This is a genomic window from Labrys monachus (genome assembly GCF_030814655.1).
Lineage (GTDB): Bacteria > Pseudomonadota > Alphaproteobacteria > Rhizobiales > Labraceae > Labrys > Labrys monacha.
The window spans coordinates 115,343-162,500 of the sequence record NZ_JAUSVK010000001.1 but is presented as its reverse complement, the minus strand read 5'-3'; the positions used below and the strand labels follow the sequence as shown (position 1 = coordinate 162,500).

The following is a 47,158-nucleotide window of genomic DNA, read 5'->3' as shown; positions in this document are numbered from 1 at the left end:
GATACCGCCGCCCGCGTTGTGGCGACACAGCGCGCAGGAGAGAGAAGGTCGATCGGTGATCGACCTTCCCATCACGTTGGTGCAAGGGGAGAGCGGGCGGACGCACCCGCTCCCGGCGGTCAGGCCGCGGCGTTCACCGCCCGCCCGCCGATGATCAGCCCCGAAGCGGTGGCGCTGACCGGCAGATGGGTGCCGTCCTTCACCTTGCCGGCGAGGATCATCTCGGCGAGCGGGTCCTGCACCAGCTTCTGGATCGTGCGCTTCAGCGGGCGCGCGCCATAGGCGGGATCGTAGCCCTTGTCGGCGAGATAGCTGCGGGCCGCATCGTCGAGCTCGATGGTGATCTTGCGCTCGTCGAGCAGCTTCTGCAGCCGCGCCATCTGGATGTCGACGATCGCCCCCATCTGCGCCCTCTTGAGGCGGTGGAACAGGATGATCTCGTCGACGCGGTTGAGGAACTCCGGCCGGAAATGCCCGCGCACCACGGCCATCACCTCCTCGCGCACCGCGGCGGAATCCTCGCCCTCCTTCTGGCCCACCAGATATTCGGCCCCGAGATTGGAGGTCATGATGATCAGCGTGTTGCGGAAGTCGACCGTCCGCCCCTGCCCGTCGGTCAGGCGCCCGTCGTCGAGCACCTGGAGCAGCACGTTGAACACATCCGGATGCGCCTTCTCGATCTCGTCGAACAGCACGACCTGGTAGGGCCGCCGCCGCACGGCTTCGGTGAGGGCGCCGCCCTCGTCATAGCCGACATAGCCCGGAGGCGCGCCGATGAGCCTGCTCACCGAATGCTTCTCCATATATTCGGACATGTCGAGCCGGACCATCGCCGTATCGTCGTCGAACAGGAAGGCGGCGAGCGCCTTGGTCAGCTCGGTCTTGCCGACGCCGGTGGGACCCAGGAAGATGAAGGAGCCGATCGGCCGGTTCGGATCCTGCAGGCCGGCCCGGGCGCGCCGGACAGCGGTCGAGACGGCCTGAACCGCCTCGCCCTGGCCGACCACACGGGTGGCGAGCACGTCCTCCATGCGCAGCAGCTTGTCCTTCTCGCCCTCCAGCATCCTGTCGACGGGCACGCCCGTCCAGCGCGAGACGACCTGCGCGACATGGTTGGCGGTGACCGCCTCCTCCAGCATGCCGCCCTTGGATTCGGCGGCCTCCGTCGCCTTCAGCTCCCTTTCGAGGCCGGGAATGATCGAGTAGGTCAGTTCACCGGCGCGCTGGTATTCGCCGCGGCGCTGCGCATCGGCGAGCTCGTTCTTGGCCTTGTCGAGCTGCCCCTTGAGATCGGCGGCGCGGCCGAGCTTGTCCTTCTCGCTCTTCCAGCGCTGCGTCAGCTCGCTGGAACGCTCCTCGAGATCGGCCAGCTCCTTCTCCAGCCGCTGCAGCCGGTCCTTCGACGCGGTGTCGCTTTCCTTCTTCAGGGCTTCCTGCTCGATCTTGAGCTGGATGATGCGCCGGTCGAGCTCGTCGAGCTCCTCCGGCTTGGAATCGACCTGCATGCGCAGGCGCGCGCCGGCCTCGTCGACGAGGTCGATCGCCTTGTCCGGCAGGAAACGGTCGGTGATGTAGCGGTTCGACAGCGTCGCCGCCGCGACGATGGCGCTGTCGGTGATACGGACCTTGTGGTGCTGCTCGTATTTCTCCTTGAGGCCGCGCAGGATCGAGATGGTGTCCTCGACCGTCGGCTCGTCGACGAAGACGGGCTGGAAGCGCCGCGCCAGCGCCGGATCCTTCTCGACATGCTTGCGATATTCGTCGAGCGTGGTGGCGCCGACGCAATGGAGTTCGCCCCGCGCCAGCGCCGGCTTGAGCAGGTTGGAGGCGTCCATGGCGCCGTCCGCCTTGCCCGCGCCGACCAGCGTGTGCATCTCGTCGATGAAGAGGATGATGTTGCCCTCGGCGCCGGTCACCTCCTGCAGCACGGCCTTGAGGCGCTCCTCGAACTCGCCGCGATATTTCGCGCCGGCGATGAGCGCGCCCATGTCGAGTGCCAGCAGGCTCTTGTCCTTGAGCGATTCGGGCACGTCGCCATTGATGATGCGTAGCGCCAGGCCCTCGACGATCGCCGTCTTGCCGACGCCGGGCTCGCCGATCAGCACCGGGTTGTTCTTGGTGCGCCGGGACAGCACCTGGATGGTGCGGCGGATCTCCTCGTCGCGACCGATCACCGGATCGAGCTTGCCCGAGCGCGCGTCGGCCGTGAGGTCGCGCGCATATTTCTTCAGGGCATCATAGGCGTTCTCGGCCGTCGCCGAATCGGCGGTGCGGCCCTTGCGGAGCGCCTCGATGGCCTGGTTGAGGTTCTGCGGCGTCACGCCGGCGGCGGCGAGCACCTTGCCGGCCACGCTCTCCTTCTCGATGGCCAGCGCCAGCAGCAGCCTTTCGACGGTGACGAAGGAATCGGAAGCCTTCTCGGCCGCCTTCTCGGCCGCCTCGAACACCCGGGCGAGCTGGGGGGTGAGATAGACCTGGCCGGCGCCCGAGCCCTCCACCTTCGGCAGCTTGCGCAGCGCGGCCTCGACGGCCTCCAGCGCTTCGCGCGAACGCCCGCCCGCCCGGTCGATCAGCCCGGCGGCGAGGCCTTCCGGGTCGTCCAGCAGGACCTTCAGGAGATGTTCCGGCGCGAATTGCTGGTGTCCCTCGCGCAGCGCGAGTGACTGGGCCGACTGCACGAAGCCCCGCGCCCGTTCGGTATAGCGTTCAAAATTCATGGCTTCTTCCTTCCCGCACGCCCGAGGACCCGTAGCATCACCCCGGCGCCATTTCGAATGGCGGACCCCGCAGGCGTCCGCTTCGAAAAATGTGGGGTGCCCGGCAGGCGGCGCAAGGGGATAGCGGCAGAGTTTCAGCAGGATTCGAGGCGCTAGGAATTGACGGGCATCAAGGAAAGCGGCGGCGGCCCGACCTTTTCCGCGCCGGCGGCGCGGGCGGAAAGCCTGCGCGCCGCCGCCCGCCTCCGGACCCTCTTGATCCCCATCCCTATCCGTGCACCTATCCCGTTACCAGACCGGCGTGAGGCTCTGCCGTGGCGGCTCGTGGGGTGAAGAACGCTGCATCGCGGCAGCGCTGGAGCAGAGCGCGTTTAGGCAGAAGCGGCGCTTTGCTCTAGCTCTTTGTTTTTCGACGCGTCTTTGCGTTTTGCCGATTCCGTCAAAACACAAAACGCTCTAGCCTGCCGGGGTCGGAGCACGGCCGGCGCCGCAATCCGCAACAGGCTCGAGGACGGCAGATTTGATCAAGAACTCCACCCGGGTGGGTCCCGGCTTTCCGCAGGTCGTGGTTCTCGTCGGCGCCACCGGCGACCTCTCGCGGCGCAAGCTGCTGACCGGCCTGTTCCGCCTGACCAATGCCGGCTTCATCCCGGGCTGCCGCATCATCGGCGTTTCCCTCGACGACATCGATGCCGACGCCTTCCGCGCCATCGCCCACGAGGCGCTCGAGAAATTCTCCTCCCGCAAGTTCACGCCGGCCGAATGGGAGAACTTCGCCGCCTCGCTCGACTATGTCTCGCTCGCCGCCGGCCCGGACGCGCTGCGCGCCGCGGTCGAGAAGGCGGAGGCCGAGCTCGGCGCCGAAACCCGGCGCGTGCATTACCTGTCCGTGCCGCCCAACGCCGCCCTCGCCGCCGTGCATCTCCTGGCGCAGGCTGGCCTCGTCGAGCGCTCGCGCATCATCATGGAGAAGCCCTTCGGCACCGACCTCGCCAGCGCGGTGGCGCTCAACAACAAGCTGCACGAGGTCTTCACCGAGGACCAGATCTTCCGCATCGATCATTTCCTCGGCAAGGAGCCGGCGCAGAACATCCTCGCCTTCCGCTTCGCCAACGGCCTGTTCGAGCCGATCTGGAACCGCAACTTCATCGACCATGTGCAGATCGACGTGCCGGAGACCCTCGGCCTCGACCGCCGCGCCGCCTTCTACGAATCCACCGGCGCCTATCGCGACATGGTGGTGACTCATCTGTTCCAGATCCTCGCCTTCATGGCGATGGAGCCGCCGACCCATCTCGAACCCAAGCCCATCTCGGAGGAGAAGAACAAGGTGTTCCGCTCCATGGTGCCGATCGACCCGCGCGACGTGGTGCGCGGGCAATATATCGGCTACCGCAACGAGCCGGGCGTGGACCCGGAGAGCGACACCGAGACCTTCATCGCCCTCAAATGCGCCATCGACAATTGGCGCTGGGCCGGCGTGCCCTTCTTCCTGCGCACCGGCAAGCGCCTCGCCGAGGGCCAGCGCATCATCTCCATCGCCTTCCGCGAACCGCCCAAGAGCATGTTCCCCGCCGGCTCCGGCGTCGGCGCGCAGGGGCCGGACCACCTCACCTTCGACCTCGCAGACGCCTCCAAGGTGTCCCTCTCCTTCTATGGCAAGCGCCCGGGGCCGGGCTTTCGCCTCGACAAGCTCAGCCTGCAATTCGCGATGAGCGAGACCGGGCTGATCAGCGACGTGCTGGAAGCCTATGAACGCCTGATCCTCGACGCCATGCGCGGCGACCACACCCTCTTCACCACCGCCGAAGGCATCGAAAGGCTGTGGGAGGTCTCGAGCCCCCTGCTGGAGAACCCGCCGCCGGTGCGCCTCTACGACCAGGGCGGCTGGGGCCCGAAATCAATCCACCAGCTGATCGCCCCCCATGCCTGGCGCCTGCCCTTCGAGCGCGCCTGGCGGGATTCGCACGGGAAGGGGTGAGGCCGCGGCTCCGGCGGGTCGCCGCCCCTCGGCACGCCCCCGCATCCACGCGAGACACAGTCAAAACGTGGCTCGGGGTCCCCTCAAGACAGCAGCAGGAACAGCCCGCCCGAAATCACGATCGTCGCCGGCAGGGTCAGGACCCAGGCCGCCGCGATCTGCCAGAGGGTGGCGGGCTGCAGGCCGGCGCCGGAGCCCACCATCGTGCCGGCGATGCCGCCGGTGACGACATGGGTGGTCGAGACGGGAAAGCCGGTGAAGCCGGCGGCCCCGATCAGGCCGGCCGCCACCAGTTCGGCCGAGCCGCCCTGCGCCGGCACCAGCTTCTCCTTGCCGAGGCGCTCGCCGAGCGTGGTCACGATGCGCCGGTAGCCGACGAGCGTGCCGAGGCCGAGGCAGAGCGCGCTGAGGATGCGCACCCACCAGGGCGCGTATTGCACCGATTTCATCACGTCGTCGTGGATCGACTTCGCCGATTTCTTCTCGTCCGGCGAGATGCCGTCCGCCTCGGCGGCGAAGGTCAGTTCGGAGAGGGTGTGGTTGAGGTCGTTGCGGACGGCGGAACGCTCGCCGGGCGGGATCTCCTTCGCCGACCGGATGCTGCCGAAGCGCTCGCCGAGCTTGCGCGCGGATTCGACGGCGAGGTCCTTCCGGTCGCCGCCATAGCGCTCGATCAGGCTCGCAGCCGCCGGCATCTCGCGGGCGAGCCGGGCGAAGTCGCCGCCGGGCAGGTCCATGTTGAGGGCGAAGCTCGCCGGCAGCAGGCCGATGACGGTGAGCATGATCAGGCCGATGCTCTTCTGCCCGTCATTGGTGCCGTGCGCGAAGGAGACGCCGGTGCAGGTGAGGATGAGCAAAGCGCGCATCCACCACACCGGCGGCCGGCCTTCCTGCGGCGGCTCGAACAGATGCCGGTCGCGGATCGCGAGCCTCACCAGCCGGAACAGGATGAAGGCGAGCCCGAAGCCGAGGATCGGCGAGACCAGGAGCGAGGCGAGCACGCTCCAGACCTGCTGCCAGTCGACGCCCTCCCCAAGCCGGCGGCCATGAATGACGGCATTGGCGACGGCGATGCCGATCAGTGAGCCGATCAGCGCGTGGGAGCTCGAATTGGGGATGCCGAGCCACCAGGTGCCGACGTTCCAGGCCAGCGCCGCGACGAACAGCGCGATCAGCATGCCGACCGCCAGCCTCCCGTCCGGCGGCGACAGGGCGTCGGGCGGGATGAGCTGCACCAGTGCATAGGCGACGGCGATGCCGCCGAGGATGACGCCGAGGAAGTTCATCGCTCCCGACCACAGGACGGCCTGGCCGGGCTTGAGCGAATGGGTGTAGATCACCGTCGCCACCGCGTTGGCGGTATCGTGGAAGCCGTTCGAGAACTCGAAGGCGAGGGCGAGGAAGAGGCAGGCCGCCAGGAGCGCGACGATGGCGGGCGAGCCTTGGGACAGGAATTCCAGCATGTCTGCGAGCCTTGTTCATAGGATGACGCACAAGCGCCATCGCTTCCGGAAACGGCATCGGCGCCGCCGTGCGAAAAATGACAGGTTTCGACAATAGTTTGCCGGCTCTATGCTTGCCGGCTCTCGATAACTCGGCCGCATAAGGCGCGAGGGACCGTCACAGTTCCATCCCAGGCACGGTCCCGCGACGTCAGGCTCAGCCCGCGGCGATGAGGCGGGCGAGGCGCGGAATGCCTTCGCCGACCGCGCGGTCGTCGGCGAGGGTGAAGCTCAAGCGCAGGGCATTGCGGCCGCTGCCGTCGGCGAAGAAGGCATGGCCCGGCACGAAGGCGACGCGCGCCTCGGCGACGGCGCGCGCCAGGAGTTCGGTCGTATCGATCTCGGGCGGCAGCGTCATCCACACGAACATGCCGCCCTCGGGCCGGCTCCAGGCGACCTCCGCCGGCATGGTGGCGTCGAGGGCTTCGAGCATGCGGTCGCGCCGCGCGCCGTAATGCAGGCGCGCCTTCGCGACCTGGGAGGCGTAGTTCGTCTCGGCCACGCGGTGGATGACGATCTGGTTGATGGACGGGCTGTGCAGGTCCGAGGCCTGCTTGGCCAGCACCAGCTTCTCGATCACCGTGCGCGCCGCGCACACCCAGCCGACGCGCAGACCCGGCGCGAGGATCTTGGAGAAGCTACCGCAATAGATTGTGCGCGCCGCCTCGATGCCTCCGCTACGGGCGCAGTCGAGCGCGAGGATCGAGGGCACCGGCTCGCCGTCATAGCGCAGCGCCTGGTAGGCGGCGTCCTCGATCACGGCGGCGTCGAGGCCGGCCGCGAGGTCGAGCACGTCCTCGCGCTCGGCCCGGCTGAGGGTCTCGCCGGTCGGGTTGGCGAAATCGGGGACGAGATAGGCGAATTTCGCCCTTCCACCCGCCTTCGCCGCGGCGGCGCGATAGGCCTCGGGCGTCATGTTGCCGCCGGCCGGCGTCAGCCGCTCGTAATGCGGCTCATAGGCGTTGAAGGCCTGGAGCGCGCCGAGATAGGTCGGCCAGGTGACCAGCACGGTATCCGCCGGCGAGACGAACAGCTTGCCGAGATAGTCGAGCGCCTGCTGCGAGCCCGAGGTGATGAAGATGTTGCCTTCATCGCAGGGAACGCCCAGGCGTCCCATCTCCGCCGCCAGCCAGCGCCGCAGCGGCAGGTAGCCTTCGCTCACCTGGTATTGCAGCGCCGCATCGGCGCCGGGACCCGAGAGCACGTCGGCATAGGCCTGGCGGAAGGCCTCGTGCGGAAACATCGCGGGGTCCGGAATGCCGCCGGCGAAGGAAATGATGTCGGGCTGGTCCAGCAGCTTGAGGAGTTCGCGGATCTCGGACGCCCTCATCCGCGAGGCGCGGCCGGCGAAGAGCGGGGCGAGTGTCATCGTTCCTCCCAGGGCCACCCCCGGCGGCCCAGAATTATGTCAGCGATGCTGACCTTATTTGAGATCGCCTTCCGGTTCAAGGGCCGGATGCAATGCCGGGAGGTCCCGTCACCGCGCCCGGCTTTATCGCGTGGATGCGGACGGGCAATCACCGATCGCCCTTCCTGGACACACCGATCCTGGAAATATCGAGCGTGCGGGGAAGGAAGAGGTCGATCAGGGATCGACCCTCCATAGCATCTCACCCCCGGCGCCCATCCGCCTCACACCTTCTGCGTCGAGGCCTTGTAGATCTCGTCGATCGAGCGGCCGAGCGCGTCGTTGAATTCGGCGTCGGTCATCCCGTGCTTGAGCTCCTCGGCGAGGGCGCGCGAGAAGCTCGCGATCATGCCGTGGTTATGGGAGAGCTTCTCGCAGGCGTCGGCCCGGCTATAGCCGCCCGACAGCGCGACGACGCGGGCGACCTTCTCATGATCGACCAGCGGCTTGTAGAAATCCGCCACGTCCGGGATGGTCAGCTTGAGCATCACCGTCTCGCCCGCCAGCAGGGCATCGAGATGCCGGACGATCTCGTCGCGCAGCAGCGCTTCGGCGCCCTTCTTGTCCGGTGCCTTGATCGAGACTTCCGGCTCGATGATCGGCATCAGCCCGTGGCCGGAAATCTGCTTGGCCACCTCGAACTGCTGTGCCACCACGGCGGCGATGCCGGCCGGCGACGCCTGGTTGATGACGGAACGCATCTTGGTGCCGAACACCTTCTTCGCCACAGCGCGGACGAGCAACTGGTCGAGATCCGCCATCGGCTTCATCAGCTGCACACCGTCGCTCTCCGAAGCCAGCCCCTTGTCGACCTTGAGGAAGGGAACGACGCCGCGGTCTTCCCACAGGAAGCTCGGCACCGGCTTGCCCTCGGCGTCGCCGTCCATGGTGCGTTCGAACAGGATGGCGCCGAGCACCTTGTCGCCGGTGAAGGCCGGCGCCGTCATGATGCGCACGCGCATCTCGTGCATCAGCTTGTACATCTCGGCTTCGCCATTATAGGCGCTTTCCGGAATCCCGTAGAGGCGCAGGGCCCCCGGCGTCGACCCGCCACTCTGGTCGAGCGCGGCGATGAAGCCGTCCTTGCCGGAAATCTGCGCCATCATCTTGTCATCGGCCATGATCGTCTCCCTTTGCATGAGACCGGTCCGCACGTGAGCGCGCCCAGCCCCGACAAAGCCTTCTAAAGCGTGGAGGCTTGCGATGGAAAGCCCGAAGCGGGCATGAAAGGCGAGCGATCCCCCTTCCGGGGCTCTTTTTGGCGGCGGCGGCGCAGGCAAGACAGCCCTCATCCGCCGAGCCAGGCCTTCGTCTCCGCCAACAGCTCGTCGGACAGCGCGGGATCGTCGGCAATGCGCGAGAGGACCACGGCGCCGACCATGGCGGACCAGCTCGCGATCGCCGCGCGGCGGCGCGCTTCGGGCGTCTCGCCCGGCGCGGTGCGGCTGAAATCCTCGATGCGGCGCTCGATCGCCTGCGTCAGGGTATGGCGCGCCGGCGCCGCGCCGCGCACGGCCTCGGTGCCCAGCGCGGCGAACAGGCAGCCGGCCCCCGGCCGGTCGCGATGCCCGGCGCTCAGATAGCCCTCGGCATAATCGGCAATGCCGACGGCGGGCGCCCCCTCGCCGCCTGGGCAGAGGACATGGGCGAAAGCCTGGGCGATCAGTTCGTCCTTCGAGGCGAAATGCCCGTAGAAGGCGCCGTGCGTCAGGCCGGCCGCCTTCATGATCTGCGCCACCGTCACCCCCTCGAAGCCGCGCTCCCTGAACAGCTGCGCGGCGGCGTCGAGAATGCGCTGCCGGTTCTCGGCCACCTGATCCCGGCTGACTTTCATCATCGTCTCCTTTGCGCGCCGCGGCCGGCATGCCTGCGGCTTGATTCGACGGCGCGCCTGCCCAGGGCTTCCGTCCTGCTTGACATTATACATGACAATGGTCATGAATGCATCAATCATGATAGCCATCATGAATAAAGGAGACAGACAATGACAGGATCCCTTCCCGCCGCGCTCGTCACCGGCGCTTCCACCGGCATCGGCGCCACCTATGCCGAACGCCTCGCCCGCCGCGGCCACGATCTCGTGCTCGTCGCACGGGACCAGGCGCGCCTGGAGATCCTGGCCGCGCGTCTTCGCGCCGAGACCGGCGTGGCCGTCGACGTCATCCGGGCCGACCTCACCGATGCCGCGGACCTTGCCCGCGTCGAGGCGCGCCTGCGCGAGGACGCCCGCATCGGGCTGCTCGTCAACAATGCCGGCGCCGCCGCCCATGGCGGCTTCGCCAATCCGGACATCGAGGCCCTGGACCGGCTGATCCGGCTCAACGTCACCGCCGTGACGCGGCTCACAGGCGCCGTGGTGCCGCGCTTCCTCGCCGAGGGCAAAGGCGCCATCGTCAATATCGCCTCGGTGCTGGCCGTGGTGCCCGAGTTTCCGCTGGGGATCTACAGCGCCACCAAGGCCTATGTGCTCAGCTTCTCGCAGGCGCTGCAGGCGGAACTCGGCCCGCGCGGCATCTACGTCCAGGCCGTGCTGCCCGCCGCTACCCGCACCGAGATCTGGGAGCGCTCGGGCCGCGACGTCAACACGCTGACCGGCGTCATGGATGTCGGCGAGCTGGTCGACGCCGCCTTCGTCGGCTTCGACCGGCGCGAGCTTGTCACCATCCCGCCACTGCCCGACGCCGGCCAGTGGGAGGCCTTCGATGCCGCCCGCCGGGCGATGATGGCGAATTTCGCGCAGGACCACGCGGCGGAACGCTACAGGGCATGACGCGGCCAGGGCGGGAGGCGGGCCGGAGCCCCCCCACCGGTGTGCTGGTCCCCTGACCGGCACGAAACCGCACGGCCTCGCCATTCCGCTCGGCGCGGTCCGGGACAGGCGGGTCGGGGATCCGCCCACCGGTTGCCGGTCCCCCGACCGGCACGGCGGCGCGATCGCCCGGAAAAACGCATTCGCCGTCGCCCTTTATGGCCGGTTGTGCTATGGAGCCGCCCAACAAATGGATCTCCGGCATGACTGCCCTTTCTCTCGACCCGACTTCCCGGCCGCAGCCGGCCGCCCCGCCTGCCCTGCCTTCGGCCCGCAAGCCCTCGCTTGCGGGGCTCGACCGCGCGGGGCTGGCCGAGGCGATGGCGGCCATCGACGTGCCCGCCGGCGAGGTGAGGATGCGCGTCAACCAGCTTCACCACTGGCTCTATGTGCGCGGCGCCGCCTCCTTCGCCGCCATGACCAACGTCTCCAAGCACCTGCGCGCCAGGCTGGAGGAAGCCTATACGCTCGACCGGCCCGAGATCGTCACCGAGCAGGTTTCGGCCGACGGCACGCGCAAATGGCTGATGCGCATGCCGGCCACCGGCCCGCATGATCGCGGCGCCGAGATCGAGACCGTCTACATTCCCGATGAGAGCCGCGGCACGCTCTGCGTCTCCAGCCAGGTCGGCTGCACGCTGACCTGCACCTTCTGCCACACCGGCACGCAGAAGCTGGTGCGCAACCTCACCGCCGCCGAGATCGTGGCGCAGCTCCTGGTGGCGCGCGACCGCCTCGGCGACTGGCCGGACCGGGAGCCGCCGGAAGGCGCGATCGTGCCGCGCGACGGCGGGCGTTTCATCTCGAACGTCGTGCTGATGGGCATGGGCGAGCCGCTCTACAATTACGACAACGTCACCACCGCCCTGAGGGTGATGTCGGACCAGGACGGGCTCTGCCTGTCGCGCCGGCGCATCACCCTGTCGACCTCAGGCGTGGTGCCGATGATCGGGCCGCTGGGCGAAGGCATCAATCCGGCGCTCGCCATCTCGCTGCATGCCACCCGTGACGACCTGCGCGACACGCTGGTGCCGCTGAACAGGAAATATCCCATCGCCGATCTGTTGGAGGCCTGCCGCAACTATGCCGGGCTCTCCAACGCCCGGCGCATCACCTTCGAATATGTCATGCTCAAGGGCGTCAACGACAGCCTCGGCGAAGCCAGGGCGCTGGTGAAGCTGCTCAAGGGCATCCCCGCCAAGATCAACCTGATCCCATTCAATCCCTGGCCCGGCAGCCCGTATGAATGCTCGGACTGGGAGACGATCGAGGCGTTCTCCGACGTGGTGTTCAACGCCGGCTACGCCTCGCCCATCCGCACGCCACGCGGACGCGACATCCTGGCCGCCTGCGGCCAGCTCAAGAGCGAGAGCCAGAAGATGCGGGCGCGCGAGCGCATCGCCCTCGAGGCCGACGCCATGAAGAAGCTGGCGGTGGAGGCCTTCTACGCCCACGGCATCGGCGATGCAGGGGCGGACGAGGCGTGATCCGCTTTCTCGACAGGCTCATTCTCGTCGCCTTCGCCCTGGCGACGGCGGCCGCGACGGCGCTGGTCGTGGCCCTCGTCGGCCTGGTCAACCAGTCCTTCGGCGACGCGTTCGGCGCGCTCGCCCGCCTCCTCGGCCTCACCGCCATTGCCGCCACCTTCGACGGGCGGGCGGAGGACGTCGTCGCCTTCGTCGGCCAGGCCGCGATGACCGGCCTCGCCCTCTGGGTGGGACCGATCATCCTGGTCGGCGTGATCGGCGAGGCTTGGGGCCGGCGAAGCTGGGTCTTCTACGCCGTCGGCATGGCCCTTGCCTTCGCGGCCGCGCCGCTAGCGACGGGCATGGGGCTGATCGGCCTCGCCATCCTCTATCACGCCGCCGCCGGCCTGGCGGCGATCGGCATCGCGGCCGGGAGCGTCTACTGGCTGATCGCCGGGCGAAGCGCCGGGCCTGCAGGGGTGCCCGCCCTGCCGCGGCAGCCGGACGCGCGCAGGACGTAAGGTCGCACGTCCCGCGAATTTCGCGTCCGCAGCCCCACTTAACCATTTCCTCACTGCGGAGCGATATTCTTCTGGAGGTTCCGGTCGAACTTTCGCCGGAATCCCTGTCTTTCGTCGCGGCTATACGGTGCAGCCGACTCCACGGTCGCTGAACGCCGCCGTGTCTGTTCTCTTGTTCCGGATCGATCGAGCCCGCATGATGTCCTCATCCCTTCGCATCGCGCTCATCGCCGTCGCCGTCCTCCTGTCCGGTACGGCCGTGGCGAAACCCCGCAAACCAAAGCCGGCAGCGCCCGCCACGGCCGCGCAGCCGGTTTCCCTCGGCGTGTTCAAGGACTGGCAGGCCTTCGAGAACGGCACGGGCAAGAGCAAGTCCTGCTTCGCGATCACCAGCCCCAAGGACCGCAAGCCCGCCAAGCTCGAACGCGATCCGGCCACGCTGTTCATCACCCGCCGGCCGGGCGAGGGCGTACGCGACGAATTGAGCATGATCACCGGCTTTCCGATGAAGGACGGCGGCGAGGCGACCCTCAAGGTCGGGCGGACCTCCTATGCGCTCTACACCAAGGGGTCCAACGCCTGGATCAAGAACGCCGCCCAGGGCGGCGCCGTCATCGGCGCCATGCGCAAGAGCCGCGACCTGACCTTCGAAGGCGCTTCGAAGCGCGGGCGCGTCACCACCGACCGCTATTCGCTCGCCGGCCTGCCCCAGGCGCTGGACGCCATCACCAAGGGCTGCCCGTAGGCGCCGGAGATTTTCTCGGTCGAAAGGTCTTCAGGCCTTCGGCACGCCGGCAGGCGCCGCGGGGTCGCCCGCCACGCCGGGAGCCTTCTTCAGGAACGCTTCGATGCCGACGAGGCCGGTGTGATGCACCACGAGCGGCAGGCCGAGACGTTCGGCCGCCGCCCTCGCCTTCTCTTCCAGGGCGGCATCGGGGAACTGCACCAGGACCATCACGCGCCGGTAATTGCCGAAATAGACCGGCAGCAATTGCGGATGGCGGTCGAGCCCGAGCCCCTTGATCACAAAGCGGTCGAAATGGCGCACCAGGAAGTCGGTGAGGTAGAAGGTGCCGATCTCCTCGTCCTGCATGGCGTCGAAGGTCTGCGCCCCCGCGAAGAAGGAATAGCAGTGCGGCCCGTCGATCCGCTCGACGCCCTCCTCCTTCAGGACGTCGTCGAGCAGGCCGCCCGTGCCGCAATCGCCGTAGAGGCAGAGGATCTCGTCATAGGCGGCGCGGCCGGCGCGGATCTTGCGCCGCACGCCCTCGGGGATCTTGTGGGGATGGTTGTGCCAGATCGCCGGCAGGCAGGTGATGTCGAGATGGTCCCAGCCATTGGCCTGCTTGACCGCCAGGAATTCGCGCGCCAGCGCGCCGCAGGCGATGACGAGCGTTCTGCGCGGCGAAGCGCCGCTTGCCGAAGAATGGCCCATCGGGTGCCTCCTTGCCTGCCCGGTGCCGATCGCGGCGGATCGGCAGCCGGACATCCATCGTCCCCGGCGAGCCGTTTCGAACGGGCTGTTACGCCGTCTTGGACTGTATCGAACCCTGGCGCTTGCTGATCAGCGTCTTCGCCGTCTCGACCGCGATCGCCGCGTCGCGGCAATAGGCATCGGCGCCCACCGCGTCGGCGAAGGCCTCGTTGAGCGGCGCGCCGCCGACCAGCACGATATAGTCGGAGCGGATGCCCTTTTCCTTCATCGTATCGATCACGACCTTCATATAGGGCATGGTCGTGGTCAGGAGAGCGGACATGCCGAGGATTTCCGGCTGGTGCTTCTCGATCGCCTCGAGATAATTGTCGACGGGGTTGTTGATGCCGAGGTCGATCACCTCGAAGCCGGCGCCTTCCATCATCATGGTGACGAGATTCTTGCCGATGTCGTGGATGTCGCCCTTGACGGTGCCGATCACCATCTTGCCGACCTTGGGGGCGCCCGTCTCGGCCAGGAGCGGGCGCAGCACATGCATGCCGGCCTTCATCGAATTGGCGGACATCAGCACTTCCGGCACGAACAGGATGCCGTCGCGAAAATCGACGCCGACGATGCGCATGCCCTCGACGAGGGCCTTGGTCAGCACTTCATAGGGGGTCCAGCCGCGGCCGAGCAGGATGTTGACGCCGTCGACGATCTCGTCGGCGAGGCCGTCATAGAGATCGTCATGCATCTGTTCGACGAGCTCGTCATCGGAAAGTGTGCTCAGATCGAGATCGCCGTCGGCCATGTCGGGGAATTCCTGCTCTGGGGGAAGCACGCGGATGCTATGGATGTCGCTGATTGCGAGCTAACGCAACAGTCCTGTGAGAGGCTGTCGCACCGGGGACATCGTGTTGTCAAGGAACGACAAGCGCCGTTTTACCGCGCCTTCGCGACGAAGGATTCCCGCGGCAGCAGGAGCCCGGCAGGCCCGCGATCACAGGCTCGTCCGCCGGAGCCCGCTCGACAGGGCGCCGATCACCGAGAGGCCCGCGCCGATCCAGGCGATCAGCGCCGTCTGCCCGTGGGCGACGAGGCCGAACACCACCGCCGCCACCGCCGCGCCCATGGACTGGCCGAGGAGCCGCCCGGTCGACTGCAGCCCGCTCGCCCCGCCGCTGCGCTCGCGCGGCGCGCTGGCGATGATGATGCGATTGTTCGGCGACTGGAACAGGCCGAAGCCGAAGCCGCAGATGGCGAGCCGCCAGCCGATGTCGAAGCTCGACGGCTCGGCGCCCATGGTGGCGACGCAGGCGAGGCCGGCTGCGAGCACCACCAGTCCGGCGCTGCCCAGCCTCTCCGGCGCCAGCCGGTCGGACAGGTGGCCGGCGATCGGCGCCATCAGCGCCGTCATCAGCGGCCAGGGCGTCATCAGGAAGCCGGTGGCTGTCTCCGAGCGGCCCAGCGCCTGCTCGAAATAGAAGGGCAACGCGATATAGGCCATGTTCTGCGCCGCGAAGGAGCAGATCGACGTCGCCATCGACAGAGCGAAGACCGGGCGCCGCAGGAGGTCGACCGGGAGCATCGGCACGGCGAGCCGCCGCTCGCGCCGGACGAAGACGGCGCCGAACACCGCCGCGCCGGCCAGCATCAAAGCGGCCCGGGCATGGCCGTCCGCATCGCTGAAGGCATCGAGCCCGGCGATGAGGAGGCCGAACGTCACCGCATTGAGCACGGCGCTGAGCGCATCGAAGCGGTGGCCGGAGGCCGGCGTCTGCGGCAGGAACCGGGCGGCGATGAACAGAGCGAGGATGCCAAGCGGCACGTTGACGAGGAAGAGCCATTGCCAGGCGGCGACCGCCAGGATCGCCGAGGCGACGCTCGGGCCGGCGGCGGAGGACACCGCGACGACCAGCGCCGTATAGCCGACGCCGACGCCGAGCTTTGCCTTGGGATAGATGTAGCGGACGAGCGCGATGTTCACGCTCATGATGCCGGCTGCGCCGAAGCCCTGCACCACCCGGGCGCAGGCGAGGAAGACGAGGGAATGCGCGTTGGCGCAGGCGAAGGAGGCCGCGGTGAAGACGGCCAGGCCGCACCAGTAGACGCGCTTGTAGCCGAGGATATCGCCGAGCGAGGCCAGCGGCAGCAGCGAGACGGTGACCGCCAGCACATAGGCGGTGACGACCCAGATCGCGTCCGAGGGCGGGATCGCCAGTTCCCTGGCGATCGAGGGCAGCGCCACGTTGACGATCGCCGAATCCAGCACCGCCATGGTGAGAGCGATGGCGATGGTGAGGAAGGCCAGGGCGCGTTGAGGATTGGGCAGGCCATCCGTGGCGGCGGCGTTCATGGGAGACTCGCAACAAACAAGGCCCGGCCAGGCTGGACGCCGGCCGGGTGAAATGAAAAGCGGAAAGAGGCGGCCGGCCCTTGCGGAGCCGGCCACCCTGCATAAACACGTCCCTTATGCGCGCGGCATGCCCGCAGGTGAAGCGCTTATGCCGCGAGGCTGGGTTGACCGCGCCACATTGCCGCTCAGTCCTCGCCCGGTCAGTCCTCGCCCGGTCAATCCTGGCTTTTGCCGCCGACGATGTCGCGCGCGGCCCGGTCGATGATCGTGCGCACGCGCTCGGCCTCGGCCGGGGTCCACGGACCGCGGCGCATGTGCAGGGCATGTTTCAGCGTGCGATAGGCCTCGCGCACCATGTCCGGCGTCGAATGGCCGGCGAAGGCACTGGCGGCGAGGTCCATCCGGGCCATGACGCCGTCCACCGCATCGCGGTTCTGCGCCAGGAACGCCTCGCCTTCGGGGGTGATGGCATAGAGCTTCTTGGTGCCCGAGGAGGCTTCGCCCCGGATGTGGTCCTGCTCCTCCAGCAGGGTCAGCGTCGGGTAGACCGCGCCGGGGCTCGGCGCATAGGCGCCGCCGAACTTCTCCTCGATGGCGCGGATGAGGTCGTAGCCGTGGCGCGGCTTCTCGGCGATCAGCGCGAGGATGACGAGGCGCAGGTCCCCGTGGCCGAAGACGCGGCCGCCGCGCCCGCCGAACCAGCCGCCGCGGCCGAAGAACTCGCCGCCGCCTTCGTCGCCGAAGCCGCCGTCGCGTCCGCGGCGCCCGCCCGGGGCGCAGCCATGTTCGCGTCCCCTGCCCCATCCGCGGAAGCTCTCGCGGTCCCCATGGCCTTCATGATGTCGTCCAAACATTCGATATACCCTTATGTGAGTCTTAAGATGATTCTTAAGATATATCGAAATTCGAATTGCGCAAGTGGTTTTTGCGGGCCTCTTGCGGAACCGTCGCGGATCGCCGGGCCCTGGCGCGCTGCAGCTCTTTCAGCAGGCGGCGACGGCGGGGCTGACCGCAGCCCGGTCCCGGCGTCCCTGCCGGCCTGCCGATCGGCGAGCGAAACCCGGCCCGTGCCTTTTGATCCTCGCCGTCGCCATGGGCGAGCGAGCCGCCGTCCGGCGCCCGATTGCGGACGGCAGGAAAGACCGCCCGCGCGGGAACCGGCGCATACTTCGCCCGCCTCAAGTATAACGGCATCACTGGTCACCGACTACTTAGTGACTGAGCAAGAATACCGCGAGGAAACGGGAGACCTCACCACGGTAACATATTACGTTCCCGCCTGCAGCACCGCACACTTGCCCCGAAATTCCTCGTGATGCTGCCGGTGGGGCGTCCGACATCTCACCTGCTCAGCGCATCCCCGAAGAACTCCGGCGCCTATATTGTCGAACATTAAGGGAGATATGCTTCGGGTATAAAAGTATCACTTGTACGTGAGCCGAAGGGATTACGTCCTCGCGGAGGAACTTCTGCGTCAGACGCTTGTTATCGCAACGGAATGCAATCTCTGGGACGTGAAAGTGCGTGGCTGCATAAGCGGAAGCAATAAGCCGCAGGGTTCATCCCTCGATCGAAGCATCGGGGATTCCAACGAATATCAAGGAGGCCAATCATGATCGATCGCAAGCAAAGCAACTATCCGAAGATGGCATTACTGGCAGGCTGCGTGACGGCGCTTCTTGCAGCCGGTCCCGCCTTTGCGCAGCTCAGCGGCCATGGCCACGGCCATGCCGGCAATGGCGCCGGGGGAGCCGTCGGCGGCCTCGGCAACGCGGTGGGAGGCACGGTGGGGGCCGTGGGCGGCGCGCTCGGCGGCACTCATGTCGGCGTCAACGCCAATGTCGGCGGCCTCGCCGGCGTCAACAGCAACACCTCGCTGAATAGCGGCGGCCTGCATTCCTTCACCAGCGCCCGCGTCGGCGATGCCGCGAATGTCGGGGTCGGGGCCTCCTCGTCCTCCACCGGCGGCACGAATGTCGGGGTCGGAGCCAACGCCCTCGGCAGCAATGGCGTCAATGCCGGCGCCGGGGTCTCTCTGGGCGGCAGCAGCGGCGGCGCCAATGCGGGCGTCGGCGTCAGCGTCGGCTCGATCGGCACCGGCGCGGGCGTCGGTATCGGCGACGGCGGCAATCCCGGAACGCCGGGCACGCCTGGTACGCCCGGGACCCCCGGCACGCCCGGACTTCCCGGCATATCGAGCCAGTTCAGCCAGATGAGCAGCGGCGATCGCGCGCTCATGAAGAAGCGCTGCGTGGCGATCATGAATTCGTCGAACGAGTATGACGACCAGCTCGTCAAGCTCTGCCGGATGCTGGCCTCGCTCTGACCGAACCGCGATAGAGCCGGCGGCGATGTCCTCGCTTCAGGGCGTCGCCGCCGGGCCCCTTGCCCGCTTTCGGCATCGGGAGCCGGTTGCTGCGTTTCGCGGTGCCCTGACGATCCCGGTTCCGCCGACCCGCAAAATGCCTTATTCGGCCGCCTCTTCCACCACGCCCAGCCGCATCCGCTTGGCAAGGGTGGAGCGCGTCTGCGCATAGTTCGGCGCCACCATCGGATAATCCGGCGGGAGGCCCCATTTGGCGCGGTATTCCTCCGGCGTCATGTTGAAGGCAGTGCTCAGATGGCGCTTCAGCGACTTGAAAGGCTTGCCGTCCTCGAGGCAGAAGATGAAATCCGCCGTCACCGACTTCTTGACCGGCACCGCCGGTACCGGCCTTGCGTCGGTGGCATCGACGGGTTCGCCCCTGGCCATGCGGGCCAGGGAAGCATGCACGTCGGCCAGCACCTTCGGCAGGTCCGCCTGTTTCAGCGGGTTGTTGGACACGTAGGCCGCAACGATGTCCGCCGCGAGGCTGATGCTGCTATCCTGCACTGTCAGATCTCCTGTTCGCAATGATGTGAGTGGAAGGCGAGGACCTCGACCTGGCGTCCGGGCTTGCGCCGGAATGGGCCGACATCGGCTCGCGGAGGATCACCGCCTCCCGCAACGGGCCTCACCATCCCGTCGGGAGAAGAACGGCCGGTGGCATCGCTTTGCTGCGCATGGGCGCCCGGAAGCTCGCCGCAGCCCGCACAGGCGGGCGGGAGAGCCGAGGCCATTGCGAGAGGAGCGAAGCCCCGGACCGCGATCGCCGCGAACGCCAAAGCGAGAACCGCGGCCACGATGATATAGAGGCGCGCAGGCGCGGCGATGCCGGCGGAGAGACGCACCTCACTGCCGAGACGGCGGTAACTGTTCCTGATCGTCCGACCGACGCTGCTCATCGTAGGAATCCATCCTCTCGACAAGCCTTTGCCAGATTCGGGATTCAGCCGACAGAAACGAGATGGAACGATTCAGCACGAAATGGAACTAAAGGGAACGAAAACTGTTGCGTCGGCGCAACAATCGATATTTTATTAGCTCCGTTGCAGTATTCCCCGGTCTTCCTCGCTCGGCGCCGGCAGAATCGGCAGGATGATTCTCACCGTCGTGCCCTTCCCCGCCACGCTGTCGATGACGACCTTTCCGCCATGGGCGGTGGCGATACGGGAGACCAGCGACAGGCCCATGCCGGATCCTTCGACGCTCTGGGCGTTGGAGCCGCGGACCGAACGGGCGAGCACGCCCTCGATCTCGCCCGCGGGAATGCCGATGCCTTCGTCGCTGACCGCGATGGTCACCGCTCCCTCCTCCACCGAGCAGGAAAGCACGACCGGCGAGGCGCCGGCCAGGGCGGAGAACTTCGCCGCATTCTCCAGCAGGTTGATGATCGCGATCCCCAGCATCTCCGCATCGGCCATCACGCTCGCGCCCTCCGCCTCCGGCGCGATCACCAGGACGATCTCGGGGCCCCTCAGCAGGTCGCGGCCGCGGGCGGCCGCCGCCGCCGCGATCTGGCGCAGCGATGTCCGGACGAGAGCGGGCTGGAACGAGGGCCCCTGAAGCCGGCTGCGCGTCAGGTTGATCTCCAGGATCTCCACCAGCCGCGCGATGGCACGGCGCACGCGGTCGAGCCGGCTCCGGTTGGCACCGTCATGCGCCGGCAGGCTGAGGCCGACGCTGTCGATGTTGGAGCGGATGGCGGCGAGCGGCGTGCGGTATTGATGCGAGATCACCTCCATGAAGCGGACCTGCTGCTGCTGCGCCTCGAGTTCGGCGCGCAGGGCCTCCTCCGCGACCTTCTTCGCCGCGGCGAGCTGGCGCGTCTTCTCCACCACCATCACATTGGCCCGCTGCTCGGCCGCCTGCGCGGCGATCAGCGCCTGCTTGCTCATGATCCGGTTCATGGCCTCGGCGGCGCGAAGGCGGACGGCGAGCGCCCCGGTCAGCAGCAATGTCTGCACCAGCACGCTGACCGCATAGCTATGGGCGGTCCAGTTCGGCATCGACGCGATGCTGTAGCGTTGCGACAGGGTGATCGCCAGGCCGAGCCACAGGATGGAGAAGGCGGCCGCATGCAGGCGCGTGCCGACCCCTTCTTCGTTCGCGCTGCGGATCGCCTGCACCATCGCGAGCGTGGCGGCGAGAATGATGACGATGCCGCCATAGGGCGCAAAGACGAGTTGCCGGTTCAGGAGGACGAAGGGCACGCCGAGGAGGCCGGTCGCCGCCGCGCCCATGAAGATCCAGTACATCACCGGCGCCCGCCGGCGCGTCTCCAATATGCTGGCGATCATGAGAGCGCCGGAAAAGAGGCCGAACCAGCCGGAGCAGCCGGTGAACAGGTCGTTATATCGGCCGCCCTCCGGAAACAGCAGCATCCGCGACAGGCCGAGATTGCCGAAATAGACCAGCATCGCGCCGACGGAGCTCAGGGCGAGCAGGAGATAGGAGGCCCGCCGGTCGAAATGATAGAAGACGAGCTGGATGGTCACCAGCACGGCCATGCCGCCGAACCAGAAGCCATAGGCCAGGGCCTCGAGCGTGGACTTCAGCGTGTGGCTGTCGGTGGAATAGAGCGAGGAGGACAGATTCAGCGAGGAATTGATGGTTGCGACGCGGATATAGACGAGCTTCGTCTCGCCGGGCGCCGGCTCCAAGGCCACGACATTGTCGAGCCCCGATATGGCGTCCGCCAGCGGCTTGTGGTCCCCCATGGCAAACAGGGCGAAATCCGCGGCGGCGACGCCCGGGCGATAGGGGCCGACATAGACGTCCATGATGTCGACGAAATTGGGCTTGAGGGACAGCAGCGCCGTCTGCAGCCCGACCGAGCCCCGGATGGCGAACCGCACCCATGCGGCACGGCGGGTATAGCCGAGATTCAGCTCCTGCCCGGCGAGCGGCTGGAACTGACGGGTCGCCTGCTCGCCGAGGACATCGGACAGATGCAGCGCGCGGGAGGGATCGATCAGCACCTCCATATGCCCTTGGAGCGACAGCATGCCGGAAAAGCCGGGGGGAATCGTGACCGGCGGCGGAATCCGCAACGCCTCGCCGCCGGCCTGCGCGCTTCCGGCCAGCAGGCATAGGGTCATCGCGACCAGATGCAGGAGGACCATGACATACCGGCCCCACGACATTCCGCCTCCGCGCTCGGCGTCCAAATCAATCCCCCTTGGCGGCGTCCGGACAGGCCCGAAGCGCTATCGCATTTCGGCGCGACCGTCATCCCCTATCGCCGGCCGTCGCTATAGCGCCGGCTGTCGCCAGCGCCGGCTTGACGCATGGTGCTCTCGGCGCGAGGATGCATTCGGCGGCCTGAAGCGCTCCGAGCCGGCTCGGCGATGATCCGAGACCGCACCGCCATCGTAATGCAATCGTCAATGCAATGAAAAATCCATTCCCCCGTCGCGCGATTGATTCACCGTAGTATTTGCACGCATGCCGCCGAAATCCGATCCGCCCCAGCCCCCGCCCCGCTCCGGGCAGCCCACACGCGTCGTCCTCGTGGAGGACGATCACGATCTGAGGCAGGGGCTCGCCGAGTATCTGCGCCTGAGCGGCATCATGGTCGTCGACGTCGCCTCGGCCGCGGCCCTCTACAAGGCTCTCAGGCGGGAGGATTTCGACATCGTCATTCTCGACGTCAACCTGCCCGATATCAGCGGCTTCGAGCTCGCGCGAGACCTGTCGGCCGAACGGCGCACGGGCGTGATCATTCTGACGGCGCGCACCAGCCGGGAGGACAGGATCCAGGGCTATGCCGAGGGGGCCGATCTTTATCTGACCAAGCCGGTCGACGGCGAGGAACTGGTGCTCGCCGTCAGGAATCTCGCCCGGCGCGTGCATCAGGCCGATCCCGCCTCCGAGGAGAGGCCGGCTGTCGAGACCGCCCGCACCCCGCCGGACAAGCCTTGGCGGCTCGAATTGCGCCATTACCGCCTGATCTCGCCGGAGGGCCATGCCATTCCGCTTTCCGGGCGGGAGGTGATGCTGATGGAGCATCTGGCGCATGCCCAGGGTGCCACCGTCGCGCGCTCGACGCTGGCGACCCTGCTCGGCTACGACATACGCAGCCCGGAAAGCCGCGGCCTCGACGCGGTGCTGCGCCGCTTGCGCCACAAGGCGCTCGAAAACGGCAGCGAGTTGCCGCTGCATGCCATCCATTCCGTCGGCATCCGCTTCTCCGGCCCCCTGAGCATCGTCTGAGCTCCCCGGCGCGAAGGGATGCCGCCCCCACGTGAGGCGAGGTGACGCGCGTGCCCGTGTTGCCGCCGGCGGGCGGGTGCGATAAGCGTGCCCGATGTCGACAGGTCCAGTCACGCCGGACGGGGAAGTCTTCGCCACCGAGCGCGACCCCCGCCTGCGTCTGATCATCCCGGCGGTGGTCGCGGTGGCGTTCCTGATGGAACAGCTCGATTCCACCATCATCACCACCGCCATACCCGAGATGGCCAGGAGCCTCGACACGACGCCGCTGCGCATGAACCTGGCGATGACGACCTATGTGCTGACGCTGGCGGTGTTCATCCCCGTCAGCGGCTGGTTCGCCGACCGCTTCGGCGCCCGCCGGATCTTCGCCCTGTCGCTCCTGATCTTCACCGTCAGCTCGGCCTTTTGCGGCCTCGCCGAAAACCTGCCGATGCTGCTGGTGATGCGCGTCATGCAGGGGCTCGGCGGCGCCATGATGACGCCGGTCGGCCGGCTGATCCTGCTGCGCAGCTTCCCGCGCAGCCAGCTCGTCACCGCCATGACCTACATGACGCTGCCGGCGATCGTCGGCCCGGTCATCGGCCCGCTGCTCGGCGGCTTCCTGACGCATTATCTCTCCTGGCGCTGGATCTTCTACGTCAACCTGCCCTTCGGCGCGCTCGGCATCGCCATGGCGCTGCGCTATGTCGGCGACATCTACGGGGACGCCGCCACCCGGTTCGATTTTCCGGGCTTCCTGATGGTGGGCACCGGCGTGGCGCTGCTGCAGTTCGGCATCGAGAATATCGGGCGCCCCACCATTCCCGTGCCGATGATCGGCGCCGTCGTCCTGCTCGCCGTGCTGCTCCTGCTGTGGTTCGGCCGCTATGCGCGCCGCGTCGCCGCCCCCGCCGTCGATCTCACGCTGTTCCGCCTGCGCTCCTTCTGGGTCGGCACGCTGGCGGGCGGGGTCTGCCGCATCGGCATGAACGGCGTGCCCTTCGTGCTGCCGCTGATGCTGCAGGTCGGCTTCGGGCTGAGCCCGATCGAATCGGGGTCGCTGACCTTCGTCATGGCGCTCGGTGCCCTGCTGGTGCGGCCGGTGTCCAAGCACATGCTGCGCCTGTTCGGCTTCGACCGCGTGCTGTTCTGGAGCGCGGTGTTCGGCGCGGCGGTCACCGCCGGCTTCGCCTTGATCGGGCCTGACACGCCGCACTGGATCATCATCATCCATGTCGTCGTCTTCGGGCTGGCGCGGGCCTCGCAATTCATGACGTCGAACACGCTTTCCTATGCCGACATGCCCTCCGCCCAGCTCAGCCGGGCCACCAGCCTCGGCGGCGTGCTCCAGCAGCTCAGCGTCAGCTTCGGGGTCTCGGTGGGTGCGATGCTGCTCGGCGTCGTCACCTGGGACGGCTCGCCGCTGACGCCGCAGCGCTTCCATGAAGTCTTCCTGCTGATGGCCGTCATCCCCCTGCTGTCCCTGCCCGGCTTCCTGCGCCTGCGTCCGGAGGACGGCATGGAAGTCAGCCGGCATCGCGGCCGGGCGCTGCGCGGCTAGCGCATTTTCCAGAAAAGTCGATCGGCTTTTCGAAAAAAATGCGCCGAAGGCAGGCGGGGGCAAAACTGCGCCTTTGCTCCGGAGAACGGTTCCTCCGGACGACACCGCCGCCGATCGGGCTGCCACGGCCAGGCGCAGAGTCGGCTCTCTTGATCGAGATCAACGCCAGGCGGGCGTCGCGTCGGCACCGTGCCGCCTGAGTTCTCGCGGACACGGCTGATGAAAGAGCACGATACGGCTTCATTCCTGAAGCCGGCGAGTGCATCTCCTCGGCCGCGCCGCGGCAGCGCTTTTTGGGCCCCCCCTCACAGTCAGAGGCCGATCGTGACGACCATCCAGAGCAACGACGCGAAGCCTTCATGGCGGCATAAGGCCGGGAGGATCCTTCTCATCCTCGTCGTCATACTGGCAGCCGGGGCCGGGGGCGCCTGGTACTGGTGGCACAGCCAGCAGGGCAAGCTGCCCGAGGGGCTCGTGTCGGGGAACGGGCGTATCGAATCCAATCAGGTCGACATCGCCGCGAAGTCGGCGGGCCGGGTCCGGGACGTGCTGGTCCAGGAAGGCGATCTCATTTCGACGGGCCAGGTGCTCGCCCATATCGACACCACGGAGCTGCAGGCGGAGCGCGCCAAATATGTCGCCGACACGGCTTCCCAGGAAGCCTCGATGCTGGAGGCGAAGGCCACCGTCATGCAACGGCAGGCGGAACTGACCCTCAAGGAAGCCAATCTTCGCCGCGCGCTGAATCTCGTCGTCACGGGAGCGGTCAGCCAGGAGAACCGTGACCAGGCGCAGAGCGAACGTGATGCGGCGCGCGCCGTCCTCGAAGCCGCGAAAACGAGCGTGACCGCGCAGGAGCGGTCGGTCGCGGCCGCCCAGGCGCTCGTCGACCAGACCGACGCGCAGATCGCCGATGCCACCCTTGTGGCGCCGGTGCGGGGGCGCATCCTCTATCGCCTCGCCGAGCCCGGCGAAGTCGTTTCGGCGGGCGGCAAGGTCCTCACGGTCGTCGACCTCTCGGAGATCTACATGGAAATCTACCTGCCCTCCCAGCAGGTCATGCGGATACCGATCGGGTCGCAGGCGCGCATCGTGCTGGACGGCGCCGATTTCGCCATTCCCGCCAAGGTGAGCTTCGTATCGCCCGATGCCCAGTTCACGCCCAAGCAGGTCGAAACCCGCAGCGAGCGCGACAAGCTGATGTTCCGGGTCAAGCTACGCCTGCCGCCCAGCCTCGTCGAGCGTCACCTCGAACAGGTGAAGACGGGCACCCGCGGCACCGGCTATGTGCGCCTCGATCCGACCCCGCCCGATTGGCCGGACTTCCTGCAAAAACGCTTCCAGGGCGATCCTCTCGATGCGGGGGATTGACGATGGCGGCTTCCCAGCCCCTGATCGCCCAGATCTCCGGCGCCACGCACGACTATGGCAAGATCCGAGCGCTCGACAATGTATCCCTCGAACTGCCGAGCGGCCGGATGGTCGGCGTCATCGGCCCCGACGGTGCCGGAAAGTCCACGCTTCTCGGCCTGATCGCCGGAGCCCGAAAGCTGCAGGCCGGATCGGTCACGGTGCTCGGCGGCGACATGGCAAAGGCGCGGCATCGCCAGTCCGTCTGTACGCGCATTGCCTATATGCCGCAGGGGCTGGGAAAGAATCTCTATCAGGAGATCAGCGTCAGCGAGAACCTGACCTTCTTCGGAACGCTCTTCGGCCTGTCCGCGTCGGAGCGGGACGCGCGCATCCACCGCCTGGCGGCCGCCACCGGCCTGCTCCCCTTTCTCGACAGGCCTGCCGGAAAGCTGTCGGGCGGCATGAAGCAGAAGCTCGGCCTGTGCTGCGCGCTCATTCACGACCCCGATCTCCTCATTCTCGACGAGCCGACGACGGGGGTCGACCCGCTGTCACGCCGGCAGTTCTGGACGCTCATCGGCGATCTGCGGCACGAGCGGCCGACGATGAGCGTCGTGGTCTCCACCGCCTATATGGATGAGGCGAGCTATTGCGATCAGCTCATCGTCATGGATCACGCCCGCGTGCTCGCCTCCGGTACGGCGGAGGAACTCCGCGCAAGGACCGGCGAACAAGACCTCGAAGCCGTCTTCGTCGCCCTGCAGCCGGGACAGAAATCGCAATCCCGGCGCCTCGTCATTCCCCCCCGCAAGCCGAGCACGGAGGCTCCGGTCATTGTCGCGAGGAATTTGACATTCCGGTTCGGCAGCTTCACCGCCGTCGACCGCGTCAGCTTCACCATCGAGCGCGGAGAAATCTTCGGCTTCCTCGGCTCGAACGGCAGCGGCAAGACCACGACCATGAAGATGCTGACCGGACTTCTGGCGCCCACCGAGGGGGAGGCCGAGGTTTGCGGCAGGCCGGTCGATGCCAGCGACCTGTCGATCCGCCGGCGCGTCGGCTTCATGTCGCAATCCTTCTCGCTCTACGGCGAGCTCACGGTGCGGCAGAACCTTCTTCTTCATGCACGGCTCTTTCATCTGGCCGCGGACCAGGTCAAGGACCGTATCGCCAGCCTCCTGGCCGATGTCGGTCTCGTCGATTATGCCGATGCGCAAGCCAATTCGCTCCCGCTCGGGGTGCGGCAACGTCTTTCCCTGGCCGTGGCGATCGTGCACGACCCCGAGCTGCTGATCCTGGACGAGCCCACCTCGGGGGTCGATCCGCAGGCGCGCGACGAATTCTGGCGCCTGCTGGCCGATCTCTCCCGAAGCCGCAACGTCACGATCTTCGTCTCCACGCATTTCATGGGCGAAGCGATGCGGTGCGACCGCATCTCCCTGATGCATGCGGGCCGCGTCCTCATCTGCGACACCCCGCAAAACGTCATCGCCTCCAAAGGCGGCACCGATCTCGAAGAGGCGTTCATCGCCTATATCGAGGACGCCGAGGCCTCCTCGTCCGCGCCCAAAGCGGCGGCGCCCCCGGCGGAGACCCTGCAGAAAGTCGAAGTATCGTCCGGCCGCTCGACCTTCATGCCCGCGCGCCGCATCCTCGCTTATGCCAAGTGCGAGACGCTGTCGCTGATGCGCGATCCGGTAAGGCTCGCCTTTGCCTTCCTCGGCTCCTTCATCATGCTGCTGATCTTCGGCTACGGCGTTTCCAGCGACGTGACCAATCTCAGCTACGCGGCGTTCGACCACGACAACACGCCGGAGAGCCGGTCCTATCTCGCCAATTTCTCGAGTTCGACATATTTCATCGAAAAGGGGGCGATCCACAGCCTCGATGAAATGGAACAGCGCCTGAAGTCGAACGACATCACGCTCGCCATCGAGATTCCGCCGAATTTCGGCCGCCTCGTGGAGCGCGGCTCCGATTGGCAGGTCTCGGCCCTGATCGACGGCGCCAACACCTCGCGGGCCGCCACCATCGAGGGCTATGTCCAGCAGGCGCACAATCTCTTCTCCGATCAGAGAGACCGGGAGTCCAGCGCTCCGGCGAGCTCCGATCCGACGACCAGCCTCATGGTCCGCTACCGGTACAACCCGACGGCCGAGAGCATCTATTCGATCGGACCGTCCGTGCCGGGCATGCTGCTCATGATGTTTCTCGCCATTCTCATGGCCGTCAGCGTCGCCCGCGAAAAGGAGATCGGCACGATCACGAACTTCTACGCCACGCCCACGACGCGGCTGGAGTTCCTGATCGGCAAGCAGCTGCCCTATGTCGGCGTCGGCATGATCAACTTCCTCCTGATGACCGCGACCGTGCTGTTCCTCTTCGAGGTCCCGCTCAAGGGCGACGGTCTCGCCCTCGCCCTCGGCGCGCTTCTCTACGTGGCGGCGGCCACCGGCTACGGGCTCTTCATCTCGACCTTCACGTCGAGCCAGGTCGCGGCGGTGTTCGCGGGAGCGGTGTTGTCGATGCTGCCGACCATGCAGTTCTCCGGCATGATGCAACCCGTCTCGACCCTGGAGGGCGGTGCGCGCGTGATGGGGTGGCTCTGGCCCACCAGCTACTACGTGCATATGAGCGTCGGCGCCTTCACCAAGGGGCTCGGCTTCAGCGACATGGCGACCGATCTGCTGGCGCTGTCCCTCTTCGGTCCGGCCTTTCTGCTGCTGTCGATGCTTCTTTTGCGCAAACAGGAGAAATAAGGTGCAGAGCCTCTCCAACATATTCTGGCTCGGCACCAAGGAGTTGCGCGCCCTTTCCAAGGACCTGATGATGATCCTCTTCATCATCTATTCCTTCGGCATCAGCATCTATACGCAGTCGACCGGAGCCGGCGAGACCGTCAACAACGCCTCCGTGGCGATCGTTGACGAGGACAATTCCAGCCTCTCGCGCTCGATTGCGGGGCTTTTCTATCCCCCCTACTTCCAGACGGCCAAAATGATCGACGCGGCTGATATCGATCGCGCTTTGGACAAGGGGCTCTACACCCTGATCATCGTCATTCCTCCCCGCTTCGAGGCGGATGTGCGGAAGGGGCGCGATACCGAAGTCCAGGTCAACGCGGACGCCACCGCCGTCCAGCAGGCGTCCCTGGGCGCGGGCTATATCGAGAATATGGTGACCGACGAGGTCAAGCGTTACCGGCAGGCCATGGAGCAGACCACGGGACTGTCCTCCACTCTCGTCATCCGCCGTGCCTTCAATCCGAACGGCACGCAATCCTGGTTTCGCGCCATCGTCAGCCTTGCCGATCAGATGTCGATGCTGATCATCATCCTGACCGGCGCGGCGCTCCTGCGCGAGCGCGAGCACGGCACGATCGAGCATCTGCTGGTCATGCCGCTGACGGCCTTCGAGATTGCGCTCGCCAAGGTCTGGTCGAACGGGCTGGTGATCATCATAGCCTTCGCCTGCTCTCTTCTATTCGTGGTCGAGGGCCTCCTCGACGTTCCGATCGCCGGCTCGCGCGGTCTCCTCCTGCTCGGGACCATCCTCTACGTCTTCGCCACCGCGGCGATCGGCATCTTCCTCGGCACGCTCGCCCGCACCATGGCGCAATTCGCCCTTCTGATGATGATGACGGTGATGCCGATGATGATGCTGTCGGGCGGCATGTCGCCGATCGAGAGTCAGCCGCAATGGGTCCAGTATGTGACGTGGTTTTTCCCGTCGCGGCACTATGTCAGCTTCATGCAGGCGATCGTCTATCGAGGCGCCGGTCTCGACATCGTGTGGAAGGAATTCGTGACGGTGCTGGTGATGGGCGTGACGTTTCTCGGGTTGAGCCTGGTGCTTTTCCGTAAGTCCGTCGCATCCTTGCGATAGGGCGTGAAAAGGCCGGGGCGCAGTCGGGAACCCGGATGCCCCTCGCGCCACCGGCTGCGACCGGAGAAACGCCCTCGCGTCTGGCGGCGCCCGCTCGGCTCAGGCCCACCACGCCTCCGCCGCCATGGTCCGCGTGCCGGTATCGCTCTCGACGTGAAGCGCGAGGCCGTCCGCCGTCGTGGTGCTCCCGAGAACGAAGGCCTGGCCGCCGATCAGGGGCGCCATCCCCCTGAAGCTGAAACGATCGGGGCACCGGCCATGCAGGCGCGCGGCGCGGTGGAGCAGCAGCGTCGCCTGCAGAGGGCCGTGGACGACGAGCCCGGCATAGCCTTCGACATCGCGGGCATAGGCCAGGTCGTAATGGATGCGGTGGCCGTTGAAGGTCAGGGCGGAATAGCGGAACAGCGCGACGGGGCCGGCTTCGAGCACGTCCTGGCCGGGCGCGAACGGCCGGGTTTCGGCGGTCGCGGCGGCCGGCGCTCCGCCGTCGCGATAGACGATGTCCTGCCGTTCCGAAACGGCGAGGCCCCGTTCGGTCTCGTAGCGATGCGTCACGCCGACGAAGCACAGCCGGCCGCTGCGTCCCTGCTTCATGACGATATCGGCGACCGTGGAACGCCGCTTCACCCGGTCCCCGGTGAGAAGCGCGTCATGGAAGGTCGCGCTGCTGCCGGCCCACATCCGCCGCTGCAGCGGGATCGGCGGCAGGAAGCCGCCGCGCGCCGGGTGCCCGTCCGGGCCGAGGCCGGATTGCCGGGCGATCGGCGGGGCGAGGCACCAATGGATGCCGAGCGGCGCCGGCTGCCCCGCATATGCCGCCGCGTCGAGATCCAGCACCGCCGCCAGCCCTGCCGAGAGCCGGGGCGCGATCACGTCGTCGGCTTCCTCCGACGAGCCGATCCAGTCCCGCCATGCCTCTTCCGTCCCCAATGCCTCTTCCGTCCCTAATGCCTTTTCCGTCCCCATGCCTCAATCCTCCAGCCCGAGTTGCGCCCTGATCTGCCGGCTGTGCGATCCGAGCGCCGGCACCGGCCCATAATCGCGGGCGTGCGAGGCGAAACGGGCCGCGGGCGCGGGCAGGCGCTGATCGCCTTCCGCCAGTTCGACCGAGATGCGGTGCAGATGCGGATGGCGGGACAGCGCCGCCATGTCGTTGATGTCCGCAAACGCGATCTCCGCCTTCTCCAGCCGGGCGATCAAGGCCGGACGTTCCGTCGAGGCGAAGACCGCCCCGACCAGACCGTCGGTCTCGCCACGATTCGCCACCCGCAGCGTGTTGGTGGCGAAGCGCGGATCGGAAGCCGCCCCCGGCTGTAGCAGGACGTCCCGGGCGAATTCGGCCCATTCGCGGTCGTTCTGCACGGCGATGAGGACATCGGGGCCGTTGCGCGTGCGGAAGGCGCCATAGGGGGCGATCGAGGGATGCGCCAGGCCGATCCGCCGGGGCGGCGTGCCGGCCTCGTGCAGCAGCAGCGGCACGGTCAGCCATTCGGCGATGACGTCGAACATGGCGATGTCGATCGCATCGCCCTCGCCCGTCCGGCCGCGCCGCAGCAGCGCCTCCAGGATGGCGGCATGGGCGGTCGCGCCGGTGGCGATGTCGACGACCGAAAAGCCGACCCGGCTCATGCTGTCCGCGGTGCCGGTCAGCGAGGCGAGCCCGGACTCGGCCTGGACCAGGAGGTCATAGGCCTTGCGCCGGGCCAGCGGCCCCTGCTCGCCATAACCCGAGATCGAGCAGAACACGACCATGGGGAACTGCTCGCGCAGGCTGGCGATCGACAGCCCCATGCGGTCGAGCGCACCGGGCTTGAGATTCTGCACGAACACGTCGGCGCCGCCGATCAGGCGGCGCAGGGCCAAGCGCTCCTCCGGCCGGCGCAGGTCGAGCACGACCGACTTCTTGCCCCGGTTCAGCCAGACGAAATAGCTGCTCTGCCCCTTGGCCGCGCCGTCATAGCCGCGGGCGAAATCGCCTTCCGGCCGCTCGATCTTGATGACGGTGGCGCCGGCATCGGCGAGCCGTGCGGTGCAGAACGGCGCCGATACCGCCTGCTCCAGCGAGACGACGGTCAATCCTTCGAGCGGTTTCATCGTCGCCTCAATAGGAGCGGGGCATGCCGAGGACATGCTCGGCGAGGTAGCTGAGGATCAGGTTGGTCGAGATCGGCGCGACCTGGTAGAGCCGGGCCTCGCGGAACTTGCGCTCGACGTCATATTCCTCGGCGAAGCCGAAGCCGCCATGGGTCTGCACGCAGGCCTCGGCCGCCGCCCAGGACGCCTCCGCCGCCAGCATCTTGGCCATGTTCGCCTCCGCGCCGCAATCCTCGCCGGCCTCGAACAGCGCCGTCGCCTGCGCCACCATGAGTTCGGCCGCACGCATCTGGGCATAGGCGCGGGCGATCGGAAACTGCACGCCCTGGTTCCGGGCGATCGGTCGGCCGAACACTTCGCGCTCCCGGCCATAGGCGACGGCCTTGTCGACGAACCATTTGGCATCGCCCACGCATTCGGCGCCGATCAGGATGCGCTCGGCGTTCATGCCCGAGAGGATGTAGCGAAAGCCCTTCCCCTCCTCGCCGACGAGGGCGTCGGCCGGAATCGGCACGTCGTCGAAGAACACTTCGGTGGTCGCATGGTTCATCATCGTCCGGATCGGCCGGATGGCCATGCCGTTCCCGAGGGCCTCCTGCATGTCGATGAGGAAGACCGAAAGCCCGTCCGTGCGCTTCGCCCCCTCGGACTTCGGCGTCGTGCGCGCCAGCAGCAGCATCAGGTCCGAATGCTCGGCCCGCGACGTCCAGATCTTCTGTCCCTTGACGATGTAGCGGTCGCCCTCCCGCCGCGCGAAGGTCCGGATCGAGGAGGTGTCCGTGCCGCTGGCCGGCTCGGTGACGCCGAAGGCCTGCAGGCGCAGCCCGCCGCTGGCGATCGCCGGCAGATAGCGCGCCTTCTGCGCCGCGCTGCCATGGCGCAGCACCGCGCCCATGACATACATCTGCGCATGGCAGGCGGCGCCGTTGCAGCCGGCGTGCTGGATCTCCTCCAGGATGGCGGCCGCGCCCGACAGCGGCAGGCCGGCGCCGCCATATTCCTCGGGAATCAGCGCCGCGAGATAGCCCGCCTCGGTCAGCGCCTTCACGAAAGCGGTGGGATAGGCCCGCTCCCGGTCGAGCTCGCGCCAATATTCGCCGCCGAAGCCGGCGCATAGTTTTTTAACCTCGGCCCTGATCTCGGCATAATCGGCACCGGGCGTGCGATAGGTCGCCATGACATCCCCCATCGAAGACCGGCGTTATGGAAGCCCCCGCTCGTCGCGGGCAGAGGGTTTGTCGCACTTTCTGTTATGCCGTGCGGGCATGGCCCGGGCAAGCCTGCAACGAATGGACTGGCTGCAACGAAGGGACTGCCCGCAATGAAGGGACGCGGCGGCGCCGTCCTGCAACCGGGCGGAAATTGTCATCGGCCGGGCGGTATCTTAAGAACGTCGCGATGAAAGCATGAGGCACCGGCATGGTCGCAAGCGCAGACGCCACCGTCGATCTCGATCGCTATTGCGAGCGCATCCTCTATTCCGGGCCCCTTCGCCCCACCCACGCCACGCTGTCGGATCTGATCGAGCACCACGTCGCCGCCATCCCCTTCGAGAACATCGATGTCCTCCTCGGCCGCGGTGTCGACATTTCGGCCGGTGCCGTCGACGCCAAGCTGATCGGCGGGCGCCGGGGAGGCTATTGCTTCGAGCATAACGGCCTGTTCCGGCGGGTACTCGCCACGATCGGCTTCCGTGTCGAGCCGCTCGCGGCCCGTGTGGTGTGGATGGCCCCTGCCGATGCGCCGCCGCTGCCCCGCACGCATATGGCGCTGCGCGTCGCGCTGGAGGAGCCCTGGCTCGTCGATGCCGGCTTCGGCGGCTGCGTGCCGACCTCGCCGCTGCGCCTCGCCGACCCGGCGCCCCAGCAGACCCGGCACGAGGCGTTCCGCATCACGCCGCAGGGCAGGGAGGCGCTGGTCGAAGCCGAACTCGACGGCATCTGGCAGCCGCTCTACGTCTTATCGCCCGACGCCCTGCTCGACGTCGACTATGAGCCGCCGAACTGGTTCACCGCGACCCACCCCGCCTCGATCTTCCGCAGGGAGCTGATGGGAGCGCATACGAGCCGCGAGGCCCGCTGGACGCTGAGGAACGGGCGATTGACCGTCCGCCATCGCGACGGGCGCGTCGAACGGCGCCAACTCGACGCCGAGGGTCTCGAAACGGTGCTCGCCGGCCCCTTCGGCCTGCCGGTCGAGGCGGAATGGCGCCCCCTGCTCCATCGCATCGCCGCCACCGACACGCCGAGATGAGGGCGAGCCCAACGAAAAAAGCCCCCTCCGACGGCGGAGAGGGCCCATATTTCATTTTCGCGGGAGACCTACCGGTCGGTCATGGGCAGCGATGGGCCCGGCCATCATAGCCCATATAGGTCCCGGTCGCCCGATTGTAGGTGCGGAACCGCGCGGCGCATGATCCGCCATAGGCGTGATGATGGTGGCTGAGCGCGCTTCCGAGCATGGCGCCGGCCGCCAACCCGAAGATGCCTGCGGCGACCGCGCCGCCGCCGTCGTCATAGCCGTCGTCATAATAGCCGCCGCCGTAATAGCCGCCGCCGCCGTAATAACGGCGTCCTCCGCCGTAGAAGCGATGCCTTCCGCCATGGAAGCCGCGATTGCCGGCGAAGCCGGGATGCCGGCCGAAGCCGGGATGTCCCCCGAAGCCGTGATGTCCGCCGAAGGCATGGCCGCCGCCCCGGCCGGGCACGAAGCGGTCACGGGCTTGCGCGGAGGAGACGCCGGCACCGGCCAGGCTTCCCACGACGGTGACCGCTGCGAGCAGGGTTGCAAGTATCTTGCGCATTGAAATCGTCCTTCTACCGGATTAGAGAAATCAATCGGTAGATGAATTCCCGGATCCGTTCTCTTGTTCCGCGCGAATGAGTCGCTCACGCGATCGTGTCTTCCATCTTACCTATGGGGATGGCCCTAGCCCTTTTCAACGCGGACTTGCGCGCTGCCGCGCCTTGTCTTGACGGTAAATATAATAATTTTTTCGACGACCAATATTCACCCCCCGTTCAGATTTCTTCATCGGCGTATCGGAGCGATGCTTGAGCCTCGCTCGCATGCCTGTCGGCGGGGCGGCCTGGGAGGCCTGCGACACGTTCGAACCATCTCGGTCCGGCTCGCCACCCGAGCCTGGAACCATCGGCGGCCCGCGCGGTTCAGGTGCCAAAAGGAGGCACCGTGGTCGACGCACTGCATTTCGGGGAAGCCGGTCCGATACCCAACAATCCGGACCTGCCGGTTCTGGTCTATCGTGGCGCCTTCGGCGGCGACACGGAGGATATGGCGCGCGCCATGGAAGAACGGTTTGCCGCCAACGGGTGGCCGCCGCAATGGCGCAACGGCATCTATGCCTTCCATCACTATCATTGCGGGGGCCACGAGGTGCTCGGCATCGCGGCGGGCGAAGCGGAAGTCACCCTGGGCGGCGAGGGCGGTCGCACGCTGCCCGTCCGCAAGGGCGACGTGCTGCTCCTCCCGGCCGGCACCGGCCATCGCCGCGTGACCTCGAGCGCCGACTTCCTCGTCGTCGGCGCCTATCCTCCGGGGCAGGAAGGGGACATCCAGCGCGATGCCGCCACGCCCGGCATGAAGCGCAGGATCGCCGCGCTGCCCCCTCCGGAGAAGGATCCGGTCAGCGGCGCGCCTTTCCCGCAGCGAGCGCGGTGACGCGGTCGAACCGGAGCCTGTATTTCGCACGGAACCGAAGTCGATCGAAGGTGTTTCCTACGTCAGTGCGCCGCCCGAAGGTGGAGACGATGAATTTCGTCGGCCATATTCGAAGGGACGACGTGAATATCGAAAGCCATCTACTGTAAAGATCGCTGGAACAATTACTTCCCGGCGCGGTTGTAATGGCAACGCAGGAGGATACAGATGACCTATCAGGATTCAAACTCGAACTTTCCGGCTTCGACCAAGGGCCTCAACGGCATGGACCCCGCCGCGACCACCGACCCGATGGCGCAGACGAAGGAAAAGACCGAGAAGCTCAAGCAGAATGCGAGCGGCGTGCTCGATGATGTGCGCGATCTCGCCTCGACGGCCGCCGAAGAGGGCAAGACCTATGCCCGCACTGCGGCATCGGATGCCTCGGGCGCCTTCAAGGACGCCGTGGAATCCAACAAGACGGCCGGAGCCCAGGCCGTCGCCGATCTCGCCCGGTCCGCCAAGAACGCGGCCGACGAGATGGAAGGCCAGTCGCCGCAGATCGCAAAGATCGTGCGGAGCACGGCCGAGGGCGTCGAGAGGATTTCGACCGACATCCGCGACCGCAGCGTCGGCCAGTTGTTGGATTCGGTGACGGACTTCGCCAAGCGCCAGCCGGCCGCCTTCTTCGGCTGCGGCATCCTGGCCGGCGTGGTGCTCTCCCGGCTCATGCGGTCCTCGGACCGGTAGGGCATCTTCAGGAAATTTGATGGACCTTCCGGTTGGGAAAGTCTGTCGAAACAACAAGTTGGAGCGGATCGCGGGTCGGTGGAACCGCCCTTTGCTCCAGACCCGGCCGCGCACGCCGCCTGGTCGCCGTACCGGGACAGGCGCGACCATCTGCCTGTCCCGGACGATGCCCGCCGGCTATCCGGCATCCTCTCATTGATCCACGGAGGCGAGCATGCCTGACCAGGCGAACCGTCCGTTTCTGTCGCTCGTCGACATGGCGGGCATCGAGCTGAGATCCCAGCTCGGCCAGGAAGCGCAGCTTCTGCAGGCCGAGATGAAGGCCAAGGTCTCCGTGATCCAGTCGACCGCGCTCTATGGCGGCGTCGCGGTGTTCTGCATGGCGCTCGGCGCCATCGCGGGGACGGCGACGCTGGTGCTTTTCCTCGTCTGGCTCGGACTGGCGCCGGTGCTGGCGACGCTCGTCGTCAGCGTCGCGCTCCTGCTGGCCGGGGCGATGTTCCTGTGGCGGGCCCGCGCGCTGATGCGAGACTGGACGCTTCTCCCGGTCCGGACGATCGCCGCCGTGCGGGCCGACGTCGCCACCTTGAAGGAGGCCGTGAGCCATGTCGCATCCTGAAACTCGTCCTGACGCCGGACTTGCCGCTCTCGAAGCCGGCCTCGTCCGCAACCGGGCGGAGATCCGCGGCTCCGTCAGCGAGATCGCCCGCCGGCTGAAACCCGCCAATCTCGTCGATGCCGCCCTGGACAAGGTCTCGGGCAAGGCGACGGCGATCGCCGGCGACGCCGTGGATGTCGTCAGGCGGCATGGAGGGCAAGCGGCCCTGTTCGGAGCCGGCGCCCTCCTTGCCTTCGACATCGGCCGACGTGCGACGCAGACCCCGGCGGCACCGGCGGCCGAGACGGCGGACGGTATTGCCGAGAGCATCCAGTCGAGTCCTCCGGACACACCGACGCGCCAGGCCGATATCCTCGCCAGCGTCGGAAACCTGCCGATCGTGCTGAAATATTGGGGCGGCGGGCTCGCCGCGGCGGCCATGGGCTATTCGATCGCCAAGGCGGTTCCGGTGTCGGAAACCGAACGGCACCTCATGGGCGAGATGCCCCGGGAGCTGAAGGCGGGCGTCCAGTCGTTCTGGCGCGAACACGCCCTCGGCGCCCGGCAGGCCGGCGCGCAGGCCTTCGGGATCGCCGGCGTCGCGGCGGCGGCCCTCGGCACCATGGCGGCCCTCGCCGAGATCATGGCCGGCAACGGGCGCGGCCCCGGCAAGGCGGCCTAGCTAGGAAGACCTCGTACGCCGCAAGGACAATGACGGGCAAACTTTCATCAGGCGCCCGAGAGCAGCGGCCAAAGACCAAGCACGACCACGCCCCCCGCCGCTGCAATTTCCAGAATATGACCTATCATTTTGCGTACTCCCCCGGTTTGAACCATCACCGGCAATAGCCTTGTCCGGAGCGCCACGGCCATCAGGGGAAAAGCCGCAACGGTCACCAGCATGCCCACAGCGAAGGTCGCTGCCAAAATCAGACCGGAGCCGACAATCCCCTTCATCATGGCGTAGGACATGATGAAGGTGGTGAGCGGGCACGGCACCAGGCCGGTCGCAATGGCGAGGGCGGGAGCCGAACGGTGATCGCCACGGCGATGGGGCCGAAACGCTCGCCACAGCAACCATAGCCCCACCAGGATGATCAGAATCTGGCTTGCATGCTCCAGGGCAGGCGCCCGGCCGGCCCCCGTAATCGTCCGCTGCAGGATGGCAAACCCGAAAAGCACGAGGACGGTCGCAGACCCGACATGCGTGACGATGAGAAGGCTGCTCGATCCAATCGCGCCGAGCAGGCGGCCATCACCGGCATAATAGGAAGCCAGCACCGCCTTGCCATGACCCGGCAGAAGAGCGTGCAGCAGGCCGAAACCGAACGCTGCCGCGATCAGCGCGGGCAATCCCGCAAGCCCCACGCTGCCCACGGCGTCGAGCGTGTGAAGTGCATTTATATAAAGGCCGCGCTGCAGCGCGAAAATCGTGTCCATCAGCCTTTCCGATGCCCTGCCGGAGTGTCAGCAGTTCCGCGGCCTCTACAGCGCGCCCTCGCCCGGCGCGCCCGATGATTGAAATTCCGCGTGGATTTTGCCGTCACTGTAGGTGACGTCACAGACCAGCCGCGTCACCGTTCCCCCGTCCGGGGCGAGAACGGCTATGCACTGGCCAGTCACATCACGCGTGGTGTTGCGATCGATTATGTTGGCAACCAGCAGAAGATGCTTGTCCCGATCAAGAGGCATGCCCCCATAACCTACGAATTGCAGCGAGCCGGCAGCGGTCCGCAGGGCGTAGGCAATGCGCCCGGAATGCGCGGTGACGATGGTGGTCAGTTGATCACAGCCGACCAGCTCATTCCCAATTCTGAGGTCGACGCAGCGGCCCGGTGTAACCACCATCCGGACATCGGTATCGGCGAGCGCCGACACCAGGCCCGAGGCCGCTCCAACGACCCCGGCAGCCCAGCCTGCGAGGACCATCATCCCTTTGGCCCGGTCAGCTATCCTATGAATGGTGATGGCCTTCTGGCTCCTTCATCTCGAAATGCAGCGTCTCCTGCCGCCCGGGTACCGCCAGATGCAGTTCAGCGGTGAACTCATGCGGCTCGGCCGGCGCAAGCGTGCTCTCCAGGGTGTGATGATCGCCGGCGGCCGCCTCCAAGGGCAACGTCTCGCGCCCGTCCGGACGGTTGATGACCACGACCGCCTCAAGTCCATCCGCGTGGCTCGCCACCACCAGGCGGAAGCGTTCGCCCGCAGGCGTGTCGACGATAGCAAGCTGGCCCTTGGCGAGCTCTCCGTCGACGATAAACGGCTCCGGCGCATGATGGTGCCCATGCCCGTGATCGTGGCCATGGGCGTGGGGCAGCACCTCGAAAATGTTGGCGTCGTCCGGCGCTGCGAAGGTGATTGTGGCCGTGCGCAGGGCGGGCATGTGCCCCATGAGTTCGCCGCGCAGCCGATCGGCCAGCCGGGTCGCTTCACTGACCGGCAGGCTGTCGTTCACGGCGATCGCCACATCGGCGTGCAGCCGATGTCCCAGCCAGCGGGCGCGGGCATCGACGATCTTCACGCCCGGGACATGCTCGCCCGCATGGTGGATTTCATCGGCAAGGCTTGGCTCGACGCCATCCAGGGCGCGGGTGATGACGGCCCGGGCCGACTGCCACACGATGCCGAAAATGGCGATCGTGATCAGAAGGCCGATAATCGGATCGGCGAGAGGAAACCCGGCCCATACACCCGCAGCGCCGAGGACGACGGCCAGACTTGTCAGGCCATCCGTCCGGGCATGGTAGCCGTCCGCGATCAGGGCCGTGCTTTCGATCTCGCGGCCGACGCGGATTCGGAAGACCGCCACGATTTCATTGCCGAGAAAACCGATGATGCCGGCCGCCGCCACCCAGCCGAGCTGTGTGATGGCCTGCGGGTGGATCAGACGGTCGATCGCCTCATATCCGGCGATGACGGCACTGAACAGGATGATGAGGACGATCAGCAGGCCGGCAAGGTCTTCAACCCGGCCGAGGCCGTAATTGAAGACCTTGGTGGGCGGCCGCCGGACCAGGACGAAGGCGATCCACAGCGGAATCGCCGTGGTGGCGTCACCGACATTGTGGATCGTATCGGCCAGCAGGGCGACCGAACCCGAGGTAAAAACGACGATGAGCTGCAGGATGGCCGTGATCGCCAGGATGACGAATGACCATTTGATGGCCCAGATGCCTTTGGCCGTCGTGGCGATCGAGGGATCGACCACACCATGGGTGTGGCCATGGCCGCCGGCGCCGTGATCGTGGCCATGCCCGCCATGGGAATGGCCGTGGTCCTGCCCGCCGAAGCCGAGCCTGTCGAGGATATTCGCTGGCATGGCCTTGCTCACAGGTATTTTGAGAGGGTTTTGAACTCGCGCAGCGCCTGCTCGGCCGGCATGCCGCCCTGCTGCACGGCGTCAGCGATGCAATGCTCCATGTGATCCTGGATCAGCGTGCGCTTGACTGTGTGGATGACGCTTTCGACCGACTGGAGCTGCTGGGCGAGGTCGAGACAGGGACGCCCTTCCGCGAACATCGTCAGAATGCTGCCGATATGGCCATGGGCTTGCTTGAGGCGGGCGATGATTTCAGGGTGTGAAGCATGTTGCATAGCCTACCCCTACCCCCTAGGGGGTAGGGGGTCAAGATCGGTAAAAGCACTCCCTGTCCCGGCGATACAGCGCGACATCCGCGGGCCCGTCCGCGCAGGAATGGTCGACATAGGTGGTGATCGCGTCGGCATAGGGGGGCCGGAACGGCACCGCGCCTGGGGTGGCGGGCAAGCAGCGCGACAACGTGAATCAGCAGGCCCATGGGCTTGTGATATCCGAAATCTGCCGCGCTGGGGACGGACCGGATCAAGGCTTTTCCTCCGGTCGCCGAGGCCCGTCCGCCCCATCGTTTCGCGTCGCCAGCGACCGCTCTTTCGACCGGGCCTTGCGCCGCTCGTCGCGCAATTGCTCCAGCGTGGGCTGCCACCATCCCCTGTCGCGCTCCGCCTCGCTTTCGGGCCAGCGCGAAGGCCAGGCCTTCACCAGTTCGGCATGGGTCGGCGGGCGCCACTGCGCCCATACCGCCACACCCGGGCCGACAGCGCCGTAATGGCGCCGCACGATGTCGTCGTCGGCGATCTCCCCGGTGATGTCAGTGAAGATCACGGCGCCCTGCCCGGTCATCAAGACCCGCTGCAGCGGCGGCAGGGCATCGGCCGGCACGGGGTGGCGATGCCGGCGCCGCTCGCCCGCCCGGGCCGCCGCGTCCTCGCTCTCCGGCGTGCCCCTGCGCGCCTCCTGCCGCTTGCGCCGTTCCTCCGGTTCGTTCCGGCGGGCCGCCGCCTCGATGGAAGGCCAGCGGCGGCGCAGGTCCTCCCAGGCGCGGAAGGGAACCCGCCAGGCCTTCAGGTCCGGATCCCACCACGCCCACGGCACCGCCCGCAATTCCTCGACGACCGTCTTCGAATAGGGCGTCCTGATCCGCAGATCCTCGGCCGCTTCGAGATAGGGGCTGTCGATCGGCTCGAAGGCGAAGGCGTCGCGGCCCTTCTCGTCGGCATGAGCGAGCACGCCCGCCAATTCCCGGCCGAGCCACCGGTCGATGCGCCGCCCGGCCGTCGTTCCCGGCACGAACCAGGCCCGCAGGTCGTCGCGCCAGCGTGCGCGGGGGAACGCGGCGCGAAAGCGCTCGACGGTCAACCGGTCATAGGGAAAGGCCGCGATCGCGCCCGGCTTCTCCGCGGCCGCATCCGTATCCTTCACCTCGATATCCGTCCTCGAAGGCATTGCCCGCTGGCCCGTCGTCGCTTCCGGCCTCGATTGCCCATCATACCACGCAGCGGCCGACCGGATGAACAGGGCGGGCATCCCGGCGGACACCAGCCAGGTTTACCGTCATCGGCACGAGCACCTCAATGTCGACACCATCCCGGCGCAACAGGCGCGGGGGGCATCTCGGACCATCACGCGTCGCCGTGACACCATGAAGGCTTGCTCCCGATGAAGCTCGGCCGGCTCGTTTTGGCTTTCCTCATCCTCGCCGGCAGCGGAACCGCCGCGGCCGGATATTGGCTGCTCGATCGCGACCCGCTCCTCTCTTTGCCGCGGCCGCGGCACGCGCTCGCTGCGGCGCAGACGGCCGGCCATGTGGCGGACGGGCGCATGATCCGGCACGTCACCCTGCACAGCGCCGAACTCGGCGATATCGGCATCGCCCTCAGCCTGCCCGATCCCCTGCCCGACAGGAAGCTGCCCATCCTCGTCGTGCTCGGCGGCCTTGGAAGCGGCGAGAACAACATCCGCTACGTGACCGACGCGGGCGACAACGCGGTCGTCGGCTATGACTGGCCGATGCCGGTGCATTTCTACGGCGCCGGCCGGTCCCTCGCCCAGATACCCGCCCTCTACGGGCAGGTCGTCGGCATTCCCGCGCAGGTGACGTCGGCCATCGACTGGCTGGCGGCACAGCCCTGGGCCGACGGCCGGCGTGTCAGCCTGCTGAGTTTCTCGCTGGGCGCTCTCGTCTCGCCGGCCGTGCAGGACGTCGCCGAGCATGACGGCCGCCCCATCGGCTGGACGATCCTGGCCTATGGCGGCGCTCCCTTCGGCGACCTGATCGCCGCCAGCCCGCATGTCAAGCCGGCCTGGATCCGTCCTCTCCTCGGCTCCGCCGTCGACCTGCTGCTGGGTCCGCTCCAGCCCACCCGGCACCTCGCCCATCTCTCCGGCGATTTCCTCGTCCTGGAGGGACGCGGCGATTCCCTCATCCCGCCGCAGGCTCGCGCGCGCCTGCGCGATGCGGTTCCCCTGCCAAAGACAGTCGTCGCCTTCGATGGCGACCATATGGGCGTGGGACAGGACAAGATGGCGCTGCTCCGGCAGATCGTCGCCGTGAGCAAGGCGTGGCTGGTGGGGCAGGGTGCGGTCGATCCGCTCTGACGGCCCCTCGCAAGACTCTCGAAGGGACGCAGCAGGTTCTGCTCAGGAGACGCGCCGGGTCGTCCCGCAATTGCGGCAGGTCAGGCGGCCGCCGTCCTGCAGCATGTCGGTACTGTTGCAGACCGAGCAGACGAAGGCTCTCCTGCCGCCCCAGAGAGCGGGCGGCATCGGCGACCGCGGGATGTCGAGACCGTCGCCGGGAAGGTCGGCCCTGTCTCTGGACGGGATCCGCTGCCGCGCGGCGTCGATGGAAAGCAGATCCGCCGTCGACGCGTGAAAGCTGGAATGCTCCGCCCTGTGGGCCATCGACCGAATGGGGTTCGCCATCTTTGCTCCTACCGCCCTGAGGCCTGCCGCAGCATGGGACAACTTCCGGGGGACTTCGGGACAATGGACCGAGGCCACCCCTATCCCATCTCAACTTCCGCGCGACCGGATCGTTCCATGGCACCGTCGCTGGATTCTTCGCGATCGGAACCCGTTCATCGATATGCGTATCGCCGTGGCTCCAGGGGGCGATCTCATGCGCTAGCAGGCTGCGGAAATTCACTACCCGAAGCGCGAGCGATCTGATTCACTGATTGTTGTGGATTGCTTGGAGGGGCTGATGCGCGGATCGGATGAACAGACGGGTGCGCTCTTTAGTTATCAGAGCCCTGAATCGCTTGTTCCTCGCGATCATCCGCTACGTGCCATCCGCCTTGTGGTGAACGCGGCTCTCGAACGGTTGTCCGAGCCGTTCTCGAAGCTCTATTCGCCGTATGGCCGCGCCTCGATCGCACCGGAGAAACTGCTGCGGGCCTTGTTGGTGCAGGCCTTCTTCGGCATCCGTTCCGAGCGCCAGCTCATGGAGCAGGTGCGCTACAACATGCTGTTCCGCTGGTTCATCGGCCTGTCGATGGATGCGCCGATCTGGGATGTGACGGTGTTCACCAAGAACCGCGACCGGCTTTTGGAGGGCGACATCGCGCGGGAATTTCTGCTTGCGATCCTGGCCGATCCGCAGGTCAAGCCCTTGCTGTCGAGCGAGCATTTTTCGGTGGATGGCACGCTGATCGCCGCCTGGGCGTCGATGAAGAGCTTTCAGCCCAAGGATAGCAGCGGGTCACCGCCCGGGCCGGGCCGCAATGGCGAGCGCGATTTCCGGGGCGAGAAGCGCTCCAACCAGACCCATGAGAGCACCACCGACCCGGATGCCCGGCTTTATCGCAAGGCGGACGGCCAGCCCGCCAAGCTGGCCTATCTCGGCCATGTCCTCATGGAGAACCGCAACGGCCTCATCGTCGATGCCGAACTGACGAAGGCCACCGGCTGGGCCGAGCGGGCGGCGGCCGAGGCGATGATCGAGGACGCCGCGCCGGCCGGCCGTGTCACCCTGGGCGCCGACAAGGCCTATGACGTCGCTGCGCATGTGGCCAGGTTGCGCGCTCTCGGCGTGACGCCGCATGTCGCGCAGAACGCCACCAACCGCCGGTCAGCCATCGATCGGCGCACGACACGCCACCCCGGATATGCCCTCAGCCAGACGATCCGCAAACGCATCGAAGAGCCGTTCGGCTGGATCAAGGAAGCCGGCGGCTTCCGGCAAACAAAACACCGAGGCCAAGAACGGGTCGGATGGATGTTCACTCTCAGAGCCGCAGCCTACAACCTCATCCGACTTCCCAAACTCTTCGCAACGACTTGAACCGGAATACCGGAAAAACGCATCGATACCCGATCCAAATCCGTCAGAAATCCCACTCCAACTGCATGAGCAAAAACGAAAATCACCTATACAGATGTCAATTTCCGCAGCCTGCTAAGATGGTCGCCCGCGTTCCGGCGACATCGAATCGCCGGGACATAGTTGGAGGACGCACATGGTTGATTCCGGTTCCGACGAGGCCCTCTTCGCCAGCCTGCGCGACAGGCTCTTCACGGCAGTGGCCGGCGACGTGCTCGACAGGATGGGCCACCGCCGGCAGTTCCTGCCGCAGGCCATCGGCCCGCTTCGGGCCGACATGAAGATCGTCGGGCGCGCCATGACGGTGCTGGAGGCCGACGTCTTCGACGACGTCTCGGTCACGGGGCGCGGCCCCCTTTCCGGGCGCCCGTTCGGCCTGATGATGGAAGCCCTGGACGACCTCGCGCCCGGGGAGGTCTATATCGCCACCGGCTCGTCGCTGACCTATGCGCTGTGGGGCGAGCTGATGTCCACGCGCGCCATCCATCTCAAGGCGGCCGGCGCGGTGCTGGACGGCTATGTGCGCGATGCCGCCGCGATCGAGGCGCTGGGCTTTCCCACCTTCTGCCGCGGCATCTATGCGCAGGACCAGGGCCCGCGCGGCAAGGTCGTCGACTATCGCACGCCGATCGAGATCCAGGGCGTGCGCATCCATCCCGGCGACCTCCTGTTCGGCGACCGCGAAGGCGTGCTCGTCATCCCGGCCGGCGCCGAACGGGAGGCCGTCGGCCGGGCACTCGAAAAAATCGCCACCGAGAACCAGGTGGCCGCGGCGATCCGGCAGGGCATGAGCGCGAAGGAAGCCTTCGAGACCTTCGGGGTCTTGTAACAGCCCTCCCCGGCAAAGCGGGGCGCGCATGCCCCTGCGCCTCGCCGAGGCGCCGCCCGCCCGTCATCCGGCATATTCATATTGCCGGCCCCGCCGGAACGGGCGCAGAATGGCGGCGTCCGTCATCGGGGAACAAGACAGCGATGCATATCAAGCCCGCCTATCTGTTCGATCTCGACGGCACGCTGGTCGACAGCGTCTACCAGCACGTCCTCGCCTGGAAGGAAGCGCTCGACGAGGAAGGCATCGAATTGTCGGTCTGGCGCATCCACCGCAAGATCGGCATGAGCGGCGGCCTGTTCACCAACCAGCTGCTGCGCGAGACCGGCCTCGAGATCAGCGAGGACAGGGTCCAACGGCTGCGCCAGCTGCACGCCCAGGCCTATCGGCGCCAGGCGGGATCGATCCGCCCGCTGCCCGGCGCGCGCGAACTCCTGCGGACATTGACCGACCTCGAAATCCCCTGGGCGATCGCGACGAGCGGCCGCATGGAGACGGCCGCCACCAACCTGGCCGCCCTCGGCGTCGACCCCGGCCTGGTGCCGGTGGTGACGCGCGACCAGGTCAAATATGCCAAGCCCGATCCGGACCTCTTCCTCGCCGCGGCCGAGAGGCTGTCGGTGCCGATCACCTCGGCCATCGTCGTCGGCGACAGCATCTGGGATATGCTGGCCGCCGCCCGCTGCCGGGCGCTCGGCGTCGGATTGCTCTCGGGGGGCTACGGCTTCGAGGAACTGCACCATTCCGGCGCCCTCCTCGTCTATGAGGATCCGGCCGACCTGCTGGTGCATCTCGACGAAGCCGGCGGCCGGCAGTGACCCCGGCAAGGGTTCCTTTCGGTCGCATCCCTGTCAGGCGGGCAACTCGTCGTACCGGGCCTTGCCGTCCATGAGCGTGAGCAGGACAGGGGTCCTGTGAATGTCCTCCGGCTCTACTTCGAACAGGTTTTTGCCGAGGACGATGAGATCAGCCTTCTTGCCGGCTTCGATCGAGCCGATCTGATCTTCCAGCCGAAGCTGATAGGCGCCGTTGATCGTGTAGGCACGGATCGCCTCTTCGACACTGATCCGCTGCCTCGCGACCATGGGGGGATCATCGGGGAAGCCCGGGCGCTTGCGCGTGACGGTCGCCTCCAGCTGGAACAGCGGCGGGACCTCGTCGATGTCGACGCCGGGCAGGTCGGCGCCAAACGTGACCGTCGCGCCCGAGCGGACCAGATCGCCATAAGGGTACACGCGCTGTTCCACGCGTTCGGCGCCGAACAGCCTCTTATATTGCTCGACATAGACGCCGTCATAGTTCGTGGCCCAGAGCGGTGTGCCGTTGGCGATGATTCCAAGGTGCCTGAACCGCTGGACGTCGTCAGGATGCGTCAGGCTCAGATGACAGATCGCGTGACGCCGTCCTTGCGGACCGAGTCGCGTCTGCACGTCCTCGAGGGCGTCGAGCACGGCCCGGACGGACCCGTCCCCGTCGGCGTGGATATGCATGTCGAATCCGGCGCGCTGGGTGGCCTCGATCTGCGCCCTGATGTGGCTCGGTGGCAGAGTGATCGTTCCCCTGAAGTCCGGCTGATTGGCGAACGGCTCCAGCAGCAGCGCGGTGCCGGCGACGGCCGTGCCGTCCACCCACATCTTGCAGATCGAGATCTGCACATGGGGCGAGCGCAGCCTTGCATTCCAGTCGACGAGCTCGGCGGCGATGGCCTGCGGATCATCCTCGACGTTGCGGGTGAAGACCGTCCCGACGATGCGGAGCGGCAGCTCGCCGCGCCGATCCCGTTCGATGAGATCCCGCCACGCGGCTTCGGCGGCTCCGTTGGACGGGCCGGCGAGCAGGCCCGCCTCCATATAGGCGGTCATCCCGAAGGCGGGCGCGCGGTCGATCGTCAGCCTTTGAGAATCGCGGATGGCTTCGAGGGACATCATGCCGAGGGCGATGGCGACCGGGAGCGCAGCTGCGGTTTCGACCGCGGAGCCCGTCGGCGTTCCGTCGGGGTCGCGCTTGTAATATTGCTTGCCCGGGTCGGGATCGGGGCTGTGCCGATTCAGCCCGGCC

General features: G+C 67.1%; 43 protein-coding genes (1 of these 43 only partly in view). 20 read left to right on the top strand and 23 right to left on the bottom strand.

Annotation, left to right across the window (positions count from 1 at the left end; translation table 11 throughout):
• Positions 1 to 119: 119 nt before the first annotated feature.
• Positions 120 to 2,717, bottom strand: coding sequence for an ATP-dependent chaperone ClpB (clpB, locus tag J3R73_RS00710; RefSeq protein WP_307421532.1), 2,598 nt, complete (start codon positions 2,715 to 2,717; stop codon positions 120 to 122).
• Positions 2,718 to 3,237: 520 nt separating this feature from the next.
• Between clpB and zwf the strand changes: the two genes are divergently transcribed.
• Entirely contained in the window at positions 3,238 to 4,698 is a 1,461-nt protein-coding gene (zwf, locus tag J3R73_RS00705; RefSeq protein WP_307421530.1) for a glucose-6-phosphate dehydrogenase, read from the top strand.
• Positions 4,699 to 4,781: 83 nt separating this feature from the next.
• Here the strand turns inward: zwf and J3R73_RS00700 are convergent, their stop codons facing one another.
• The 4 genes from J3R73_RS00700 to J3R73_RS00685 all read right to left on the bottom strand — a co-directional run bounded on the left by J3R73_RS00700 (position 4,782) and on the right by J3R73_RS00685 (position 9,442).
• Positions 4,782 to 6,161 (bottom strand): inorganic phosphate transporter, encoded by a 1,380-nt coding sequence (locus tag J3R73_RS00700; protein ID WP_307421528.1) that lies wholly within the window; start codon positions 6,159 to 6,161, stop codon positions 4,782 to 4,784.
• 196 nt (positions 6,162 to 6,357) lie between these two features.
• Complete coding sequence (locus J3R73_RS00695) at positions 6,358 to 7,569, bottom strand: aminotransferase-like domain-containing protein (RefSeq protein WP_307421527.1); 1,212 nt, start codon at positions 7,567 to 7,569, stop codon at positions 6,358 to 6,360.
• 263 nt (positions 7,570 to 7,832) lie between these two features.
• Positions 7,833 to 8,729, bottom strand: a complete 897-nt coding sequence (locus J3R73_RS00690) for a fructose bisphosphate aldolase (protein ID WP_307421525.1) — start codon at positions 8,727 to 8,729, stop codon at positions 7,833 to 7,835.
• Positions 8,730 to 8,896: 167 nt separating this feature from the next.
• The gene (locus J3R73_RS00685; RefSeq protein ID WP_370880059.1) at positions 8,897 to 9,442 is read right to left on the bottom strand and encodes a TetR/AcrR family transcriptional regulator; all 546 of its coding nucleotides are present in this window, start codon (positions 9,440 to 9,442) and stop codon (positions 8,897 to 8,899) included.
• 150 nt (positions 9,443 to 9,592) lie between these two features.
• Between J3R73_RS00685 and J3R73_RS00680 the strand changes: the two genes are divergently transcribed.
• The 4 genes from J3R73_RS00680 to J3R73_RS00665 all read left to right on the top strand — a co-directional run bounded on the left by J3R73_RS00680 (position 9,593) and on the right by J3R73_RS00665 (position 13,149).
• The gene (locus tag J3R73_RS00680) at positions 9,593 to 10,378 is read left to right on the top strand and encodes an SDR family NAD(P)-dependent oxidoreductase (protein WP_307421521.1); all 786 of its coding nucleotides are present in this window, start codon (positions 9,593 to 9,595) and stop codon (positions 10,376 to 10,378) included.
• A gap of 242 nt (positions 10,379 to 10,620) precedes the next feature.
• Positions 10,621 to 11,904, top strand: a complete 1,284-nt coding sequence (gene rlmN, locus J3R73_RS00675) for a dual-specificity RNA methyltransferase RlmN (protein WP_307421519.1) — start codon at positions 10,621 to 10,623, stop codon at positions 11,902 to 11,904.
• Positions 11,901 to 12,404 carry a hypothetical protein gene (locus J3R73_RS00670; protein WP_307421517.1) on the top strand — a complete coding sequence of 168 codons (504 nt, stop codon included), beginning with the start codon at positions 11,901 to 11,903 and terminating at the stop codon, positions 12,402 to 12,404. The genes rlmN and J3R73_RS00670 overlap by 4 nt, the downstream gene beginning before the upstream one ends.
• Positions 12,405 to 12,603: 199 nt before the next feature.
• Positions 12,604 to 13,149, top strand: coding sequence for an invasion associated locus B family protein (locus J3R73_RS00665; RefSeq protein ID WP_307421515.1), 546 nt, complete (start codon positions 12,604 to 12,606; stop codon positions 13,147 to 13,149).
• A 30-nt stretch (positions 13,150 to 13,179) separates the two neighbouring features.
• Here the strand turns inward: J3R73_RS00665 and J3R73_RS00660 are convergent, their stop codons facing one another.
• From J3R73_RS00660 to J3R73_RS00645, 4 genes are all read right to left on the bottom strand, one after another.
• Positions 13,180 to 13,839: a DUF1638 domain-containing protein gene (locus tag J3R73_RS00660; protein WP_307421514.1), complete on the bottom strand. Its 660-nt coding sequence runs from the start codon at positions 13,837 to 13,839 to the stop codon at positions 13,180 to 13,182.
• Positions 13,840 to 13,927: 88 nt separating this feature from the next.
• On the bottom strand, positions 13,928 to 14,632 hold the full coding sequence (locus tag J3R73_RS00655) for a cobalamin B12-binding domain-containing protein (protein WP_307421512.1): 705 nt from the start codon (positions 14,630 to 14,632) through the stop codon (positions 13,928 to 13,930).
• A gap of 189 nt (positions 14,633 to 14,821) precedes the next feature.
• Positions 14,822 to 16,177, bottom strand: coding sequence for an MFS transporter (locus tag J3R73_RS00650; protein WP_307421510.1), 1,356 nt, complete (start codon positions 16,175 to 16,177; stop codon positions 14,822 to 14,824).
• 215 nt (positions 16,178 to 16,392) lie between these two features.
• Positions 16,393 to 17,031 carry a PadR family transcriptional regulator gene (locus J3R73_RS00645; RefSeq protein ID WP_307421508.1) on the bottom strand — a complete coding sequence of 213 codons (639 nt, stop codon included), beginning with the start codon at positions 17,029 to 17,031 and terminating at the stop codon, positions 16,393 to 16,395.
• Positions 17,032 to 17,789: 758 nt separating this feature from the next.
• On the opposite strand from J3R73_RS00645, the gene J3R73_RS00640 reads away from it, so the two are divergent.
• Entirely contained in the window at positions 17,790 to 18,503 is a 714-nt protein-coding gene (locus tag J3R73_RS00640; RefSeq protein WP_307421506.1) for a hypothetical protein, read from the top strand.
• Positions 18,504 to 18,644: 141 nt separating this feature from the next.
• On the opposite strand, the gene J3R73_RS00635 is transcribed toward J3R73_RS00640, so the two are convergent.
• From J3R73_RS00635 to J3R73_RS00625, 3 genes are all read right to left on the bottom strand, one after another.
• The gene (locus J3R73_RS00635; RefSeq protein ID WP_370880058.1) at positions 18,645 to 19,055 is read right to left on the bottom strand and encodes a Ros/MucR family transcriptional regulator; all 411 of its coding nucleotides are present in this window, start codon (positions 19,053 to 19,055) and stop codon (positions 18,645 to 18,647) included.
• Positions 19,052 to 19,441, bottom strand: coding sequence for a hypothetical protein (locus J3R73_RS00630; protein ID WP_307421504.1), 390 nt, complete (start codon positions 19,439 to 19,441; stop codon positions 19,052 to 19,054). Before J3R73_RS00630 ends, J3R73_RS00635 begins: the two co-directional genes overlap by 4 nt.
• A 135-nt stretch (positions 19,442 to 19,576) precedes the next feature.
• On the bottom strand, positions 19,577 to 21,682 hold the full coding sequence (locus J3R73_RS00625; RefSeq protein ID WP_307421502.1) for a sensor histidine kinase: 2,106 nt from the start codon (positions 21,680 to 21,682) through the stop codon (positions 19,577 to 19,579).
• Between the two features lie 301 nt (positions 21,683 to 21,983).
• On the opposite strand from J3R73_RS00625, the gene J3R73_RS00620 reads away from it, so the two are divergent.
• From J3R73_RS00620 to J3R73_RS00600, 5 genes are all read left to right on the top strand, one after another.
• Positions 21,984 to 22,751, top strand: coding sequence for a response regulator transcription factor (locus J3R73_RS00620; protein WP_307421500.1), 768 nt, complete (start codon positions 21,984 to 21,986; stop codon positions 22,749 to 22,751).
• Positions 22,752 to 22,845: 94 nt separating this feature from the next.
• On the top strand, positions 22,846 to 24,294 hold the full coding sequence (locus J3R73_RS00615) for a DHA2 family efflux MFS transporter permease subunit (RefSeq protein ID WP_307421499.1): 1,449 nt from the start codon (positions 22,846 to 22,848) through the stop codon (positions 24,292 to 24,294).
• 324 nt (positions 24,295 to 24,618) lie between these two features.
• Complete coding sequence (locus J3R73_RS00610) at positions 24,619 to 25,665, top strand: HlyD family secretion protein (protein ID WP_307421498.1); 1,047 nt, start codon at positions 24,619 to 24,621, stop codon at positions 25,663 to 25,665.
• Between the two features lie 2 nt (positions 25,666 to 25,667).
• Positions 25,668 to 28,406 carry a ribosome-associated ATPase/putative transporter RbbA gene (gene rbbA / locus J3R73_RS00605; RefSeq protein ID WP_307421497.1) on the top strand — a complete coding sequence of 913 codons (2,739 nt, stop codon included), beginning with the start codon at positions 25,668 to 25,670 and terminating at the stop codon, positions 28,404 to 28,406.
• A gap of 1 nt (position 28,407) precedes the next feature.
• Positions 28,408 to 29,532, top strand: a complete 1,125-nt coding sequence (locus tag J3R73_RS00600; RefSeq protein WP_307421495.1) for an ABC transporter permease — start codon at positions 28,408 to 28,410, stop codon at positions 29,530 to 29,532.
• 99 nt (positions 29,533 to 29,631) lie between these two features.
• Here the strand turns inward: J3R73_RS00600 and J3R73_RS00595 are convergent, their stop codons facing one another.
• Genes J3R73_RS00595 through J3R73_RS00585 form a run of 3 tightly spaced genes read right to left on the bottom strand, consistent with a single transcriptional unit; the run spans position 29,632 to position 32,803 of the window.
• A complete protein-coding gene (locus J3R73_RS00595; RefSeq protein WP_307421493.1) occupies positions 29,632 to 30,498 on the bottom strand; it encodes an HTD2 family dehydratase in 867 nt (288 codons plus the stop codon).
• Between the two features lie 3 nt (positions 30,499 to 30,501).
• Complete coding sequence (locus tag J3R73_RS00590; protein ID WP_307421491.1) at positions 30,502 to 31,626, bottom strand: CaiB/BaiF CoA transferase family protein; 1,125 nt, start codon at positions 31,624 to 31,626, stop codon at positions 30,502 to 30,504.
• A 7-nt stretch (positions 31,627 to 31,633) separates the two neighbouring features.
• Positions 31,634 to 32,803 (bottom strand): acyl-CoA dehydrogenase family protein, encoded by a 1,170-nt coding sequence (locus tag J3R73_RS00585; RefSeq protein ID WP_307421490.1) that lies wholly within the window; start codon positions 32,801 to 32,803, stop codon positions 31,634 to 31,636.
• A 242-nt stretch (positions 32,804 to 33,045) separates the two neighbouring features.
• Between J3R73_RS00585 and J3R73_RS00580 the strand changes: the two genes are divergently transcribed.
• Positions 33,046 to 33,879 (top strand): arylamine N-acetyltransferase family protein, encoded by an 834-nt coding sequence (locus tag J3R73_RS00580; RefSeq protein WP_307421488.1) that lies wholly within the window; start codon positions 33,046 to 33,048, stop codon positions 33,877 to 33,879.
• A gap of 79 nt (positions 33,880 to 33,958) precedes the next feature.
• Here J3R73_RS00580 and J3R73_RS00575 read toward each other — a convergent pair whose 3' ends face one another.
• Entirely contained in the window at positions 33,959 to 34,429 is a 471-nt protein-coding gene (locus J3R73_RS00575; RefSeq protein WP_307421487.1) for a BA14K family protein, read from the bottom strand.
• A 386-nt stretch (positions 34,430 to 34,815) separates the two neighbouring features.
• Here J3R73_RS00575 and J3R73_RS00570 point away from each other — a divergent pair, with 386 nt between their 5' ends.
• The 4 genes from J3R73_RS00570 (at position 34,816) to J3R73_RS00555 (ending at position 37,313) form a co-directional block, all read left to right on the top strand.
• A complete protein-coding gene (locus J3R73_RS00570; protein WP_307421486.1) occupies positions 34,816 to 35,304 on the top strand; it encodes a cupin domain-containing protein in 489 nt (162 codons plus the stop codon).
• Between the two features lie 207 nt (positions 35,305 to 35,511).
• Positions 35,512 to 36,033: a hypothetical protein gene (locus J3R73_RS00565; RefSeq protein WP_307421485.1), complete on the top strand. Its 522-nt coding sequence runs from the start codon at positions 35,512 to 35,514 to the stop codon at positions 36,031 to 36,033.
• 214 nt (positions 36,034 to 36,247) lie between these two features.
• On the top strand, positions 36,248 to 36,652 hold the full coding sequence (locus J3R73_RS00560; RefSeq protein WP_307421484.1) for a phage holin family protein: 405 nt from the start codon (positions 36,248 to 36,250) through the stop codon (positions 36,650 to 36,652).
• The gene (locus J3R73_RS00555) at positions 36,639 to 37,313 is read left to right on the top strand and encodes a hypothetical protein (RefSeq protein WP_307421483.1); all 675 of its coding nucleotides are present in this window, start codon (positions 36,639 to 36,641) and stop codon (positions 37,311 to 37,313) included. Before J3R73_RS00560 ends, J3R73_RS00555 begins: the two co-directional genes overlap by 14 nt.
• A 47-nt stretch (positions 37,314 to 37,360) precedes the next feature.
• On the opposite strand, the gene J3R73_RS00550 is transcribed toward J3R73_RS00555, so the two are convergent.
• From J3R73_RS00550 to J3R73_RS00530, 5 genes are all read right to left on the bottom strand, one after another.
• Positions 37,361 to 38,071, bottom strand: coding sequence for a HoxN/HupN/NixA family nickel/cobalt transporter (locus J3R73_RS00550; RefSeq protein WP_307421482.1), 711 nt, complete (start codon positions 38,069 to 38,071; stop codon positions 37,361 to 37,363).
• A 45-nt stretch (positions 38,072 to 38,116) separates the two neighbouring features.
• Positions 38,117 to 38,563, bottom strand: a complete 447-nt coding sequence (locus tag J3R73_RS00545) for a hypothetical protein (RefSeq protein WP_307421481.1) — start codon at positions 38,561 to 38,563, stop codon at positions 38,117 to 38,119.
• Between the two features lie 22 nt (positions 38,564 to 38,585).
• On the bottom strand, positions 38,586 to 39,950 hold the full coding sequence (locus tag J3R73_RS00540; protein WP_307421480.1) for a cation diffusion facilitator family transporter: 1,365 nt from the start codon (positions 39,948 to 39,950) through the stop codon (positions 38,586 to 38,588).
• An 8-nt stretch (positions 39,951 to 39,958) separates the two neighbouring features.
• Entirely contained in the window at positions 39,959 to 40,225 is a 267-nt protein-coding gene (locus tag J3R73_RS00535) for a metal-sensing transcriptional repressor (protein WP_307421479.1), read from the bottom strand.
• A gap of 247 nt (positions 40,226 to 40,472) precedes the next feature.
• Positions 40,473 to 41,393: a hypothetical protein gene (locus J3R73_RS00530; RefSeq protein WP_370879830.1), complete on the bottom strand. Its 921-nt coding sequence runs from the start codon at positions 41,391 to 41,393 to the stop codon at positions 40,473 to 40,475.
• A gap of 213 nt (positions 41,394 to 41,606) precedes the next feature.
• On the opposite strand from J3R73_RS00530, the gene J3R73_RS00525 reads away from it, so the two are divergent.
• On the top strand, positions 41,607 to 42,545 hold the full coding sequence (locus J3R73_RS00525) for an alpha/beta hydrolase family protein (protein ID WP_307421477.1): 939 nt from the start codon (positions 41,607 to 41,609) through the stop codon (positions 42,543 to 42,545).
• A gap of 42 nt (positions 42,546 to 42,587) precedes the next feature.
• Here J3R73_RS00525 and J3R73_RS00520 read toward each other — a convergent pair whose 3' ends face one another.
• A complete protein-coding gene (locus tag J3R73_RS00520; RefSeq protein ID WP_307421476.1) occupies positions 42,588 to 42,872 on the bottom strand; it encodes a TFIIB-type zinc finger domain-containing protein in 285 nt (94 codons plus the stop codon).
• Between the two features lie 280 nt (positions 42,873 to 43,152).
• Between J3R73_RS00520 and J3R73_RS00515 the strand changes: the two genes are divergently transcribed.
• The 3 genes from J3R73_RS00515 (at position 43,153) to J3R73_RS00505 (ending at position 45,918) form a co-directional block, all read left to right on the top strand.
• Positions 43,153 to 44,232, top strand: coding sequence for an IS5 family transposase (locus J3R73_RS00515; protein WP_307436977.1), 1,080 nt, complete (start codon positions 43,153 to 43,155; stop codon positions 44,230 to 44,232).
• A gap of 175 nt (positions 44,233 to 44,407) precedes the next feature.
• Entirely contained in the window at positions 44,408 to 45,100 is a 693-nt protein-coding gene (locus J3R73_RS00510) for an RraA family protein (RefSeq protein WP_307421475.1), read from the top strand.
• Between the two features lie 143 nt (positions 45,101 to 45,243).
• Positions 45,244 to 45,918: an HAD family hydrolase gene (locus J3R73_RS00505; protein ID WP_307421474.1), complete on the top strand. Its 675-nt coding sequence runs from the start codon at positions 45,244 to 45,246 to the stop codon at positions 45,916 to 45,918.
• Between the two features lie 33 nt (positions 45,919 to 45,951).
• Here the strand turns inward: J3R73_RS00505 and J3R73_RS00500 are convergent, their stop codons facing one another.
• A protein-coding gene (locus J3R73_RS00500; protein ID WP_307421473.1) for an amidohydrolase crosses the window boundary here: on the bottom strand, positions 45,952 to 47,158 show its 3' portion. The gene runs 551 nt beyond the window's last position; 1,207 of the gene's 1,758 nt are visible here — the last part of the coding sequence; the start codon falls outside the window, past its right edge; the stop codon is at positions 45,952 to 45,954.

Excerpts from the sequence above, each read along its gene's own strand:
- J3R73_RS00550 (WP_307421482.1), bottom strand. The coding sequence starts at position 38,071 with ATGGACACGATTTTCGCGCTGCAGCGCGGCCTTTATATAAATGCACTT.
- rlmN (WP_307421519.1), top strand. The coding sequence starts at position 10,621 with ATGACTGCCCTTTCTCTCGACCCGACTTCCCGGCCGCAGCCGGCCGCC.
- J3R73_RS00685 (WP_370880059.1), bottom strand. The coding sequence starts at position 9,442 with ATGAAAGTCAGCCGGGATCAGGTGGCCGAGAACCGGCAGCGCATTCTC.
- clpB (WP_307421532.1), bottom strand. The coding sequence starts at position 2,717 with ATGAATTTTGAACGCTATACCGAACGGGCGCGGGGCTTCGTGCAGTCG.
- J3R73_RS00630 (WP_307421504.1), bottom strand. The coding sequence starts at position 19,441 with ATGAGCAGCGTCGGTCGGACGATCAGGAACAGTTACCGCCGTCTCGGC.
- J3R73_RS00575 (WP_307421487.1), bottom strand. The coding sequence starts at position 34,429 with ATGCGCAAGATACTTGCAACCCTGCTCGCAGCGGTCACCGTCGTGGGA.
- J3R73_RS00700 (WP_307421528.1), bottom strand. The coding sequence starts at position 6,161 with ATGCTGGAATTCCTGTCCCAAGGCTCGCCCGCCATCGTCGCGCTCCTG.
- J3R73_RS00650 (WP_307421510.1), bottom strand. The coding sequence starts at position 16,177 with ATGAACGCCGCCGCCACGGATGGCCTGCCCAATCCTCAACGCGCCCTG.
- J3R73_RS00695 (WP_307421527.1), bottom strand. The coding sequence starts at position 7,569 with ATGACACTCGCCCCGCTCTTCGCCGGCCGCGCCTCGCGGATGAGGGCG.
- J3R73_RS00660 (WP_307421514.1), bottom strand. The coding sequence starts at position 13,839 with ATGGGCCATTCTTCGGCAAGCGGCGCTTCGCCGCGCAGAACGCTCGTC.
- rbbA (WP_307421497.1), top strand. The coding sequence starts at position 25,668 with ATGGCGGCTTCCCAGCCCCTGATCGCCCAGATCTCCGGCGCCACGCAC.
- J3R73_RS00525 (WP_307421477.1), top strand. The coding sequence starts at position 41,607 with ATGAAGCTCGGCCGGCTCGTTTTGGCTTTCCTCATCCTCGCCGGCAGC.
- J3R73_RS00505 (WP_307421474.1), top strand. The coding sequence starts at position 45,244 with ATGCATATCAAGCCCGCCTATCTGTTCGATCTCGACGGCACGCTGGTC.
- J3R73_RS00580 (WP_307421488.1), top strand. The coding sequence starts at position 33,046 with ATGGTCGCAAGCGCAGACGCCACCGTCGATCTCGATCGCTATTGCGAG.
- J3R73_RS00620 (WP_307421500.1), top strand. The coding sequence starts at position 21,984 with ATGCCGCCGAAATCCGATCCGCCCCAGCCCCCGCCCCGCTCCGGGCAG.
- J3R73_RS00655 (WP_307421512.1), bottom strand. The coding sequence starts at position 14,632 with ATGGCCGACGGCGATCTCGATCTGAGCACACTTTCCGATGACGAGCTC.
- J3R73_RS00555 (WP_307421483.1), top strand. The coding sequence starts at position 36,639 with ATGTCGCATCCTGAAACTCGTCCTGACGCCGGACTTGCCGCTCTCGAA.
- J3R73_RS00645 (WP_307421508.1), bottom strand. The coding sequence starts at position 17,031 with ATGTTTGGACGACATCATGAAGGCCATGGGGACCGCGAGAGCTTCCGC.
- J3R73_RS00615 (WP_307421499.1), top strand. The coding sequence starts at position 22,846 with ATGTCGACAGGTCCAGTCACGCCGGACGGGGAAGTCTTCGCCACCGAG.
- J3R73_RS00690 (WP_307421525.1), bottom strand. The coding sequence starts at position 8,729 with ATGGCCGATGACAAGATGATGGCGCAGATTTCCGGCAAGGACGGCTTC.
- J3R73_RS00590 (WP_307421491.1), bottom strand. The coding sequence starts at position 31,626 with ATGAAACCGCTCGAAGGATTGACCGTCGTCTCGCTGGAGCAGGCGGTA.
- J3R73_RS00585 (WP_307421490.1), bottom strand. The coding sequence starts at position 32,803 with ATGGCGACCTATCGCACGCCCGGTGCCGATTATGCCGAGATCAGGGCC.
- J3R73_RS00535 (WP_307421479.1), bottom strand. The coding sequence starts at position 40,225 with ATGCAACATGCTTCACACCCTGAAATCATCGCCCGCCTCAAGCAAGCC.
- J3R73_RS00665 (WP_307421515.1), top strand. The coding sequence starts at position 12,604 with ATGTCCTCATCCCTTCGCATCGCGCTCATCGCCGTCGCCGTCCTCCTG.
- J3R73_RS00625 (WP_307421502.1), bottom strand. The coding sequence starts at position 21,682 with ATGTCGTGGGGCCGGTATGTCATGGTCCTCCTGCATCTGGTCGCGATG.
- J3R73_RS00595 (WP_307421493.1), bottom strand. The coding sequence starts at position 30,498 with ATGGGGACGGAAAAGGCATTAGGGACGGAAGAGGCATTGGGGACGGAA.
- J3R73_RS00530 (WP_370879830.1), bottom strand. The coding sequence starts at position 41,393 with ATGCCTTCGAGGACGGATATCGAGGTGAAGGATACGGATGCGGCCGCG.
- J3R73_RS00545 (WP_307421481.1), bottom strand. The coding sequence starts at position 38,563 with ATGATGGTCCTCGCAGGCTGGGCTGCCGGGGTCGTTGGAGCGGCCTCG.
- J3R73_RS00540 (WP_307421480.1), bottom strand. The coding sequence starts at position 39,950 with ATGCCAGCGAATATCCTCGACAGGCTCGGCTTCGGCGGGCAGGACCAC.
- J3R73_RS00515 (WP_307436977.1), top strand. The coding sequence starts at position 43,153 with ATGCGCGGATCGGATGAACAGACGGGTGCGCTCTTTAGTTATCAGAGC.
- J3R73_RS00640 (WP_307421506.1), top strand. The coding sequence starts at position 17,790 with ATGATCGATCGCAAGCAAAGCAACTATCCGAAGATGGCATTACTGGCA.
- J3R73_RS00560 (WP_307421484.1), top strand. The coding sequence starts at position 36,248 with ATGCCTGACCAGGCGAACCGTCCGTTTCTGTCGCTCGTCGACATGGCG.
- J3R73_RS00520 (WP_307421476.1), bottom strand. The coding sequence starts at position 42,872 with ATGGCGAACCCCATTCGGTCGATGGCCCACAGGGCGGAGCATTCCAGC.
- J3R73_RS00565 (WP_307421485.1), top strand. The coding sequence starts at position 35,512 with ATGACCTATCAGGATTCAAACTCGAACTTTCCGGCTTCGACCAAGGGC.
- J3R73_RS00680 (WP_307421521.1), top strand. The coding sequence starts at position 9,593 with ATGACAGGATCCCTTCCCGCCGCGCTCGTCACCGGCGCTTCCACCGGC.
- J3R73_RS00510 (WP_307421475.1), top strand. The coding sequence starts at position 44,408 with ATGGTTGATTCCGGTTCCGACGAGGCCCTCTTCGCCAGCCTGCGCGAC.